The organism is Streptomyces sp. NPDC005878 (assembly GCF_040629815.1).
GTDB lineage: Bacteria > Actinomycetota > Actinomycetes > Streptomycetales > Streptomycetaceae > Streptomyces.
Genome location: NZ_JBEXWK010000005.1, coordinates 114,382 through 169,993, shown reverse-complemented (window position 1 = coordinate 169,993; position 55,612 = coordinate 114,382). Strand labels below are relative to the sequence as shown.

Here is a 55,612-nt window from a genome sequence, read left to right as displayed (position 1 = left end):
GGCGGCTGTTTCACGTGAAACAGCCGCCCTCTCACTGAAAGCGCAGGTCAGAGTCGGTGGGCAGGGGTACGGGGGCCCGGTCCGCCACTTTCGGAGTGCCCGTCAGTCGATCTTGCCGGGTCCCCCGGACCGGTTACCGCCACCCCGGCATCCGGGGCGTCGCACCCACCGCCGCGCGGCGGCAGCCGCTACGCCAGGCCCAGATCGCCGAGCTGGTAGCCCGTGAGGTACGTCAGGCCCGCCCCGGTGATCGCGTCGGCCGCGCCCCGGTCCACGATCGTGGCCACGGCGACGACCTCGCCGCCCGCCTCGCGCACCGCCTCGACGGCCGTCAGCGGCGAACCGCCGGTGGTGGAGGTGTCCTCGACCACCAGGCAGCGGCGGCCCTTGACCTCGGTGCCCTCGATCCGGCGCTGCATGCCGTGCGCCTTCTGCGCCTTGCGGACGACGAAGGCGTCCAGGCGGCGGCCGCGCGCGGCCGAGGCGTGCAGCATCGACGTCGCCACCGGGTCGGCGCCCAGGGTGAGGCCGCCCACGCAGTCGAAGTCCAGGTCGGCGGTGAGGTCGAGCATGACCTGGCCGACCAGCGGCGCGGCCTCGCCGTCCAGCGTGATCCTGCGCAGGTCGATGTAGTAGTCGGCTTCCCGGCCCGAGGAGAGGGTCACCTTGCCGTGGACCACGGCCTTGTCCTTGATCTGCTGGAGCAGGTCGGCTCGTACATCAGTCATGTCGGCCAGCTTAAAGGCGGCGCCAGCTCCAGGTCGTCGCCAGCTCCAGCGGGTCCACCGGCGTCACCAGCCGCGGCAGTGTGTTGAGGCCGTTGGGCGGGCCGGACTGCGGCTCCACGCACACCGCCTCCTCCTGCTCGTCGTAGACCACCACCCACTCGCTGCGGCTGGTCACCCGCAGCTCCAGCTGCCCCGGCCAGGTGAGGGTGACGTCGACGCCGTCGGGCATGCCGAAGCAGTCGTCCCAGGGGCCGGGCCGCGGGTCGATGCGCCGGCCGGTGGGCAGGTGGTCGTCCCCGCGCTCCTCCTGCCAGGCGGGGGTGAACTCCAGCTGTACGTCCTCGCCCCCGAGGCCGCGCCGGAACCAGGGGTGCCAGCCGACCTGCGCCGGGAAGGAGTCGCCGTACGTCTCCACGCCCATGGTCATCGTCAGCGCGCTCTCGGACAGCTCGAAGATCTGCGTCACGCGACCGGTGTACGGCCAGGGCTCGGCCAGGTCGTACGTGAAGTGGGCCTCGGCGTGGCCGGACTCGGTCTCGCCGGTGCGCACCCGCTTCCAGGCCGTGTCGCGGCCGGTGCCGTGGATGGCGTGCGGCGCCGCGTTCAGCGGCAGGCGGTGCTTGGTGCCGCCGTTGCGGAACTCGCCGTTCTCCACCCGGCCGCACCAGGGGACCATCGGGAACGAGCCGTACTTGTCGCCCTGGCGCAGCACTTCCGTACCGCCCACCCGCAGGCTCTCGATCCGGCACCCGAGGTCCGGACGGACCGTCAACTCGACGTCGCCGGCCGCCAGCCGGACACTCTTGTCGCTACTCACACCCCCGACACTACTGGCGTCACCGCGCCGGCCCGCGCGCGCGTCGCCGTGTCCGGCCCAGTGGAGCGGGTCAGCGGCGCCGGCGCAGGGCGCGGCCGACCACCACCGCGGAGGCGAGCGCGAGCGCGGCGGCCGGGGCGGCCCAGCGCAGGGTGGCGCCCGCGCCGGAGCCGGCCGGGGCGGGCACGGGCGCGTACCGCCCGCGCGGCGGCGCGTGGTCGACCTCCTCGGCGCTGCGGCCGATCATCGTGCGCCGGGCGTGCGCGGCCTCGGCGGGCAGGTAGTCGCCGTCCCCGGGGATGTCGAACTCCTCCTCGGCGAGCGGGTCGAGCGAGGGCGGCGGGACGGCGGCGTCGAAGACGGAGTGGCCGAGGCCGGGGTCCTCCGCCGGGTCCTCGCCGCGCGCCGCGGCGTCCACGTCCGCATCGGCGTCCGGGGTGGAGGCGGTCCCCGACCCGGAGGTGGTGGGCCCGGCGGGACCGGCCGCGGGCTCCTCGCCGGGCGCGGCGGCGTCCCGGGGCGCGGCGTCGTGGGGGGCGGTGTCGGGCGCGGGGATCTGGGGCGCGGCGGCGTCGGGTCCGGAGGCCTCCGCGCCCTGGACGGCCGCCCCGGCCTCGGTCGCGTCCGGCTCGCCGGTGTCCCGGGCCGTGTCGCCGCTCTCCTCCCCCGCTCCCCGGGCGTCCGCCGCCAGGGCCGCGCCGAAACGGTCCAGCAGGCGGGCGGCCGAGGCCCGGGTGCCTTCGGGGGTCGCGGTGGCCACGCGCCCGTCCGCGGTCGCCGTGGCGGTGACGGACATCCGGGTGCCCTCGTCCTGGGGCGCCAGCCGCAGCGTCAGGGAGAACCTGCCCGCACCGGTGCCGCGCGCCTCGGTGCCCTCGGCCTCCACACCGAAGGTGTCCTCGTCGAGCTCGGTGATCCGCATCGTGCCGCGGTAGGTGATCGTGTGACCCTCGACGCGGAGCTTCAGCCGGCCGGCGACCGGCGGCTCGCCCGCGTCCTGCTGGAGACCGGGGACGCAGCGGGCGACCCTGCCCGGGTCCCGCAGCGTCTCACGCAGGGACTGGACCTCAACCGGAACGAACACCTCATGCTCCATGGGTCACGAGCCTACTCAGGGGTGGCCGTCCCGTCTCCGCAAACGACGCGCCGGGCCGCGCCGAACCCGCCCGTCCGGGCCCCGTCCCGGGCCCGGACGGGACGCGCGGGCCCGGCGGCCCGCCGTCATCCCGTATAGCGCGGGTGCACCAGCGTCGACGGGGGCAGTTCCTCGCGGGGGCGGTCCTCGCCCAGGGGCTCCAGCTCCGGGGCGAGCGGGGCGCCCGGCGGGCCGGACGGGGAGGCGAGGACGAAGCCCCAGTCGTGCGGGGCACCGGTGGCGCCCGAGGCGCGGTCGGGGCCCGCGGTGAAGCCCGTGAGGCGGCCCGTCACCCGGTAGGGCACGGTCCACAGGCCCGCGGAGCGGACCGTCGACTCCACCGTCCAGTACGTGTGCGTCCGCGTCGCGACCGGGCCCGCGTGCACCGCGACGCGTCCGCCGGGCGCCAGCACGCGCGCGGCCAGGCCGAAGAACTCCTCCGAGTACAGCTTGGTGCTCGGGGTGATGCCCGGGTCCGGCAGATCGGAGATCACCACGTCGAAGGGCCCGGCCGAGCGGCCGGGCCCGCGCAGCCAGTCGAAGGCGTCCGCGACCACCGGCCGCACCCGCCGGTCCTCGTACGCGTGGCCGTTCAGCGCCGACAGGGCCGGGTCGTGGCGGGCCAGGGCGACCACGCCCGCGTCCAGCTCGACCAGGGTCACCGCGCGCACGTCCGCGAAGCGCAGCGCCTCGCGGGCGGCCAGGCCGTCCCCGCCGCCCAGGATCAGCACCCGCCGGTGCCGCCCGGACTCCATCGCGGGGCCCACGAGCGCCGAGTGGTAGCGGTGCTCGTCCCGGCCGCTGACCCGCAGCCGGCCGTCGAGGAAGAGGTCGAGCGGGCCGCCGGGGCCGTGCCCGGTGCCGCTGCCGGTGAGGACGATCTCCTGGACGCCGGTCTGCACCGCGACCCGCACCTGCCCGCCGTACACCGCGCGCCGCGCCGCCTGTTCGAAGGCGCCGACCAGGGCGGTGGTGACCGCCAGGACGGCGAGGACCAGCACGTTCGCCACGAGCAGCCACCAACGGGCGCGGGGGGTCAGATCGCGCCGGAACAGCCACAGCACCAGCGCTCCGCCCGCCACCGCGTTGACCGCGCCGGTCAGCAGCGCGCCGGTCAGCTGGCCCAGCAGCGGCAGCAGCAGGAAGGGGAAGGCGAGGCCGCCGACGAGCGCTCCCACGTAGTCGGCGGCGAACAGGTCCGCGACCGTGCCGCCCGGGTCCTGCCGCGAGACGCGCTGCATCAGCGTCATCAGCAGCGGGATCTCGGCGCCGATGAGCACGCCGATGCCGAGCGAGAAGGCCACCAGGGCGTAGCGCGCGCCGCCGAGCCAGGCGAACGTCGCGTACAGCACCATCGCCGAGCAGCCGCCGACCAGCGCCAGGGCCGCCTCGATCAGGCCGAAGCCGACGGCGGCGTGCACCCGCAGCCGTTTGGCGAGCAGGGAGCCGATGCCCATGGCGAAGACCATCACGGACAGCACGACGGAGGCCTGGGTGACCGAGTCGCCGATCAAGTACGAGGCGAGGGCGACCAGTTCGAGTTCGTAGACGAGTCCGCAGGCCGCGCAGATGAACACGGTGCCGAGCACGATGAACCGCGCGGTGCTGCGCCGGGGTGCCGGCGGCGGGATGCCACAGGGCAGGACGGGCACAGACGGTTCGATCATGATGGGAACGCTACGTCACGACTCGCTGGCACCTTGTCACCCACAAGGGTGCAACTCGCGCACGGCGGAGGGAATTACGTCCCCCCGGGTGGCGGCGCACCCCCTCCTGCCTGCACGCATCCTCACAGCGTGACGGGCGCCGCCGTCCGGACACCGACCCTCGTTCGGGTCACCACCAACTGCCCCTCCTGCGGGTACGCGTGCCAGGTCCGCCAGCGCACCTGGCCCTCGCTGCGCTGCGCGAGCATCGCGGTGAAGGCGTGCGGGGAGCCGGGAAACGTCCCCGCGAGGCCGTTGGGGTGGTCGGCGACCAGCGCGAGCAGCTCCTGCGCGCGCCCCGCGAACGAGCCCCCGGAGAGCGTCTCCACCCGTGCGGCGAACTCGTACTCCCACTCCCCGAGACGTTTCGCCACCCCGAGGGGGAGCGGGGTGCTGCTGCCGGGCATACAGGCGACGGTCTCCGAACAGGAGCCCTGCTCCTCTTCGAGGAGCACCTGGTGGGAGGCGCCCAGGAGCCTCAACTGAAGTTTCGCGCCGGACAGGTCGAGGTCGAGGACGGCCAGGGCGGGCAGCGGCTCCCGGCCCAGAGCCCAGGCGAGGTCGCTGGCACGCGTGTCGGTGTAGGCGGTCTTGAGAGTCGTGAGCATGGGTGGGCTCCGCAAAACGCACATGGGGAGGGTGGACGACCGGGGGCACCCCGGAACCGTGCGGGGGAGGGGGAAGGGGGGACCGTCTGCTCGGGTCCGCCCGGGTGGGGGGAGGTTCCGTGGGCTGCGTTTCTCAACAGCGAGGGAATCATGAAGTACGCGGCGCTCACAGCGTTTTTACCCAACTTGCCGTGGTTTCCATCCCCTGGGAGGCAAGCCGGTTCACCTGATCAGTGCGAGGGTGCGCGCGGGAGCGCCCGGCGGGTGCGGACCCGCCGGGCGCCGGGAAGGGGCGTGCGGACGGAATCGGCTGCCCCGTGTCAGCCGCGACCGCCGCACGCCGTCAGCTGGAGCCGCAGCCGCCGCCCCCGCCTCCGCAGGACGAGCCGCCCCCGCAGGAGGAGTGGCCGCCGCCGCACGAGTGGCCGCCGTGGTGGCCGTGGTGACCGTGGCCGCCCCCGCTGTCCCCGGCCCACCAGGGGCCCGAGGAGCCGGCCGCGCCGGCGGAGCCGCTCCCCTTGGACGAGTACCACCCCCGCCGCCACCCGGCGTTGCCTGCCCTGGTGACCCTGGCGACGACGTACCAGATCAGTACCAGTACGGCCCCCGCGACGACATATCCCATCTCCCCCACCGTCCTTCTGCGTTGTGTGACAGGGGAATGCCCTCGGCCCGCGCGCGCGAAAGCAGACTTGAGCAACTCCAGAGGTTGCCCACAGGATGGCCGCCATGACCTCCAGCGCGCGTCCTCACCTCAACCGCCGCCTCGCCGAGTTCGGCACCACGGTCTTCGCCGAGATGTCCGCCCTCGCGGTGTCGACCGGAGCCATCAACCTCGGCCAGGGCTTCCCCGACACCGACGGCCCCGACGAGGTGCGCGAGGCCGCCGTGCGCGCCCTGCGCGACGGACGCGGCAACCAGTACCCGCCGGGCACGGGCGTGCCCGAGCTGCGCACCGCCATCACCGACCACCAGCTGCGGCGCTACGGGCTGGCGCTCGACCCGGACCGCGAGGTGCTGGTGACGGCGGGTGCCACCGAGGCGATCGCGGCCTCGCTGCTCGCGCTGGTGGAGCCGGGGGACGAGGTGATCGCGCTGGAGCCGTACTACGACTCCTACGCGGCCTGCGTCGCCATGGCGGGCGGCACGCGCGTACCGGTGACGCTGCGGCCCGACGGCGACCGCTACCGGCTGGACCTGGACGAGCTGCGCGCCGCCGTCACCCCGCGCACCCGACTGATCCTGCTCAACACCCCGCACAACCCGACGGGGACGGTGCTGAGCCGCGAGGAGCTGACCGCTATCGCGGAGCTGGCCCGCGAACGCGACCTGCTGGTGGTCACCGACGAGGTCTACGAGCACCTGGTCTTCGACGGCGAGCACGTGCCCGTCGCCACCCTGCCGGGGATGCGCGAGCGCACCCTCACCATCGGCTCGGCGGGCAAGACGTTCTCCTTCACCGGCTGGAAGGTCGGCTGGGTGACGGGCGCGCCCGAGCTGGTGGCGGCCGTGCGCTCCGCCAAGCAGTACCTGACGTACGTGGCCTCCGGGCCCTTCCAGTACGCGGTCGCCGAGGCGCTGCGGCTGCCCGACACGTACTTCGACACCCTGCGCGAGGAGATGCGGGCCAGGCGGGACCTGCTGAGCGCGGGGCTGGCGGCGGCCGGGTTCGGGGTGTACCGCCCGGCCGGCACGTACTTCGTCACCACCGACATCCGCCCGCTGGGCCGCGAGCTCTCGCACGGCGGCGACGGCTTCGCCTTCTGCCGGGCGCTGCCGGAGCGCTGCGGGGTGGTGGCGATTCCCAACGCCGTCTTCTACGACCACCGGGACGCGGGCGCGCCTTTCGTCCGATTTGCCTTCTGCAAGAGGGAGAGTGTGCTCGAAGAGGCCGTCTCCCGGCTGAAGGCGCTCGCGGGCTGAGCTCGCGGGACGAGGCGCCGCGAGAGTCCGGGGAGGACCGACCACGCGCGCGCCCGGAGGTGCACCCTGTCCGCCGAGATCACCGCCCTCGTACGCCGGTCCGCGGACGCCCTGTCCACGCCGCGCCGGCTGACCGCGCTGCGCCGGGCGGTCCCCGCGCTCGGGCTGTTCGCCGCCGCCCGGCTCACCGGGATGCTGGTCCTGGCGGTGTGGGCCTGGCACCTGGGGCGCTCGCCGCGTGCGCTGCTGGCCACCGCCTGGGACGCCGACTGGTACATCAAGATCGCGGCGAACGGCTACGGGCGCACGCTGTACTGGCCGGACGGGACGGTCCAGAGCGATCTGGCGTTCTTCCCGTTCTACCCGACCCTGCTGCGGCTGGTGACGACGGCGCTGCCGGTGGCGGGCGGCACGGCCGGGCTGCTGGTGTCCTGGTCGGCGGCCGGGGCGGCGGCGTGGGGGATCCACGCGGTCGGGGAGCGGCTGGCGGGCCGGCGCACGGCGACCGCGCTGGTGCTGCTGTGGGGGCTGCTGCCGCACTCGGTGGTGCTGTCGATGGCGTACACCGAGCCGGTGATGACGGCGCTGGCCGCCTGGTCGCTGTGGGCGGTCCTGGAGCGGCGCTGGCTGTGGGCGGGCGGCCTGGCGGTCCTGGCGGGCCTCTCGCGGCCCAACGCGGTCGCGGTGGCCGCGGCGGTCACGGCGGCGGCCGCGGCGGCCCTGTGGGGCGGCGGGCGCGGCGTACGGCGGGACTGGCGGGTGTGGGCGGCCGGGGCGGTGGCGCCGCTGGGCTGGTGCGGATACGTCCTGTCGGTCGGCGCCCGAAGGGGTGATCCGCTGGGCGGCTACTTCGCGGTCCAGGCCGCCTGGACCTCCCGGTTCGACTTCGGCCGCGGCTCGCTGCGCTTCGTACGGAAGCTGGCCACCGGGCCCTTCGACCTCGGCTACACGATGGCGTTCCTGATCACCGTGGCGGCGCTGCTGCTGTTCGCCCTGTTCGTGCTGGAGCGCCCGCCGCTGCCGCTGCTCGTCTACACGGGGGTGCTGGTGCTGATCACCGTCGGCGGGTCGGGGTTCTTCGAGTCCAAGCCGCGGTTCCTGCTGCCGGCGTTCCCGCTGCTGCTGCCGCTGGCGGCGGCGCTGACGAAAGCCCGGCCGAGGGCGGCGGTCACGGTGACCGCGGCCCTGGCCGGGCTGTCGTTCGCGTACGGGGCGTATCTGCTGACGCTGGCCCCGATGGCGCTGTGAGCGGCGTGCGTCAGGCGTCGTCGCCGGGCGCGTCGCCCTCGTCGCCCTCGGCGCCGTCGACGGCCTTCTCCAGGCCGAGCTGCTCCACGAGCCACTTGTCGAACTCGATCGAGGCGCGGACCCAGCTGACCGTCGAGGAGACGAAGTGCTCCAGGGCGACGCCGGTGCCGATCAGCATCTGCGCCTCACCGATGAGGCGGACGGCGCCGTCGTCGTGGGTGTGCGTGTAGACCTTGGGCCACAGGGTGCGGCGGTTCCAGTCGTCGATCGTCTCCAGCAGCGCGACCTTGTCGTCGATGCCGTGGGGGCGGTCGTAGAAGGTCCGCACCGAGAAGACCTGCTGGTCCTCCTCGCCGCGGAACATGAAGTACGTGCGGAACTCCTCCCACGGAGCGGCGAGGTCGCCCTCGTCGTCCACGACGTACTTGAGCTCCATCTGGTCCAGGAGCTGCTTGACCAGATCCTGGTCGGGTACGACGGGCCCGGCCGGTCCACCGGTGGGCTGCGGGCCGGGCTGAGCCCCGAAATTCGGAATCGAGGACGGGTCGATGCTCATCGTGAATCTTCCTTCGTACGGTTCCGGTCATCCTCTCCCATGCCGGGCGGGGGCTGGCAACCCCCGCCACGGGTATCCGCTGACGGCTGACCGAATCCTGGCGCGGCCACCCGGCTACAGGCTCTTTCCGGTCGCCGCCCCCACGCTCAGCCCGTCCCCCACCCGGTCGACGCGGACCGTGTCGCCGTCCTTGACCTCGCCCGCCAGGATCTCCTTGGCGAGCCGGTCGCCGATGGCGGCCTGGATGAGCCGGCGCAGCGGGCGGGCGCCGTAGGCCGGGTCGTTGCCCTCGTGGGCGAGCCAGGCCAGCGCCTCGGGGGTGACCTCCAGGGCCAGGCGGCGGTCGGCCAGGCGCTTGGCGAGGCGGGCGATCTGGAGCTCCGCGATGTGCGCCAGCTCGTCCTTGGTGAGCGCGGAGAAGACCACCAGGTCGTCCAGGCGGTTGAGGAACTCGGGCTTGAAGGACGCCCGCACCACCTCCAGGACCTGCTGCTTCTTCTCCTCCTCGCTGGTCAGCGGCTCGACCAGGTACTGGCTGCCCAGGTTGGAGGTCAGCACCAGGATCGTGTTGCGGAAGTCGACCGTGCGGCCCTGGCCGTCGGTGAGGCGGCCGTCGTCGAGGACCTGGAGCAGGACGTCGAAGACCTCCGGGTGCGCCTTCTCGACCTCGTCGAGCAGCACCACGCTGTACGGGCGGCGGCGGACCGCCTCGGTGAGCTGGCCGCCCTCCTCGTACCCCACGTACCCCGGCGGGGCGCCGACCAGGCGGGCGACGCTGTGCTTCTCGCCGTACTCCGACATGTCGATGCGGACCATGGCCCGCTCGTCGTCGAAGAGGAAGTCGGCCAGCGCCTTGGCCAGCTCGGTCTTGCCGACGCCGGTGGGGCCCAGGAAGAGGAAGGAGCCGGTGGGGCGGTCGGGGTCGGCGATGCCCGCCCGGGTGCGCCGGACCGCGTCCGAGACCGCGCGGACCGCCTCGGACTGGCCGATCAGCCGGCGGCCCAGTTCGTCCTCCATGCGCAGCAGCTTCTGCGTCTCGCCCTCCAGCAGACGCCCGGCCGGGATGCCGGTCCAGGAGCCGACCACGTCCGCGATGTCGTCCGGGCCGACCTCCTCCTTGACCATGGTGTCCTTGGAGGCTTCCTGCTCCGCCTCGGATGCGGCCTCCAGCTCGCGCTCCAGGGTCGGGATCTCGCCGTACAGCAGCTTGGAGGCGGTGTCGAAGTCGCCGTCGCGCTGGGCGCGCTCGGCCTGGCCGCGCAGGTCGTCGAGGCGCTCCTTGAGCTCACCGACGCGGTTCAGGCCCTCCTTCTCCTTCTCCCAGCGGGCGGTCAGGCCGCGCAGCTCCTCCTCCTTGTCGGCGAGGTCGCGGCGGATCTTCTCCAGCCGCTCCTTGCTCGCCGCGTCCGTCTCCTTGGACAGGGCCAGCTCCTCCATACGGAGGCGGTCCACCGACCGCTGGAGCTCGTCGATCTCCAGCGGCGAGGAGTCGATCTCCATACGGAGGCGGGAGGCCGCCTCGTCCACCAGGTCGATCGCCTTGTCCGGCAGGAAGCGGGAGGTGATGTAGCGGTCGGACAGGGTGGCCGCGGCCACCAGCGCGCTGTCGGCGATCTGCACCTTGTGGTGCGCCTCGTACCGCCCCTTGAGGCCGCGCAGGATCGCGATGGTGTCCTCGACGGTGGGCTCGGCGACCAGGACCTGCTGGAAGCGGCGCTCCAGGGCCGGGTCCTTCTCGATGCGCTCGCGGTACTCGTCGAGGGTGGTCGCGCCGACCATCCGCAGCTCGCCGCGGGCCAGCATCGGCTTGAGCATGTTGCCCGCGTCCATCGCCGAGTCGCCGCCCGCGCCCGCGCCGACGACCGTGTGCAGCTCGTCGATGAAGGTGATGATCTGGCCGTCGCTCGCCTTGATCTCGGACAGGACGGTCTTCAGGCGCTCCTCGAACTCGCCCCGGTACTTCGCCCCGGCCACCATCGCGCCCAGGTCCAGTGAGACGAGCCGCTTGTTCTTCAGCGACTCCGGGACGTCGCCCTTGATGATCCGCTGGGCCAGGCCCTCCACGACCGCGGTCTTGCCGACGCCGGGCTCACCGATGAGCACCGGGTTGTTCTTGGTGCGCCGGGAGAGCACCTGCACCACCCGGCGGATCTCCTGGTCCCGGCCGATGACCGGGTCGAGCTTGCCCTCGCGGGCGGCGGCCGTGAAATCCGTGCCGAACTTCTCCAGGGCCTTGTACTGGCCCTCCGGGTCGGGGGTGGTCACCCTCCGTCCTCCTCGTACTGTCTCGAATGCCTCAAGGAGCTTCTTGGCGGTCGCGCCCTGCTGGGAGAGGAGCTCGCCGGTCCGGCCGCCCTTGGCGGCGAGGCCGATGAGCAGGTGCTCGGTGGAGAGGTACTCGTCGCCCAGCTCCTTGGCGCGCTGCGCGGCGTCGGCGATGACGGCCAGCAGGTCGCGGTCGGGCTGCGGCGGGGCGACCGTGGAACCGGCCACCTTGGGCAGCGCGGCGAGCAGCCGCTCCGCCCCGGACCGGACGGCGGCCTGGTCGGCCCCGGCGGCGGCCAGCAGGTCGGTGATGTTCTCGTTCTCCTCGCCGGTCAGGAGGGCGAGGAGCAGGTGCGCGGGCGTCAGGTCGGGGTGTCCGTCGGACACGGCCCGGCTGCTCGCGGCGTTGATCGCGTCCCGGCTCTTGTTGGTCAGCTCGGCGTCCACGTGCGGTCTCTCCTCCTCGGCGCAGGGGGTACGAACTCCATGACTCATCCAGCGTACATAAAGTTGAGCCTATTCCGCTCAAGGTGGCGGGGACGAAAGTTCCGCGTAGGTTTCGGCGCATGAGCACGAGCACGGACACGGACACGGCGGCCGTCCCGGCCTCCCGCACGCGTACCCCTGTGGACCCCCGGCAGCCCGACGCGGCCTATCTCGCCTTCTGGCGCGAGCGCCACCTGTGCACGCTGACGACCCCGCGCCCGGACGGCAGCCCGCACCTGGTGCCGGTGGGAGTCACCTACGACCCGGAGGCGGGCGTGGCGCGGGTGATCGCCAACCGGTCCAGCCGGAAGGTGCGGAACGTGCTGGCGGCCGGTGAACAGGGGGCGCGGGTCGCGGTCTGCCAGGTGGACGGGCGCCGCTGGGCCACCCTGGAGGGCCGGGCGTACGTACGGACGGAGGCGGGGCCGATCGCCGAGGCGGTGGCGCGGTACGCCGAGCGGTACGGGCGGACGCCGCGCGAGAACCCGGACCGGGTGCTGATCGAGATCGTCCTGGAGCGGGCGATGGGCCGGGGCTGAACCGGGCCCGGCCACGCGCGCGGGCGGACCCGTACCCGGGCAGCACAGCGGCGCCACCGTGTTCAGGTCCACGATGGCGCCGCTGTGTGGGGGAAGCGCCTGAGCGATTTACAACGACGGGGGAATCGCTTCAGGCACTGCGGGGGGTGGCGGTAGACGACTCGGGGTCGAACAGTTGGTGGTCTCGCTGGTCCAGATTGACGAACACCATGCCGTAGCGCACGGCACAGCGAATCGGCTGCGGCGCCCCGCGCGGCCGGCGCAGGCACCGGTAGGCACGGACGTCCTCGTCGTCCTCGCGCGCGACCAGGATCGGCTCGCCGAACAGGGTGACCATCAACGAATCGCCACGGTGGGGGATCGCCGTGACGAGGTCGATGAAGTGCCACCCCGAGCGGTAGGCCGTGGCCATCTCGCGCCGGAAGACCCGGTCGTCCGGCGGGAGGCTCATGCGCTTACACCCGCGGGCGCGACCTCCCAGGTAGGCTCCACTGGAGCCGCCAGGACCCGCGTCACCGGCTTGTGCTCCCAGGTGGGCTCTCCCGGAGCCGCCACGGTTCCGTGGGACGGCTTGCTCTCCCACGTGGGTTCCCCACTCGCGGCGAGAGCGCAAAGAGCAGCCGCGACAACGGCTATAGCGCTAAGTGCTCGAACCATCCTGCTCATGGCCGATCTCCACCTCTTTATGATCATTCCCTCCCCCCGCGCATAAGACGATGGCTCACTCTGAGCGCTTCCACCAGCGAGGCCAGGCATCATGTTCCTGTAATTCAGGAGTATGAGGGGGGTGTAATCCGGTTGTATCAGGGGCACTTCGGACATAGTCATGGCCCTACAGACCTGTGCGAGATGGGCAAGACCCTCTACGCCACCGCGTTGCGTACCGGCGGAATAACTCGCACGGAAGCCCAGGCCGCTCCCTGTCTCATCGATCTCGCGCTGCTGCGGCCCGACGCGGACGACGCGGAGCAGCTGCGGCCGGTCCCTCCCTCCGTCGTCCTGAACCAGCTCGTGCAGCCCCTGGAACGCGAGATCCAGGAGCGCAGGAAGCTGTCGATGTCACTGGCCAGCACCTTCGAGCCGTTCATGGCGATCACCAGCGAGGACGCGGCGAGCACCCACGCGATCACGGTCCTGGAGGGCCTGGAGCTCATCAACGCGACGCTGGACCGCGTCATCGACGAGTGCACCAAGGAACTGCTCACCATCCAGCCCGGCAGCGGACGCAGACCCGAGACCCTGGAGTCGGGCCTGCGCCGGGTCCAGCCGCTGCTCGACCGGGGCGTCGGGATGCGCACCCTCTATCAGCACACCGCCCGCCACCACTCCGCGACGATCGGGTACGTGGAGCGCATCGCGCCCTACGGCCTGGAGGTCCGCACGCTGGAAGAGATCATCGACCGGCTGATCATCGTGGACCGCCGGGTGGCCTTCATCCCCGCGCGCAGCGACCGCCGGGTCGCGCTGGAGCTGCGGCACGAGGGCCTGGTGCAGTATCTGGTCGGCGTCTTCGACCAGTTCTGGCTGCACGCGGTGCCGTGGGAGGAAGAGGTCCCGTACGGCTCCTCCAAGGCGGAGGGGATCACGGGCGTCCAGCGCTCCATCGCCAAACTCCTCGTGGAGGGGCACGTGGACGACTCCATCGCGCGGCGCCTCGGGATGAACGTCCGCACCTGCCGCGCCCACATCGCCAAGCTGAACGCCGCCCTGGGCAGCGGCAGCCGCGCCCAGCTCGGCTATCTCATCGCCCAGTCCGGAATCCTGGAGCAGGACGACTGAGCCGGCCCCGCGCGCCTCGTACGGGAGCGGCCGCCCTCTCCCCTCTCATACGTGCGGGTGGCTGCCCGGTCTCATACGTGCGGGTGGCTGCCCGGCGGGTCGCCGTCGTCCGCGGGCCGGCCGCGCTGGCGTCCGCGCGGGCGGTGCGGCATGAGGTCCCTGCCGCGCGCCTCGCCGGTGCCGACGATCGGCAGCGGGTGGCCAAGGCGGCCGTCGGGGGTCTGGGGGAAGCGCAACAGCCGCCCCGGCGGCGGCGGTTGGCCCGCCTCGGGGTGCCCGGCCGCGTCCCGTCCGCCGTCGCCCCCGTGAACGGCGTCCTCCTCCACCGGCGGCCGCGGCCCGTCCTCGCCCCGCCGGGCGGCACGCCCGTCCCCGTCCGCCCCGCGGCCGACGCGGGCGTGCTCCTCCCAGCCCTCGCGGAACCAGCGGAGCTGCTCGTGCTGGAGCTCCTGGTCGGTCAGGACCCGTACGCCGTCGAGGCCGGCGCGCCGGACCTTCTCCCCCAGTTCGATCAGCAGGCCGCCCAACGCCTCGGCCAGAGCGTCCTGTTCGCCTCCTGAACCGTCTCCGTCCGCCATCCCCCGCCCTCCTTCACACCCCCGGGCTGCCGGCCCCCTCACGTCCGTCCGGCAGGAACGCCTTCGTCACGCGTACGAACAGCTCGCGCAGCTCCTCGGGCACCCCCATGAGCCGGGCGGCCTCCTCGGGGCCGAGCGGCACCGCGCCCTCCCCGTCCTGCCCGCCCCGGCCCACGGCGATCGGCAGATCGTCCTCGGAGAGCCTGCCGGAGCGGATGAGCATGTCCCGCAGCGGTACGCCGAGCACCGCCGCCAGTCTGCGCATGGTCTCCAGGTCCGGCATGCTCTGGCGCTGCAACAGCCTGCTCACGGCGGCCCGGTGGACCCCGGCGTCGTCCGCGAGCTTGGACTTGCCGCCCCCGCGCGGGCTGTCGATGTCGTAGTTCCGCAGCCGCATCAGGCGCTCGATCCAGGCGGCGAACTCCTCCAGCCCGTCCGCGTGACCGCGACCGCCCTCGCCGCGGTAGCCCTGTTCGTTGCGGGCGCCGGCCCGTGCGCTCGAACCCATGTGGTCGCTCTCCCTCGTCGCGGGAGACAGCGTACCCCCGGGGCGCTCGCGCGACAGTAGGTGCGCGCCCGCACGCATGAGTCGCTTGCGTACGCGCACGCACCGTGTCACCCTGATCACGCGTTCGCAATTTGCCGAACTCGTGTTCCCATACGTGGGGAGGGGTTTGCACGTGCCCGCACACCTGACCACTCGGAAAACACCCTTGACCTCGGGCTTGTCCCGAGCGGCGGACGACCTCGACTGGCGCAGGGCCGCCGCCTGCGCGAACCTCCCACAACACTCCGTGTTCGCCCGCGTTCCCTCCGACGCCGAACCGGTATTGCGAGCATGCAATCAGTGTCCCATCCGTACCGAGTGCGAAGTGGTCGTCGACCCCGCGCACACCTTCTTCGACGGGGTGAGCGGCGGACGGCTCTGGCGCAACGGCCGCGAGGTCAAACGGCCCCCGGCGTCCGCATCCGGGCAGGCGGAGCGATGAGCGGCGGGCGCGCGGACGCGGTGTGGCTCCAGTCGCTGGCCCGCCGCTTCCCCGACCTCCTCGCGGAGCTGGCGCCGTCCCCGGCGGGCCCGCGCGAACGGCCCGGCGGCTCGCTCCGCTCCACCACCGCCCCGGTCCGGCTGCACATCTCCGACGCCGTACGGGACATCACCGACGGCGTGGTCGAGCTGGAGGAGGCGGTACGGGAGCGGCTCGGCCTGCGCCCGCCCACCCCGGCCCCGGTGGTGACCCGGCTCGCTTGGATCGCCGAACTCCTCGACGCGGTGGACGAGTTGCCGGACCTCGCCGCGCACGTGGCGGCCGAGACCCGGCGGATGGCCCGGCGCTGTGCCCGCGAGCTCGGGGACCCGGAGCAGATGATCCGGATCGGCGGGCGCTGTCCCGCGTGCGCCTCGGTGTCGCTGCGCGTGTTCCCCGAGCGCGGCGCCGTGCTCTGTGTGAACCCCGTGTGCCGCCATGTCGTCCGCACGGACCTGGAGGAGGCCTCGTGACCGCGTTCCCGACCCCGGGCCTGGTCACCGGCGAGCTCGCCGCCGCCGAGGTGGACGTCTCGCCCGCGACCCTGCGCAAGTGGGTCCAGCTGGGCCATCTGCGCGCCGCGGGCCGGCAGGGGCGCAGGCTGCTCTACCGGCTGGAGGACGTGTTCGCGGCGGAGCGTTCCGTCCACCGCGACGCGATCCCGCACCACTGACCCGGCCCGCTCCCCCGCCTGGCGTGACCCGCTCTCCGCAGGGCCCCACCCGCACCCCGGGTGGGGCCCTTCCGCTGTCTCCGCCCACGCCCCAACCCCCGCCCTGAGCAGGCTTGTTGCGGGATCGGGGGCCCCGGATCACACTGGGAGCAGCGGCAGAACCGCGCCCACATCCGGGGCGACGGGTCTGCCGCTTCGTGCTGCTCAGGCCGCTTCCCTCACGCCCCTCCGCCCAGGAGAAGGGCGCCGCGGCCATGCGTGCGGCACACCACCGTGAAAGGAGTCCCCAGTGGACCAGATCCTGTTCTGGAACGCGGTGGCCCTGGAGGCCGACCGCACGACCCACACCACGGGCGCCCCCGCCGAGGCGGGCACCCGGGGCCCGTGCGGCGCCTCCCGGGCGCTGGCCCTGACCCATCTCGCCATGCACGACGCGTACTTCGCCATCCACCCCGGCCACGACTGCTACCTCGGCGACTCACTGCCCGAGGCCCCGGCCGGCGCCTCCTCCGACGCGGCCGTCGCCGCCGCCGCGCACGCCACGCTCAGCGCCCTCTACCCGGCCCAGAAGGAGTACTTCAACGCCCAGCACCGGGCCGCCGCCCTGCCGGCCGGACCGGGCACCGGCCCCGGCCACGCCTTCGGCCTGCGGGTCGCCCGCGTGCTCCTGTCGCTGCGCGGCGCCGACCCCGGCCTCGGCGACGACGGCTACGTCTACTCCACCGCCCGCGGCCACCACCGCCCCGACCCGGTCGACCCCGGCCAGAGCGTGTACGCCGCGTACTACGGCGCCCGCTCCCACCTCTTCGCGGCCACCACCCGCCACCACCTGGACGCCCCGCCGCGGCCGGGCAGCCCGCGGTACGAGGCGGCGCTGCGCCAGGTCCGCGCCAAAGGCATCGCGACGCATCTGGCGGGCGCGCTCCCCGAGGACCTGCGGGCCGGCCGGCGCACCCCGCGGGAGACGGCCATCGGCATGTTCTGGGCGTACGACGGGGTCATCGGCCTGGGCACGCCGCCGCGCCTCTACAACATGATCGTCCGCAAGGTCGCCGAGGCCCAGCGGAACGACACCGCGCAGAACGCCCGGCTGTTCGCGCTGCTCAACGCGGCGATGGCCGACGCGGGCATCCTGGCCTGGACCGACAAGTACGTCTACGACCTGTGGCGCCCGGTCGTCGGCATCCGCGAGCACGACCCCTCCTCGGGCCCGGCCGGCACCGGCGGGGCGCCGCTCGGCGCGGACGCCGACCCCGAGTGGCTGCCGCTGGGCGCGCCCAACACCAACAACCCCGGCGGCCGGGTCAACCGGACGCCGAACTTCCCGTCCTACCCCTCGGGCCACGCCACCTTCGGCGCGGCGGCGTTCCAGTCGGTGCGGCAGTTCTACCGCCACGGCTCCTACGGACCGGACAATCTGGCCGCCGGTCTCGAGTTCGTCTCCGACGAGCTGAACGGCACGACCACCGACACCAACGGGACCGCCCGCACCCGGGTGGTCCGCACCTTCCCCGGCGGGCTCTGGGACATGATCCGCGAGAACAGCCTCAGCCGGGTCTTCCTCGGCGTGCACTGGAACTACGACGGCTGGGTCCCGAACGCCTCCGGCGACATGGACCTGAGCCTCAACATCGGCGGCGTCCGCCTCGGCCTCGACATCGCCGACGACATCGCCGCCCACGGCCTGCGCGCCTCCCGCGCGGCCGGTCCCGCGGCCTAGGGCCCGTACGCCGTGCGTCTGCTGCCCCGCGGCCCAAAGCCGCATGCCAAGAAGGCCGACAAGACCGAGAAGGCCAAGAAGAAGGAGTCCCCCATGGGTACGAACGAGACCTCCGGCGCGGAGAGCGGCACCGTGACCGCCTCCGGCTCCGGCCACCCCGGCGACAACCCGCCCCCGCCCCCCGCGCGGCGCGGCGGCTTCGTCTATGTGATGAGCAACCAGGAGACCGGCAACTCGGTGACGGTCTTCGCCCGTGACGTCTACGGCAACCTGACCCGCAAGGGCACCTACCCGACCGGCGGTCTCGGCGTCGGCCGCAGCTACGACCTGGAGGACACCTCCGACCCGCTGGTCTCGCAGGGCTCGCTCATCGCCTCCGAGGACCAGCGGTTCCTGTTCGGCGTCGACTCCGGCAGCGACGAGGTCTCCTCGCTCGCCGTCGAGGGCGAGCGGCTGCGGCTGGTCAGCCGGGTCGCCTCCGGCGGTGTCCGCCCGGTGAGCGTGGCCGTCCACGGCAACCTCCTGTTCGCCGTGAACGCCACCGACGGGTCCATCGCCGGCTTCCGCGTCGGCGACGACGGCTCGCTCACCCCGGTGGAGGGCTCCCGCAAGGCCCTGATCGGCGGGGCGGGGGCGGGCCCCTCGCAGATCCAGTTCACGCCGGACGGCACGCAGTTGATCGTCACCGAGCGGCAGACGAACATCATCGACGTCTTCCCCGTCGACGCCTACGGCCGCGTGGGCGAGCCGGTGCGCAACCAGTCCGCGGGGCTCGCCCCCTTCACCGCCACCTTCCACGGCGACGTGCTGATGGTCACCGAGATCATCGGCGCACCCGGCTTCCTGGGCTCCATGTCCACGTACCACGTCGACCGCGACGGCACCCTCCAGGTGATCAGCGCGTCGGTGACCACCACCGAACTCACCACCTGCTGGACGGCAAACAGCGTCCTGGACCCGGGCGTGGTGTACGTGGCGAACGCCCAGAGCGGTTCGATCGGCGCCTTCCGTATCGACGAGCGGGGCGAGATCACGCTCTTCCCGGCCGACGGCCACCTCGCCGTCAGCAAGAACTCGCACGCCACCCAGGACATGGCCATCACCAACGACGGCCTGTACCTGTACGTGCTGACCGCCGGGATCGACGAGAAGATCGCCGATCCCCGGCTGCCCACCTACGTGGAGGGGACGCCGTACTGCGACAAGATGTCGATCAGCGCCTACCGCATCGAGTCCAGCGCGGGGCTGACCACGCTGAAGGGCTTCGGCGTGGCCGATGACCCGCCGCGGGTGATCAGCCCCGGGGTGCTCGCGCCCAGCGCGGGCGGGCTCGCCCCGGGATCGGAGGGGATCGTCGCCTTCTGACCCGCAGGCCCCCCGCGGACCGTGCCCGGCCGGCCGCGCCGTTCCCCGCGCGCCTTCGGGCACGGCACCGCAGCGCAGCGCACGGCACCGCACCCGCGTCAGCCGGGCCCACGGCCGTCCCGCGAACGCCGGCCGTGGGCCCGGCCCGTGCCTCCTACGCCGCCAGGACCGCCAGGTCCAGGCGGCGCAGCCGGTCCGGGTCGGCCCGCAGCGTGATCCCGGTGATCCGGCCCCCGGCCAGGGTGAACCCGATGACCACCTTGAGCTCGCCCCCGGGCGCCCACACGGCTCCCACCGTGCCGTCCACCAGGGCGAGCTGGGCGGTGTGGGCGCGGCCGTTGAACGTGCCGGCCACCGCCGCCGCGCCCCGGACCTCGCCCATCGCCCCCACCTCCACGGTCGCCCGGTCGGCCCGGACCACCACGTCCGGGTCGAGCAGGTCGAGCAGCGCGTCGAAGTCCCCGGCGCGCGAGGCGGCGAAGAAGGCCTCGACGACCTCCCGCTGGCGGGCCAGGTCCGCGTCCGGCACCGGAGCGGACTCCTGCACCCGGCGCCGGGCCCGGCTGGCGAGCTGGCGGGTGGCGACCGTGGAACGCCCCACCACCGGGGCGATCTCGTCGAAGGGCACCATGAACATGTCGTGCAGCACGAAGGCGATCCGCTCGGCGGGGGCCAGCGTGTTCAGGACGACCAGCATCGCCAGGCCCACCGAGTCCACGAGCAGCACCTCGTGCTCCGGGTCGCCCGGCTCCTCGTGCCCGCGCCCGCGCACCGGCACGGGCTCGTCGTACAGCAGCTCGCGCCGGGAGTCGCGCGAACGCAGCATGTCCAGGCAGACGCGGCCCACGACGGTGGTGAGCCAGCCGCCGAGGTTCTTCACACAGCCAGCGTCGGTGCGGCTGAGGCGCAGCCAGGCCTCCTGGACGGCGTCGTCCGCCTCGTTGAGGTTGCCGAGTATCCGGTAGGCGACGGCCCGCAGATGGGTGCGGTTGGCCTCGAACCGCTCGGCCAGCCGTTCGCGCTCGTCCACGTTCACGGTCACGTTGTTCCCCTGCCTCACCCGTAGAGGTGACACCGACTGTATCCGCTGACCCGCCCGGCGGGTACGGCGATCCGGCTCTCAACTCCGTTACGGAACCGGCCATTTGAGGGAGACACCATGGCCGCACCACCCGCGACACCCGCACCCGGCGTCCCCCGCGTCGACGCGGCCCGTGCCCAGCGCCTGGAGGCGTCCGGCCGCTCCTGGGCCTTCGAGCTGGGCGGCGAACTCTTCGAACTGCCCGCCGAACTCACCCGCGCGACGGCCCGCGCCCTGCGCGCCCTGGGCGGTGACGACCTGGGCGCCTCGCTCGAACTCCTCCTCGGCGGCGCCCAGTCGGCCCGGCTGCGCCACCACCGCCCCTCACCCCACGACATCGAGGCGGTCCTCGCCTCCTGGGGCCGCGACACCGGGCTCGGCCTGGGGGAAGGCTGCGCCTCGGCGTGTACGTGGAGGACAACGCCGAGGCGCTGGAAGCCGCGCTGCTGCGCCACTACGGCGTGGACCTCCTGGACTGGCACCGCGGCCGGCTCTCCTCCCGCCGGCTCGCGGTCCTGATCCGCCATCTACCGAAGGAGCCCTCATGGTGAACACCGGCCAGGCCGAAGGAGTCGCGATCGAACTGGAACGGCTGCGGCGCGCGGTGGAGGTCGGGTTCGCCACCACGCGGGGCGACCTGGCGCTGCTGCTCCAGCGCGCCGACCAGACCGACAAGACGCTGGGAGAACACGACGACCGTCTGGACGCCCTGGAGCGCGGGCGCTGGCCGCTGCCCGCGATCGCCGCCCTGACCTCGTGCGCGGCCCTCGCGGTGAGCGTCTGGCAGGGGACGGGCCATTGACCGGCGGCCACCGGTGGAAGGCCCCGGGCCGCACGCCGGGGCAGCGCCCCGGATGCCACGCGCGGGGTGCCGCCCGCCGCGCCGGGTCCCGCGCGCCCACGCAGAAGGGCCCGCCGCCCCCTCACGGGGACCGCGGGCCCTCTTGTTCGTCGAGCCGCCGGTGTCGCGTCCCGGCGGTGGACCGCGCTAGTGCGTGTCCTTCGGCCTCTTGGGCCGCCAGACCACCAGGGCGCCGGTCGGCTGCACGTCCTGGTACGGCACCAGGTCGCGTCGGTACGACGCGTGGACCTGGGCCTCGCGCTGCCGCATGGCGGCCGCCGCCCCGTCCACCGCGGCCGAGAGCTCGGCGACGCGCTGCTGGAGCGCGGCCACCTGGTTCTCCAGCTCGATGATGCGCTTGATGCCGGCCAGGTTGATGCCCTCGTCCTGCGACAACTGCTGCACCGTACGGAGCAGTTCGATGTCGCGGGCCGAGTAGCGCCGGCCGCGCCCGGCCGTGCGGTCGGGCGAGACCAGGCCGAGGCGGTCGTACTGACGCAGGGTCTGCGGGTGCAGACCGGAGAGCTGAGCGGCGACCGAGATGACGTACACCGGCGATTCATCGGTCAGTTCGAACGGATTGCGTCGTCGGCCGTCCATCTCATGCTCCCTTCGCGGCCTGGAACAGTTCTGCCCGCGGATCCTCGTCCGCGGTCGCCTCGCGGAACGCCTCCAGGGCCTCGCGCGCCTTGTCGCCGAGGTCCTTGGGCACCATGACCTCCACGGTGACCAGCAGGTCCCCGCGCGAGCCGTCCTTGCGGACCGCGCCCTTGCCCCGGGCCCGCATCGTACGGCCGTTGGGCGTGCCCGCGGGGAGCTTCAGGGTGACCGGCGGCCCGCCCAGGGTGGGCACCTTCACCTCGCCGCCGAGCGCCGCCTCCGCGAAGGAGACCGGCACGGTGACGGTGAGGTTGTCGTCCTTGCGGCCGAAGACCGGGTGGCTGTCCACGTGGACGACCACGTAGAGGTCGCCCGCGGGGCCACCGCGCTCGCCCGCCGCGCCCTTGCCGCGCAGCCGGATCCGCTGGCCGTCGAAGACACCCGCCGGAATCCTGACCTGCATGGTCCGCGAGGACTTGGCGCGGCCGCTGCCCTTGCAGACCTCGCAGGGGTTCTCCGCGATCAGACCGCGGCCCTTGCAGTCCACACACGGGTCGGTCAGCGAGAAGCCGCCGCCGGTGCCGCGCGAGACCTGTCCGGTGCCGACGCACGTCGGGCACACCCGGGGCGTGCCGTTCTTGTCGCCGGTGCCCGAACAGGCCTTGCAGGGCGCCTGGCTGGAGAGCCGGATCGGGACCGTGGCCCCGTCGACCGCCTCGGTGAAGCTGAGCGTCACCTCGGACTCCAGGTCCTGGCCGCGGCGCGGCTGGGTCCGGGTGCCCGGGCCCGCGCCGCCCCGGTTGAAGAGCCCGCCGAACACGTCGCCGAGCCCGCCGCCGAAGCCGCCGGCCGCCCCGCCGCCCTGGGCGCCTCCGAAGAGGTCGCCCAGGTCGAAGTTGAAGCTGCCGCCGCCGGCGCCGGGACCGGCCCGGAAGCCGCCGTTGCCGAAGAGGGCGCGCGCCTCGTCGTACTCCTTGCGCTTCTTGGGGTCACCGAGGATGTCGTTCGCCTCGGAGACCTCCTTGAAGCGCTCCTCCGCCTTGGCGTCGCCCTTGTTGGCGTCCGGGTGGAACTCGCGGGCGAGTTTGCGGTACGCCTTCTTGATCTCGGCCTCGGTGGCGTCCTTGGGGACGCCGAGGACCTTGTAGTAGTCCTTCTCGACGAAGTCCTTCGTGCTCATCGACGTCCCTCCTCCCGGACGACCACTTCACCCATGACCGTCGCGTCAGCCCTCGTCCGGGCCACCGCTCTCCTCTTCGGCCGTGGCGCCGCCTTCCTTGGCCTCCTTGCCCTCCTTCGCCGCGCCCGGCTGGGGCTCGGCGACGGCGACCCGCGCGGGGCGGATCGTACGCTCGCCGATCCGGTACCCGGGCTGGAGGATCGCGACGCAGGTCGTCTCGGTGACGTCCGGGGCGTAGCTGTGCATCAGGGCCTCGTGGACCGTCGGGTCGAAGGGCTCGCCCTCCTTGCCGAACTGCTGGAGGCCCATCTTCGCGGCGACCGTCTCCAGCGACTCGGCCACCGACTTGAAGCCGCCGGTCAGTTCGCCGTGCTCACGGGCCCGGCCGATGTCGTCGAGCACGGGCAGCAGCTCGGTCAGGAGGCCGGCGACGGCGATCTCCTTGACCGTGACGCGGTCCCGCTCCACGCGGCGGCGGTAGTTCTGGTACTCGGCCTGGAGGCGCTGGAGGTCCGTCGTGCGCTCGGCGAGCGCCGTCCGGGCCTGGTCCAGCTGGGCCTGCAGGGCGATCTCCTTGGCTGCGTCCCCGGCCGGGGCCGCCTTCTCCTCCTTCGAGGAGTCGGCGGCCTTCGGCTCGGCGTCTTCCTGTGCGCCGGAGGGGACGTCGGGCTTCTCCTCGAAGCCCGGGGTCTCCTCAGACATCAGGCCGCGCCACCCTTCGCGTCGCCCGGCTTCTCGTCGTCCACGATCTCGGCGTCGACGACGTCGTCCTCGGCCTTGGGAGCCTCGGCGCCCTCGGCGCCGGCGGCACCCTGGGCGGCCTGGGCGTCCGCGTACATCGCCTGGCCGAGCTTCTGGGAGACGGCCGCGAGCTTCTCGGTCGCGGTGCGGATCTCCGCGGTGTTGTCGCCCTCGGCGGAGTCGCCCTTCAGCTTCTCCTTGAGCTCGGCCACCGCGGTCTCGACCTCGGTCTTGACGTCGCCGGGGACCTTGTCCTCGTTGTCCTTGAGGAACTTCTCGGTCTGGTAGACGAGCTGCTCGCCCTGGTTGCGGGACTCGGCGGCCTCGCGGCGGCGGTGGTCCTCCTCCGCGTACTGCTCGGCCTCCTCGCGCATGCGGTTGACCTCGTCCTTCGGCAGCGAGGAGCCGCCGGTGACGGTCATCTTCTGCTCCTTGCCCGTGCCCAGGTCCTTCGCGGTCACGTGCATGATGCCGTTGGCGTCGATGTCGAAGGCGACCTCGATCTGCGGGACCCCGCGCGGGGCCGGCGGCAGACCGGTCAGCTCGAACATGCCGAGCTTCTTGTTGTACGCCGCGATCTCGCGCTCGCCCTGGTAGACCTGGATCTGGACGGACGGCTGGTTGTCCTCGGCCGTCGTGAAGATCTCGGAGCGCTTCGTCGGAATCGTGGTGTTCCGCTCGATGAGCTTGGTCATGATGCCGCCCTTGGTCTCGATGCCGAGGGACAGCGGGGTCACGTCGAGGAGCAGGACGTCCTTGACCTCACCCTTGAGGACACCGGCCTGGAGGGCGGCGCCGATGGCGACGACCTCGTCCGGGTTGACGCCCTTGTTGGCGTCCTTGCCGCCGGTCAGCTCGCGCACGAGCTCGGCGACGGCGGGCATACGGGTCGAGCCACCGACGAGGACGACGTGGTCGATCTCGGAGAGCTGGATGCCCGCGTCCTTGATGACGTTGTGGAACGGGTGCTTGCAGCGCTCCAGGAGGTCCGCGGTCAGCTGCTGGAACTGGGCGCGCGTCAGCTTCTCGTCCAGGTGCAGCGGGCCCTCGGCCGAGGCCGTGATGTACGGCAGGTTGATCGAGGTCTCGGTGGACGAGGACAGCTCGATCTTCGCCTTCTCGGCGGCCTCGCGCAGGCGCTGGAGCGCCATCTTGTCCTTGGAGAGGTCCACGCCGTGGCCGGACTGGAACTGCTTCACCAGGTAGTCGACGACGCGCTGGTCCCAGTCGTCACCACCGAGGTGGTTGTCACCGTTGGTGGCCTTCACCTCGACGACGCCGTCACCGATCTCCAGGAGGGACACGTCGAAGGTGCCGCCGCCGAGGTCGAAGACGAGGATCGTCTGGTCGTCCTTGTCCAGGCCGTACGCCAGCGCCGCGGCGGTCGGCTCGTTGACGATGCGCAGGACGTTGAGGCCCGCGATCTCACCGGCCTCCTTCGTCGCCTGGCGCTCGGAGTCGTTGAAGTAGGCCGGGACGGTGATGACCGCGTCGGTGACCTTCTCGCCGAGGTAGGCCTCCGCGTCCCGCTTCAGCTTCTGCAGGATGAAGGCGCTCATCTGCTGCGGGTTGAAGGTCTTGCCGTCGAGGTCGATCTTCCAGTCGGTGCCCATGTGGCGCTTGACCGAGCGGATGGTCCGGTCGACGTTGGTGACGGCCTGCCGCTTGGCGACCTCACCGACGAGGACCTCGCCGTTCTTGGCGAAGGCGACGACGGACGGCGTGGTCCTGGCGCCTTCGGCGTTGGTGATGACGGTGGGCTCGCCGCCTTCGAGAACGCTGACGACGGAGTTAGTCGTGCCCAGGTCGATGCCGACCGCACGTGCCATTTCGGTTTCCTCCAACTGACATCTTGAGTGGAACTGACTCAAGGATGCATGACTCGCCCCGAGCGGTCAACAGAGCTGAGTCTGGGGGGCTCAACTTTTATGTGCGGCTTATGCGCCTGCCCGAGGTTCGGCCACGTCAGTCGGCGTGTGCGGCCTGCGGCGGGACCTGTTCCGAGGGGGCCGGGGCGTCCTCGCGCAGCAGGATCAGTTCGCACTGGAGGAGGCGTCCGTCGCGCGGGTCCGCGAGGCCCGGCCGCACCGACATGAGCGAGAGCCCGAGCTCCTCGCGCGCGTGGGCGAGGACGTCGTCGAACCCCGCGCCCCCCTCGTGCAGCGGCACCAGCGCCGCCCCGGCCTGGAGCCCGACGATCTCGTCCGCGTAGGCGCCCGCGCCCCGCAGCACCTCGTGCTCGTACCCCTGCACCGCGAGCCGTACGAAGACCCGCTCGCCGGGCGCGGTGACGCCCTCCCACAGGGCGTCCAGCCGGTGCGCCTCGACGCAGCGCGTGCCGGTGTACGCGGTGTGGGGCGCGGCGGCGCGATGGCGGGGCAGCATCGCCAGCGCCGAGCTGCTCACGCCCGCGTCGCCCGCGATGTTCAGGGTGAGCGGCCCGCTGCGGTCGGCGAGCGCGTACGGCAGCACCGACCAGAAGGGGTCCTCCGCGGCCCGCAGCCGCAGCTCGGCGCGGGGTTCGCGCAGCGGCTCGAAGGAGACGATCCGCCCCTCGTAGCCGCAGCGCCGCAGCATCGAGCCGTACGCCCCGCTGTACGCGCCCACGTCCAGGACCAGGTCGATCTCGTACCGCCGCAGCAGCCGCACCAGGCGGCTGCCGTCCTCGTCGGCGAGCCGGCCGGGGGCGCCGAGGGGGCGGGCGAGGCGGCGCAGGGCGGTACGGGCGCGGTCGCCCATCGCGATCATGTCGATGCTCACGCCGGTGCTCCTTCGCGGGCGGCCCCGGGGGCCGGTTCGGTACGCAGGGCCGCGTCGCCGTAGACCGGCATCCGCAGCAGGGCCACCACCGCGACGGCCGTGCCGAGCACGAGCGGCAGCACGGCGGCCGGGGCGAGGCGGCCGTCGTGGACGAGCAGCGCGGTGACGGTGCCGAGCAGCGCGGCGACGCCGAGGACGACGGCCGTCCCCTGCACGGTCAGGCCGACGCGGCGCAGGCGGTGCGCGATGTGGTCGGCCGCGCCCTCGGCCAGCGCCCGCCCGGCGAGCCGCCGCGACACCAGGACCAGCACCGCGTCGGCCAGGACCACGGCGGTCAGGGCGGACAGCGAGGCGGTGGCCCGCGCCGGGTCGGCCTCGGTGTGGACGAGTACGGCGGCGCAGGCGAGCAGGAAGCCGGTGAAGAGCGAGCCGCAGTGGCCGAGGACGATCCGCGCGGGGTGCCAGTTGTGCACCAGGAACCCGGTGAGGGAGGCGGCCAGCACGCTGAGCAGCAGGGCGAGTCCGGTGAGCGCGTCCTCGATGGCGCAGACGGCGAGCCCGAGCGCGATGACCGCGGCCACCGTCCCCATCGCCCCGTCGGTGGCGTCCAGCAGGCTGAAGGCGTTGGTGACGAGCACGATCCAGAGCACCGCGAGCGCGCCCGTCCCCGGCGAGAGCCCGGACGCCAGGGCGACCACCACGGTGGCGGCGGCGGTCTGCACCCCGATCCTGACCCGGGCCCCGAGCGGGCGCAGGTCCCCGGCGAGCCCGAGGAGCGCCACGGCCCCGGCGGCGCCGAGCAGCGGCCCGACCCCGTCCCCGAGCTCGGCGAGCCCGAGGACCGGTCCGGCGCCGACCGCGGCGAGCGTGCCCACGGCGACGGCGATGCCGCCGAGGTGCGGGGTGCGGGCGGGGCGTGGGCCCCCGGCCCCGGCACGCAGGACGGCCGCGCGGACCACCGCTGCCAGCAGGGCGGTGCACAGCAGGGCGGCGACGGCGGCGGTGAGCCCGGAGATCATGCGAACCAAGTTAGATTGTTATGTCCGTGTATGGGCTGAATAACACGATGGACATTTCAAAAGTGCCGGAAACCCCGTCCACACTGAGGGCCGCCTGAGCGACACAGATCACCGCGTGCGCGGCTACAGCGCCGCCGCATAAATGGGTACGCTCAGACGAGCTCGATAAGTTACTGCTTAGTAATCCCTGGCAGGCCCGAGGAGCCCCCACATGCAACTCGCCGCGATCATCGTGTCGCTGGTCCTAATCGCGGTCGGCGTAGCGCTGTTCGGCCGTGCAATCTGGCAGATCTACCAGTTCGTGCGGCTCGGCCAGCCGGTGCCCGCGGGCACCCGCACCGACGAACCCGTCCAGCGCACCGTGACCGTGGTCAAGGAGTTCCTCGGCCACACCCGGATGAACCGCTGGGGCGTCGTCGGCGTGGCGCACTGGTTCGTGGCGGTGGGCTTCTTCTCGCTGCTGCTGACGATCGTCAACGCGGTGGGGCAGCTCTTCCAGGCCGACTGGCTGATCCCGGTCATCGGCGACTGGCTGCCGTACGAGATCTTCGTCGAGTTCCTCGGCCTGATGACGACGCTCGGCATCCTCACGCTGATCACCGTCCGCCAGCTGAGCAAGGCCGACAAGCCGGGCCGCAAGTCCCGGTTCGCCGGCTCCAACACCGGCCAGGCGTACTTCGTCGAGACGATCATCCTCATCGTCGGCGTCTGCATCATGACGCTGCGCGCCCTGGAGGGCGTCCAGCACGGCGTGGACAGCTACGAGCCCGGGTTCTTCGCCTCGTACCCGCTCATCCTGGCCCTCAAGGGCCTGAGCCTGACGACGATCCAGAACCTGACCTACGCGGTCGCGGGCCTGAAGATCGCCGCCTCGTTCATCTGGATGATCACGGTCTCCCTCAAGACCGACATGGGCGTGGCCTGGCACCGCTTCCTCGGCTTCCCCAACATCTGGTTCAAGCGCGAGGCCGACGGCTCCACGGCGCTGGGCGCGCTCCAGCCGATGACCTCGGGCGGCAAGCCGATCGACTTCGAGGAGCCGGGCGACGACGACGTCTACGGCGTCTCCCAGATCGAGCACTTCTCCTGGAAGGGCATCCTCGACTTCTCCACCTGCACCGAGTGCGGCCGCTGCCAGTCGCAGTGCCCCGCCTGGAACACCGGCAAGCCGCTCTCGCCCAAGCTCCTGATCATGTCCCTGCGCGACCACGCGCACGCCAAGGCGCCGTATCTGCTGGCGGGCGGCGGCAAGGACATGGAGGGCAACGAGAAGGCGACGCCCGAGCAGCTGAAGGACGTCCCGGCCGCCGCCATCGCCGAGGCCGAGCGCCCGCTGATCGGCACGCTGGAGGAGAACGGCGTCATCGACCCGGACGTCCTGTGGTCCTGCACCACCTGCGGCGCCTGCGTCGAGCAGTGCCCGGTCGACATCGAGCACATCGACCACATCGTCGACATGCGCCGCTACCAGGTGATGATCGAGTCCGCGTTCCCGTCCGAGGCGGGCACGATGCTCAAGAACCTGGAGAAGAAGGGCAACCCCTGGGGGCTCGCCAAGAAGCAGCGCGTGGAGTGGACCAAGGAGGTCGACTTCGAGGTCCCGATCGTCGGCAAGGACGTCGAGGACCTCAGCGAGGTCGACTACCTCTACTGGGTCGGCTGCGCCGGCGCCCTGGAGGACCGCGCCAAGAAGACCACCAAGGCCTTCGCGGAGCTGCTGCACATGGCGGGCGTCAAGTTCGCGATCATGGGCGGCGACGAGAAGTGCACCGGTGACTCGCCGCGCCGCCTGGGCAACGAGCCGCTGTTCCAGCAGCTCGGCCAGGAGAACGTCGCGATGCTGAACATGGCGTTCGGCGAGGATGACGACGAGCCGGAGACGAAGAAGCCGAAGTCGTCGAAGAAGATCGTCGCGACCTGCCCGCACTGCTTCAACACGATCGCCAACGAGTACCCGCAGCTCGGCGGCGAGTACGAGGTCATCCACCACACCCAGCTGCTCCAGCACCTCATCGACGAGGGCAAGCTGGTCCCGGTGACCCCGGTGGAGGGTCTGATCACGTACCACGACCCGTGCTACCTGGGCCGTCACAACAAGGTCTACACGCCTCCGCGCGAGATCATGGACAAGGTCCCGGGCCTGCGCCAGCAGGAGATGCACCGCCACAAGGAGCGCGGCTTCTGCTGCGGCGCCGGCGGTGCGCGGATGTGGATGGAGGAGCGGATCGGCAAGCGCATCAACAACGAGCGCGTCGACGAGGCCCTCTCCCTCAACCCGGACATCGTCTCCACGGCCTGCCCGTTCTGCCTGGTCATGCTGACCGACTCGGTCAACGGCAAGAAGAACGACGGCCAGGCGAAGGAGTCCGTCCAGGTCGTGGACGTGGCGCAGCTGCTGCTCGACTCGGTGAAGACGCCGGCGGACCCGACGGCCTCCGAGGACGCGGAGCCGGCCCCGGAGCCCGAGCCGGTGAAGTAACCGCACCCCGACGGCCCCGCACCACCCCCAGCGGCCGGTCCCCGCCCCCGGGCGGAGACCGGCCGCTGTTGCGTCCGCGAGGGCGGCCGGAGGCCGGCCGAGGCCATCCGGAGAACAGAGGCGGCACAGAGGCGGACAGACGCGCAGCACAGACGCGCAGCACAGCCGCGGACAGACGCGGGGCAGCCGCAGGAAGGCGTCAGCGCAGACCGCCACCCACCGCTCACCCCTGGCCCACGATGCGGCATCCTGTGGCGCGTGACGAGGCCGATGCGTACGCGAAGAACCGTGGCAGGCGCGGCAAGAGCGGCAGGAGCGGCCGCCGTGGTCGCCGCGGCGGTGTGGGGCGCGGCGGGTTGCCAGTCCGCCCCCGCCCGCCCGTCCGCGCCCGCCACCGAGGCCGGGTCCGTTCCCGCGCCCGTGGAGCCGCGACGGCCGGTACCGCACGGCCGCGGCAGCACCGTCCCGTACGACTTCAACGGTGACGGCCACCGCGACCTGGTCGTCGACGACCTGGCCAAGGAGGAGAGCGAGCGCCACGGCGACGACGCCGGTATCGCCGTCGTCTACGGCACGGACCCCGCCCGCGCCCTCGACCCGGCAGCCCGCCAGATCCTCACGCCCCGCCACGACGCGGCCCCGGTCCGCGGCGAACGGCCCGCCACCTTCGAGGCCGAGGCGGCGTGCGACCTGGACGGGGACGGCTTCGGCGACCTGATCGTGACGACCGACCCGCCGTACGACGGCACCGGCCGGCCGCCCGTCCCCCTCCAGGTCCTCTTCGGCGGTCCCGGCGGCCTCACCACCCGCGCGGTCGTCCTCGGCATCCCCGGCCGCGCCCGGTACGGCGACGACTGGCCCGACCACCCCGTCTGCGGCGACTTCGACGGCGACGAGGCCACGGACCTGGCGGTCACCGCCACCGGCGGCCGCGTCAGCTTCCTGCGCGGCCCCTTCGCCCGCAGCGGCGCCCCGCGCGCGGCGGGCGCCCCGCTCCCCGGCGGCGGGCCGGTCCTGGCCGCGCCCGAGCCGGGGGCGGACGTGAACGGGGACGGCTGCGACGACCTGGTGGTCCGCGAGTCGGCCGCCCCCGGCGCGCGGGCCCGGCTGCTCCTGGGCGGCCCCCGCGGCCCGGCGCGCCCCGGCGGCACCTACACGTACGGCCCCGCCACCTCCGCCCGTCCCCCGCGGCCGCCCGCGACCGCCCTGCCCGGCGGCGGCCCGGCGCCGGTGACGGACGTCCTCCAGGTCGCGGACTTCACCGGCGACCGAGTGGCCGATGTGGCGGTCCGTATCCACCGGGACGAGACGCGCGACCTGGTGGCGGTGTACGCCGGAACGGACACCGGCGTACGGGAGAAACCCCTGGTCCGCTTCACGACGGCGGGCTGGGGCCGAGCCCGCCGGGCCGCGCCCCCGGCCCCCTCCGGGACCCCCTAGGGGATGTCACAGCTCAGCCGCAAAGACGCCCCGGACCCGCCGCCCCGGCTTGGCGCCCCGTCAGAACAGGTACGTTCGAAAGCGTGGCAGGATTCAGGATGGGGCGCGGCCGGGACGACCGGAACCCGCGACGGCGACCGCAGCAGGGACAGGGGCAGGGACACGGCCAGGGAGGCCAGTGGCCCGCCTCTCCGCAGCAGCGCGCACAGCAGCAGTACGGATACGGGCAGCAGCAGCCGCACCCGCGGCAGGACGAGCCGGAGTACTTCGGCGACCCGTACGGCGGCCAGGGCCAGGGCGGTTACGGCCAGAGCGGCTACGGCCAGGGCGCTCCCCAGGGGTACACGCCCGCCCAGGACCCGTACGCCAACAACCCGGGTCACACCCAGGCCTTCAGCATCGACGAGGACCCGTACGGCCAGGGCGCGACCTACCGCGCCGGCGCCGCGGCGGCGCCCCCGTCCGGCCCCCGGCTGCGCTGGAAGGACCTGCTGCACGGCATCGTGACGCGGCCGGGACCGACGTTCTGGCAGATGCGCGACTACGCCGTGTGGGGCCCGGCGCTGACCATCACGTTCCTCTACGGCCTGCTGGCGATCTTCGGCTTCGACAAGGCCCGCGAGGACGTCATCAACACGACGCTGAACAAGGCCGTCCCGGTGGTCCTCACCACCGGGGTGGTCTTCGTCCTCGGCGGCATGATCCTGGGCGCGGTGACCCACACCATGGCCCGCCAGCTCGGCGGCGACGGCTCCTGGCAGCCGACCGTGGGCCTGTCCATGATGATCATGTCCCTCACGGACGCGCCCCGGCTGCTGCTCGCGCTGTTCCTGGGCGGGGACAACGGCCTGGTGCAGGTGGTCGGCTGGGTGACCTGGCTGGCGGCGGGCGCGCTGTTCACGTCGATGGTGAGCAAGTCGCACGACCTGCCGTGGCCCAGGGCGCTGGGCGCGAGCGCGATCCAGCTGGTGGCGTTGCTGAGCCTGATCAAGCTGGGCACGATCTAGCGGGCACGCGGGCACGCGGGCACGGGTGCCCGGCGGATACGGGGAGGGGCCCGGGGTTCTGTGAACCCCGGGCCCCTCCCCGTATCGACTGTCCGTCCCTTGTCCGTCCCTGCCTGCTCTACGCGTCGAGGACCTGACCCTCACGGCGTACGACGGGCGGCTCGACGCTCCACGGGAAGTTGATCCACTCATCGGTGCGCTTCCAGACGTACTCGCACTTCACGAGCGAGTGCGACTTCTCGTAGATGACGGCGCTGCGGACCTCGGCGACGTGGTCGACGCAGAAGTCGTGGACGAGCTTGAGGGTCTTGCCCGTGTCGGCGACGTCGTCCGTGATCAGGACCTTCTTGCCGGAGAAGTCGATCGCGTTGGGGACGGGGGCGAGCATCACCGGCATCTCCAAGGTGGTGCCGACGCCGGTGTAGAACTCCACGTTCACGAGGTGGATGTTCTTGCAGTCCAGGGCGTAGGCGAGACCACCCGCGACGAAGACGCCGCCGCGCGCGATGGAGACGACGATGTCGGGCTCGTAGCCGTCGTCCGCGATGGTCTGCGCGAGGTCGCGGATGGCGCCCCCGAACTTCTCGTAGGTCAGGTTCTCGCGTACGTCGCTCATGTCACTCACACCTGGGTCCGATGGAAATTGAGGAAGGACCGCGAGGCGGTCGGTCCGCGCTGGCCCTGGTACCGGGAGCCGTACCGCTCGGAGCCGTAGGGCTCCTCGGCGGAGGAGGTCAGCCGGAAGAGGCACAGCTGCCCGATCTTCATGCCCGGCCAGAGCTTGATCGGGAGGGTCGCGAGGTTGGAGAGCTCCAGCGTCACGTGCCCCGAGAAGCCCGGGTCGATGAAGCCGGCCGTGGAGTGGGTGACCAGGCCGAGCCGTCCGAGCGAGCTCTTGCCCTCCAGCCGGGACGCGAGGTCGTCGGGGAGGGAGATGACCTCGTAGGTCGAGGCGAGCACGAACTCGCCCGGGTGCAGGATGAAGGCCTCGTCGCCGTCGGGCTCGACGAGCCGCGTCAGGTCCGCCTGCTCGACCGCGGGGTCGATGTGCGGGTACCGGTGATTCTCGAACACCCGGAAGTAGCGGTCGAGCCGTACGTCGATGCTGGACGGCTGGACCATGGATTCGTCATACGGATCGATACGGACGCGACCCGCGTCGATCTCGGCCCGGATGTCCTTGTCTGAGAGAAGCACGTCCCGAGGATACGCAGGGTGCGCGGGCCCGCCGTAATCGGACAGACCCGCGCGCGCCACCGCGTACGGCCCGGGCGGGTGCCTACCGCCGCTCGCCCGCCACAGGGACGGCGTGCCGCAGCCGGGCGCAGCGGGGGCACCGGAGCAGCCGGCCGGGCCCGATCCGCTCGGCCCCGAGCTGCTGCATCGGGAACATATCGGTGGTGAAGACGTGCCCCTCGGCACAGCGGACGACGGTGCGCTCCAGCGAGTCCATCAAGTGGCTCAAGTCCCTTCCCCAACAACAAGCATGGACGGAGAAACCACCACATTAAGGGATGAACGGGACGCCACTCCAAGCGGCACTCCGACACCGCCCCCACCCCCGAGGACCCCCAGCACCGTACGCCCCAACTCCGGCCCCCCGCACCCGAATCCCGCCACGCGAAACACGAGAAGCCCCCGGGCGGATACGCCTGGGGGCGGGGATGAGGTAAGGTGAGCAACGATGCGAGGCCCTTCGGGGGATCGTTGCGCGAGTGTAGTTTAATGGTAGAACATGAGCTTCCCAAGCTCAGAGCGCGGGTTCGATTCCCGTCACTCGCTCCACAGCAAAGCCCCAGGTCGACGACCTGGGGTTTGTTTGTTATCTAGACCATTTGGCGCCCGCGTGCCATTCGCGTGCCATGAGGGATCGAATACCCCACCTAATTGAGCGGCACAAGCCCCTCCGTGAGGGCGCGCCGCCAAATCGTCTCGAATACTGAGACGGATTTCATGTACCTGCACCACTCACGCGGCGGGCGCATGCTCGTGTGCAGGCGCGAAGCACCTTCAAGTGCGACGCCAAGAAAGCGCCAGCGCCAAGAGGAGCGAGTATCGGTCCCGGCTCCGCACTGATGACACCTCTCGGACAGTCACGGCCGGATTGGCGCGGCCTTGTAACAGAGAACGCTCGATTGACACGCAGGCTCGTCACAGAGGCCCAACGAACCCCGCCCGAAGCTAAGTTCACCGGGCCGGGCTCCTGGACATCCACTTCCCCCGGCTCGGGGGACTGGCCGACTGCCCGCTTCGGGGAGGATTCACATGGGACGCCGCACCAAGTTATTGACCGGACGTGCTGCCGCCACGCTCGCACTCGCACTGATTCCTATGGCTCTCGGGCCCCTGTCCGCCGCCCACGCGGACGGAGCGCCGGAGTCCGACGATCCGATCGTCGTCTCGGACACCGGCAACGCCACGGCCAAGTTGACCATCGTCCTCGACAAGCAGGCTCCGGAGGACCGCCCTCACGGCGACGACACCCCGGTGATGTCCGACGAGCAGGTGGCCGACGAGCTGGCGAAGTTCAACGACGTCGTGGACGTCACCTCGACTCCCGAACCAGCAGGCACGCTTTCGGCAGAGGAGTTGAGCGTTCTCTCGGCCGACAACTCCTCTCAGGACACTCCGGAAGCTGCGGACGATACCGCTACCCCGATGCGTGTCGACCCGGGCGGCGGAGGTGGCCGGTCCGTCCTCAAGTGCTACGACAACCGGAGTTGGAGCGACGCACGCGGCACCTTCATGGCGCGCCACAACTGCGCCTACAACAACATCAACTGGGGATACAAGATCTCCCCGGCGGTACGGGCGATCATCAGCAGTCCCGTGCGCGAGACCGGCCTGCGCTGGTGGAAGAACAGGAAGAACCAGCCCGCGAACAGCCCCCACACGGTCGGCTCGTCGTACCTGTTCCACGGGACCATGGGCAAGGTCAACGCGTGGGACGCGGTGGACTACCAGGACTACATGACCTTCTCCGTCAAAATCGGTGGCCGCACCGGCCGCGGCACGCTCACCTTCGCCGGCGGCGTCGTTCCGATCCGCGGATAATCCCCGCATGCATCCCACTGAGATGGTGACCCGTCAGGCCGAGGCGATCGCCGACCGCCTCGGCCTGACGGGCCGGTGCGAGATCTCGGTCGTGACCGTTGGGTACGACCCCACAGCCCTCACGAGGGAAACCGCTACTGCCCCCTTCCCGGCGGAGGCGTACAGCTCCTGGCTTGCCGTGCAGTCAGGGCCAGCGCCGCTCGACGATGAGCCACCCCTGGACGAAGGCGTCCACGTCCTGGTCTCCAGCGCCGACGAGTCCACGCGGGTCCACCTGCCTCCGGACATGGAGGACGTCGAAGCCCTCGTGCTCCTGGCCGACCGGCTGCAGGACTGGGCCATCGAGCTGACGCACGGCCAAGCCCTGCCCCCATGCCCAGGGCACCCGCACCCGATGTCCGCTGCCGCGGTGGACGACAGAGCGGCCTGGGTCTGCCCTGCCAGCCCCGACCAGGCGTTGCTCTTGATCCCCTGACCCGCCGACCCCGTCACAGCGCCGCTCCGAGCCGACCGAACCCGCACTCAGCGGGAGTTGTCAGTAGACACGCCGCAGGGCCGGACCAGCGGGTCACTGGCCCAGCCCTGCGGGTGCTCAGACTTCCCCCACGACGGAATCCTCGACCGTGCCACACGCGCGTGGGAGGAAGGGGTGGATGGTCGCCCCTTCGCCTGACGGGAGCTCGGTCGCCTCTGCACTCGCTTCGTCACGCTGACGGCGCACGTCCACGTCGATCGCACCAGCGAGCTTGCGCTGGTGCTTGCGCGTCGAGTGCTGGTAGATCAGCTGGGCCCGCTCCGAGGAATGACCGGCGCGGACCATGAGGTCCTTCATCTTCGCGCCGGTGTCGGCGGCGATAGTGTTGCCTGTGTGCCGCAGGTCGTAGAAGCGGAAGCCCTCAGGCAGCCCGACCTGGTCGCGGGCCTTACGCCACTTGCGGCCGAAGGTCGTGCCGCGCAGCCGGGCACCGCGCTCGCCGACGAAGACCAGGCCCTCGGGGCCGGCCTCGGCGAACCAGTCGAGGTGGCGTCGCACATCCAGATGCATGAAGCCGGGCAGCGCGATCTCCCTCTTGCCCGCGCGGGACTTGGGGTCACCGATCACCCGGCGGCCGACGTTCAGCTCGGGCGCTGCCCTACGTACCTGGAGCGAGCCGCCGTCCGGGGCGAAGTCCTTGCGCCGCAGTTCGGCCAGCTCCTCCGGGCGCATGGAGGCGAAGGCCCCCAGGAGAACCATCAGCCGCCAGCGGATGCCGATCGCCTCGGCGACCGCGAAGACCTCCTCGACGGAGGCAACGGGGCGCTCGTCGGCTTCCTCCTTACCCGCGCCCGGGATGCGGCAGGGGTTGCGGCGGATCAGGTCGTCGTCGACCGCCGTCTCCATGACCGCCTTCAGCAGCCGGTACGCCTTGGCCACCTGGGTCTTGCCCGTGGCCTGCAGCCGCTCGGCCCGCCATGTGCGCACCTTGGCCGGGCTGATGACGTTGACGTACTGCTGTCCGAACGTCGGGGCGAGGTGGAGGCGCAGCAGGCGGCGGTACAGCTCCTCCGTCGTCGGGGCGACGACGCGCTCGTCGATCCAGCGCTTGGCGTAGTCGGCGAACGGCACCTCGCCGGCACTGGGGTCGAGCCAGTCGCCTCGCGACTGGTCGGCCTGAATCTGCGCGAGGAAGACCTCGGCGTCCTTCTTTGTCTCGAACGTGTCCGGGGCCGGGCGCAGGACCCCGTCCGTGCCGGGGTAGCGGGCCTGGTACCGCCCGGAGGGTAGCTTGCGTATGGCACCGAAGCTGCGGCGCGGCGCCTTCTGGCGCGGACGCCCCACTAGGCCGCCCTGCCGTAGCGGGAGCGCCGGGTGCGGACCGGCTCGACCGTCCGCTCCTCTATATATGCGGCCAGGACGCCGTCGGCAATGCGGACGTGCTTGCCGACCTTGACGTACCGGATGCGGCGCTCAGAGACGAGGCGGCGGATGAAGCGCTCGCCTACGCCGAGGCGTTCGGCCGCCTCGGCGACGCTGAGGAGACGGTCAGCCATAGGTGATCACCTCCTTCGTGCAGTGAAGGAGGTACTGGTGGAGGGCAGGGGGCGCCATCGCCGTGCGGTGCAAGCGGGGGTTCCTTTCGCGGCTCGGCTGATTCGTCAGCAAACAACCGGCCGGTTTCGTTAAGGCGGGATAGCCAAAGCTGGCCGTTCCGCAAGAAATACTGAGTCATGAAGGAATGGGTAGAACTGGGGTGTAGACGGCAGCCTAAGACCGTCCTCGCGCACTTCCTGTCCTTCTGCGCGCTGGGGCCTTACAAGGTCGACGTAATGACTTCCTTCCGTGAAATAGACAGACTCCTGGCATGGACTGGCGCGACGAGCGGGCCAGGGACACCAATGGTCCGGAGAATCCCCGGTTTCGCTAACCGGGGATCGTCGGCTATGTTGCGCCCACCCTGTCCGGCCCGGGCCGCAAAGGAGGACCGGCGAGGAGGGCGTGCGGCGGGGTTCCGAGGGCGGCGGCGATGGCGACGAGGTCGTCGATGTCGCAGCGTCGGACCGTGCGTTCGACGCGGGAGAGCGCGGTGAAGGTCATGGGTCGGCCCAGTGCGGTGACGCGTGCGGCGAGCTGGCGCTGGGAGTAGCCGCGTGCGGTGCGGGTGCGTTCGATGGCCTGGGCGGCGGCCTGTCCGGCCGGTCCGATTTCGAGAGGGCGTGGCGGCATGGGTGTGTTGTAGCTTGCACACCATCCGCTGAGGAACCCTTTTCCTGTCTGCTGTGAGCGATGGCGACGCCAGTGAATTCACGGTCTGATTTTGTGGACCGGGATTTGGGGTCTACCGTCATGGGGCCGACGAACAAGTTGTGGATTATTCCAGAGCTGACTCTGGACTTTCCCGCACCGGGTGTGGCTGTGTTGTCCACGCACCCCGGCACCGCCGGATTCCCCGCCCCGTTTTCGACAGATGGTCGCCGACGCCTGCGACCGTCAGTGAAGGAGCCGCCCCTTGGAAACCAACACCCCGCTTCCCTCTCCCGAAGGCGCTCAGCCGACCCGGCCGCCAGTCGCGGCCCCCGGCGAGCCGCCCATATCCCCGCCCGACCCCGCCCAGTCCTCCGAGGGCGAGCAGGTGCTGTCCGACCTGCGCGCGCAGTTCCGGCGCTACGTCGTCCTGCCGAGCGAGGACGCGCTCACGGCGGTGACGCTGTGGGTGGCGGCCACGCATCTGCAGACGGCGTGGCAGCACGCCCCGCGCCTGGCGGTCGTCGGCCCCGCCAAGCGGTGCGGCAAGTCGCGTCTGCTGGACGTGGTCACCGAGACCGTGCACGACCCGCTGATCACGTTCAACGCCTCACTCGCCGCCGTGTTCCGGTCGATCACCGACCACCCGCCGACCCTGCTGGTCGACGAGGCCGACACCCTCTTCGGCTCGGCGAAGGTCGCGGAAAAGAACGAGGAGATGCGCGGCCTGCTCAACGCCGGCCATCAGCGCAACCGGCCGACCCTGCGGGTCTCCGGCCCCAACCACGAGGTGGCGAAGTTCCCCACCTTCGCCATGGCCGCCCTCGCCGGGATCGGCGACCTGCCCGACACGATCATGGACCGGTCGGTGGTGATCCGGATGCGCCGCCGCAGGCCGGGCGAGAAGGTCGCGGAATTCCGCACCGTACGGGACACGCCTGACCTGCACACCCTGCGCGACCGGCTCGCGGCCTGGCTCCTCCCGCTCCACGCAGAGGCGATGGACCTGACCCCGCCGATGCCCGTCGAGGACCGTGCCGCCGACACCTGGCAGCCCTTGATCGCCGTCGCCGACCTCGCGGGCGGCTCCTGGCCCGAGGCCGCCCGGTCCGCCTGCCTGGCAATGACGCAGTACGAGGCAGAGCAGGACCAGGACAACAGCAGCCTGGGCATTCGCCTCCTGAGCGACATCCGCCGGGCCTTCGCCGCCGAGGGCAATCCCTCGGCTCTGCGCACCAGCCGCCTCCTGGACCTCCTGAACCAGGACGACGAGTCGCCCTGGCCCGGGCACACCGACAAGGGTCTGACCCCACGCGGCCTGCAGATCCTGCTGAAGGACTATTCCCTCAGCTCGTCCAACCGCCGCTTCCCCGGCAACATCCAGGCACGGGGCTTCACCCGCCTGCAGTTCGCCGACGCCTGGGCGCGCTACTGCCCCGACCCCGAGCCGGAATCCACGACCGCCGCCTGACCCGCCACGACTCGTCGCGACTCATCCCCGCGCAGGTCAGCGCCGTTACGGGTCATCTGCCCGCAACGGGTCGACCCGACATCACCGACGCACCCGTACCTGCTCTGAGCAGGCACGCAACGAGTCGCGACGAGTCGGCGCCCCCACGGCCCCAGCTGCCTCCCCCTGACAGTGGCAGCTGCCCAATCCCACCAGGAGTGCCTCCGCTTGACCTTCCCCACCCTCGCCAGACCCTCCCTGATATCGGGGACCGGCGCGATCCGCCTCGGCGTCGCCCTGCTCGCCGCGTTCGCCTTCGCCCTGTCCTACGACGCCCTGCGGCAGATGGCCGTCGCCATCCACATCCGCGGGCCGCTCACCTACGCCTTCCCGCTCGTGATCGACGGGTTCATCGCCATCGGCGTCGGCGCGCTACTCATGCTCCGGACCGCCCCAACAGGCTCCCGCGCATACGTGTGGGTGCTCGTCGGCGCGGCCACCGTGACCAGCATCTGGGCCAACGCCCTGCACGCAGTCCGTCTCAACCAGCAGACCCGCCACGACGACGGCCTCCGCCTCGACGACCTCACGGTCGGTGCCCTGTCCGCCATCGCGCCGCTCGCTCTGGCCGGCGCCGTCCACCTCTACCTCGTCATCCGGCGCCAGCCCGCTCCTCCCGCTGCGGAGCCGGACGGCACTCCGAGCCACAACCTCGTCGGACAAAGCCACAACGACACCAACGGTGCCAAGCGCACTGCCTCGGTCGGCGACGCTCCCGATGCGCCGGAGCCGAACGCCGTCGACGTGCCTCGTGTCTCTGCCGACGTGGCTTCGGACACGCCCAGCGTGTCTGAGGAGCCTCCCCCCTCCGCCGCATCGCAGGACCAGGGGACCGGCACGGTCTCCCCGGAACGGCTCGCCCTCGCACGTACCGCGCCGCTAGGGCGCAAGGGCCGCGCCTCGCGCCGCCACATCGAAGGCACGTTCCGCAGCAAGGGCCTGACCATCGGCAGCCCGGAGGCGGACAGGCTGAAGAACATCCTCCAGTCCGAACTCGACCAGGCCGCCTTCCAGCGGGAGACGAAGCTCGGCACGACCCCTGCTGACGCCGCCTGACCCTTGCCACCGCCCCGCTCCGGCGACTCGATCGATCGCCTCACCCGGCTCACCCCGTGTCTCCATACGACAGTGCGGGGACACGGGGTCCGGGCACAGAGCCGGGCACCCGACACCAGCACCCCCGGAGAACCGACTCATGTACGACCAGGACCACGAACGCCCCATCACCCAGCAGGAGATGACCACAACCTCAGCCACCGCGTCAGCAAGGTATCCCGCTGGACCGTCCACAGGGCGGTCCCACGGGGAAGCCTCCGCCCCGGGGGTGGCGGAGGCAGGCGGGCACCAGGGGGTGCCCGCGGAAGAAGAGACCGCCGACGCCGATCTCGCCGCTGCCGCGTGCCGCCGAAGCAGCCGCCCTGCATCGCGTCGCCCGCCGCCGCAAGCCCGACCCCAACGGCCAGCGCAAGAAGCGCGTCGATGCCCGCTACAGCGTGGAAGAGAAGGCAGCGATCCAGGCCAAGGCCAAGTCGCTGAACGTCAGCGGCGCTCATTACGTCGCCGTCGTCGTCCTGGCCCACGTCCACGGCGACCTCACCGTGCCCGGCCAGCGCACCGAGCTGGACGACTACATCGACGAGCTCAACGCCCTGCGCCAACAGGTGGCCGCCATCGGCCACAACGTCAACCAGATCGCCAAAAAGCTCAACTCCGGTGGCCGTCCACAGCATGGGGACAGTGCCCTGCTCGCCCAGACCGACCGGACCCTGAACGCCGTAGGCACCGCCGTCGGCCACATCGCGGCAGCGGCCAACCAGGCTGTCAGCCACAAGGCGGCCCGATGATCGCGAACATCCGCGGTGGCAAGAGCACCGCCGGCCTGATCCGCTACCTGTACGACACCAAGAAAGCCAAGGCCCACACCGACCCCCACCTCGTCGCCTCCTGGGACGGCTTCGCCCCCGACCCCGGCCGCACCACTGACGGCTTCGACGCCACCGAGAAGCTCCTCGTCGCCGACCTCGACCTGCACGTCAAGCAAGCCGAGCGGCTCGGCCGCGCACCCGAACGCCACGTGTGGCACTGCTCGATCCGCGCCGCCGAAACCGACCGCCACCTCAGCGACGAGGAGTGGGGCGACATCGCCCGCCGGGTCGTCGCGGCTACCGGCATCGCCCCCGACGGTGATCCGGACGGCTGCCGGTGGGTCGCCGTTCGCCACGCCCCGGACCACATCCATATCGCGGCCACCAAGGTCCGAGCCGACCTGCGCACCGCCCGCCACTGGAACGACTACCTCACCGCCGACAAGGAACTGGCCGCCATCGAGATCGAGTACGGCCTGCGGCAAGTCGTGCGCGGTGACCGCACCGCCGCCAAGCGCCCCACCCGCGCGGAGAAGGAGAAGGCCCAACGGGCCGGCCGCGCCATGACGGCCCGCGAGCAGCTGCGTTTCACCGTCCGCACCGCGGTCTCGGTTGCCACCAGCTCCGAGGAGTTCCTCGGCATCCTCGCGGCCACCGACGGCGTGCTCGTCGAGGTCCAGCGCTTCCCCTCGGGCGACACCCGCGGGTACAAGGTCGCCCTCGAAGGTGACACCAACGCCGCGGGCGCGCCTGTCTGGTACTCCGGCTCCAAGCTCGCCCCCGACCTGTCCCTCCCCCAGATCCGCGACCGCCTCAACGCCGCCGACCAGCCCGCCCAGACAGGGCGGCAAGACCGGCCCGACCCGTGGCACCAGGCGAGCGCTGCCGCCGAACGCATCCCCGACCGCCTCGACCAGGGCGACGACGCAGCCGCCCAGGCCCACCTGGCAGCCTTCGGTGAAGCCCTCGACGTCCTGCCTCTCCTCGCGCCCAAGGAGATCCGGCCCCAGCTTCGCCAAGCCGCAGCCGCCTTCGAACGCGCCACCCGCTCCCGCATCAGGGCTGAACACGAACACGCCCGCGCCCTGCGCGGCGCCATCCGGGCCGTGCGCACCCAGCCGACGGCGCGCGACGCCTCCATGCTGGCCCTGTTCCTCGACGTGGCCATCCTCGTCGTCATCGCTGCCGGACGATGGCACCAGCTCCGCCAGCACGACCAGCAGGTCGTCGCCGCCCGCGAAGCTCTCAGACACCTACAGTCCGCCTACGACCAGGCAACCGCGGTCCCGCTCGCCGTCCTCGCCCGCCGGACGCCATCGGCCCCCACAGTCGAACGGCTTGTCGCCCTGGTCCACCAGGCCCTGCCCGCGCACGCCTCACAGATCATCGACGATCACGCCTGGGCAGCCCTTGCCACCGCCCTCTCCAACGCCGAAGCTGCCGGGCACGAGCCCGCCACGCTGCTGAAGCAGGCAGCCGACCAACGCCCACTGGACGACGCCCGCTCCCTGGCGAGCGCGCTCACCTGGCGTATCCAACGCCTCACCCAGCAGTCCACTCCGGCTGACCGAGCACGAGCCGCCCGTCACCGGACGGCCCCGGGCACCCGAACGGACCTCGCGGCCCAGCGCCGGCCGCTTCCTGCGCAGCAGCCAAGCTCGGCACGGGGATACGGCAGTCGCTGACCGCCAAGGGCCGCGCCTCGCGCAGCGCAAGCGGTCGGCCTTGCCTGAGCCGACTCGCCGTTGGGCTGGCATGGGTACCGTTCTGAGGGAGACGCCTGAACGGACGGAGGCACCATGCCATGCCGAACGCTTGAGCCAATCCGGCCCATCAATAGGTCGGGGGCGAGCTGATGCTGGAAGAAGCCGAGGAGATCGGCCGCCGCGCTCGTCGTGCCCGACTGCGCCTGGGCATGCCGCAGGCCGACCTTGCCGCCGCCCTGGGCAAATCGCAGGGCTGGGTCTCCAAGATGGAACGCGGCCTCATCGAACTGGACCGGGTCGGCGTACTGAACCTGCTGGCGGCCGAACTCCACGTACACCCCAATGACCTGATCGGCCGCCCCTACACCAGCTCTCCCGACGAGAACCAGTGGCAGGTCGCCGCGTCGTCGATCCTGAGGGAGCTGCGCCGCTATGACCTGACGCCGGTCTTCGACGGCACCCCGCGCCCCGCGGCGAGGCTGTGGCGGGAGGTGACGCGGCTGCACCGGCTGCGGGATGCCGCCGCGAACGTGGCCATCATGCGCGTCCTGCCGGACCTGCTCCGCGAATCGCGCGCCCTTGCCGAGGTGGCCACCGGTCACGAGCGGGAGGAGGCGTACGCCATTTACGCGGTTTGCTGCAAGTTCGCACACACCGCCGCCCACTCTCTGGGCCACCCCGAGCTGGTCGCCATGGCCTGCGAGCGGGCGGCCTGGTCCGCACGGCTGTCCGGTGACCCCGTTCTGCCGGCGGTCGCCGACTGGATGAGGGTCTGGGACATGTGGGCGAGCGCGGACTGGGAGGACGCCATCGCCTTGTCCGACAAGGCCATCAGCACCGTTCAGCAGGGATACGAGCGGGGCGAGCCCCTGGCCGTACGGGCGTGGGGCGCGCTCCAGCTCCGAGCCGCCGTCTCCGCCGCGCGAGGCGGCCGGTCGTCGGAGACCGAGGACCGCATCGGTCTCGCCAAGGCAGCGGCCGACCGCATGAGCGAGTACACCGGTGCCCCGGTGTACGACCGGCACTCGCTGACGTTCTCCCCCGGCAACGTCCAGATCCATGCCATCAGCGTGGCTCTGGAGATGGGCCAGCAGCGCAAGGCACTGTCGCTGAACCACCGCACCAGCCCGGAGCTGGTCGCCTCCCTGCCCAACTCCCGTCAAGGGCACCACCACATGGATCTCGCGCGCGCCTGGCTGTGGGACGGCAACCGCGACAAGGCGCTGGGCGAGCTGGAGAAGGCGGAGCGGATCGCACCCCAGCTCATCCGCAACCATCCCATCGCCCGCTCCACACTGCGCGGCATCGTCTACGCCGAACGGACCTCCACGCGAGAGAAGTTGCGGCGCATGTCCGACCGCTTCCACCTGGACGGATAAGGGTCGTATTCCTCTGATTCATATTCGCACCCCGGCCCCTCCCTAACTTCGGGGGCATGAGCGGACGACCAACGCCCCATCTGCCTTCGCAGGGGGCCGAGTTAGGCACGGCGGCCCCCTTCTACCCCCAGCTCGGCGAGCTCGCCGCCGACACCGCCAAGGACGGCCGCGTCGGCGTCGTCGTCACCCTCCCCGGCGCAGGCGCCGCGACCTACCACCTGCGCCCGCCGGGCGGCGGTGCGCAATGGTCCGCGCCGGCCGACGCCAGCACGTTGAAGCCGGTCCCTGCCAAGGTGACCCACGCGACCCTGCTCGTCACCGACGCGATCTACGACCGGCGCGCCAAGCAGGTTTCGCTGGCCATCCTTGTGCATCACGAGGATGGCGGCAGCAGCGAGGCCACGCTGATCCTCACGCCGTCCGACATTGAGCAGCTGCACGCCCGCACCGGACGCATCCTCGCCGACCACGAGTGGTTGCCGAGAGGGGCGCTGTGATGCCGCAGGGGCGGCACCGCGTCCCCGGCCTCGGGCAGGGCACCCCGGCCCGTTGTGACTCCGGCGGCATCGCCCTGACCGTCCTGGCCGTGCTCGGCCTCGCCGGACCCGCGTGGACCCTGCGCGACCAGGCCGCCGATCTCCTCTCCGCCGAACGGCCCACGGCCATATCCATGCCGGACACCGCCGAGCCGGAAACGTAGACGGCTCGCCAGGAACACAGACCTCCTACCGGTTGCCCGAACTGCTTCCGGTACCGGCCGCCTGGAGGCGCCGGTACCGGGAGCTCTCCTCCTGCCCGCCCGGCGGGTCGGACCGCGTCGAACCTCGCCCTGGAGGCCCTCTCGTGTACGCGATCGGCATGTGCGTCGATTCCCACTACCTGTTGCCCGCCCTGGTCACGCTCGGGTCGCTCGCGGACCACCTGCCAGTGGCCGACCGTCGTGAGGGCGCTGTGCGCGTGCTGACCAACGGCCTGTCTCCGGGGCAGGCCGTCGTGATGGAGTCCTTCGCCCGCCGCTGCGGGTTCGGCTCCTTCGACCTGCGCTGGCAGACCCCGCCGCCCGAGAGCATCATGGCGGACAGTGCCTACATCTCGGTCGCCACATACCTCCGGTTCGGGTTCACCTCGGGTTTCCTCGACCGGCCGTTCCTGATTTACATGGATGCCGACGTGCACATACGCGGCAATGTCTTGGTGCCCCTGAACGCACTGCCGACGGACCGGATCGGCGTGGTACAGGACGAGTTCAATCCGGCCGTCGGGCAGTGTCCGGCCCTGCCGGGTGTCGCCGAGCGCTGGCCACACCTGGTCGGGCGCCCGTACTTCAACGCCGGGATGCTGTGGGTCCCCGCGCCCATGCTCCTCCCCATGCGGGCGGGGGTGCAGCGGGCCCTGATCGGGGGGCGGCGATACATCAAGCACAACGACCAGTGCGCCCTGAACCTGTGGCTGCTGTCCTCCGGCGCCGCCCACCCCGTCGGGCCGGTCTTCAACCGGTTCGAGGTGGACCGGTTCCTCGAACGCGGAGACTGGGTCCGCCGGGTCCTGCGCCGCCCGGCCACCCGCCAGGACGGGCACGTGGTGCACTTCGTCGGAGACCAGAAACCGTGGATGCGCTCGTGTCCCGGCACGGAGGACGTGCGCGTCTACCGGCGGCAGATGCGCCGCACGCTCGCACACCTGGGCCGGGCGGGTACCCGGTGATCGGCGGCACGGTCTTAGCGGTGGAGCGGGCCTGCACGCAACTGGCCGGGGCGCCTCCGGCCCAGACCACCCACATCTGCGGCGCGCCGAAGACGGCTGTCTTCCGAGTCCTGCTCGCCGACAGCCGACGGGTGGTGGTGAAGCTGTTCGCGGTCGGCGCCTCGCACGGCGCGGCCGACGAGGCCCGTCTCTTGGCGGCCGTCGCCGAGTCCGGGCGGGTGCGGGTGCCCGCCGTGATCGCGCACGGCCCCGTCCCCGGCCTTACCGTCTCCGCCCTGATCACCGCCGACGCCGGAACGAAGACACTGGGCGACGCCCTTCGGGTCGGGCAGATTTCGCGTCCGGCAGCCTTGCTGCGGCTCGCCTTACTGATGGCCGCCTTCCACTCCCTCCCGGCCCCAGCCGGGATCTCGCAAGCTGCCGGGATCGATCGACAAGTCACTGATCTATCCGCCCACTGCCCCAAGCAGGTCTTCACCCGGCTCGCGCCCGCTCTGGAAGTCATCGCGGCCGGGGCCCGCCGGGAACACCTGGTGTGGTGCCACGGAGACCTCCACCTGGAGAACGTGATCTGCGGAGCTGACCGACAGCTCATCGCCGCCCCAGATGTCGAGCCCCACCTGCCGGAGTACGTCGTGGACTTCGAGGCCACGACCGTGGAGGTCCCCGAATACGACCTCGCCCAGACCCTCGTGACCTGCGACGCGCTGGGACCCTCCGAGCGCGTGTTCATGGCCGCCGCCTACGGAAGGCCCGTCGACACCCGTCTCCTCGACGCCTACGTGGCCTTTCAGGCCGTACGCGGCTGGACCTACGCCGCCCAGCGAGAGGGCCGCGACCGCGACGTCTGGTCAGCCCGCCTTTACCAAGCCGTACCTCCTCCAACTGGAGAAAGGATCCCGCTGTGACCGACCCCGATCCCGACCTGTCGGTGATCATCCCCGCCTACAACGAAGCCAACTACCTTCCCCGCTACCTGCCCACCGTCTTCGCGTCCCTGCGCTTCTGGGAGGCGGCCTCCGGCCAGCGCGGAGAAGTGATCGTCGTGGACAACGCCTCCACCGACGACACCGCCGCCGTCGCCAAGGTGCTGGGCGCCCGCGTGGTGACGGAGCTGGTCCGGAGCATCGGTCTGGTCCGCAACACCGGAGCCCGGGCGGCCGAGGGGCGGATGTTGTTCTTCGCGGACGCCGACGTGGCCCTGCCGCTGGAGGCGATCACGGCCGCTGCCGCCGCGATGGAAGACGGAGCCGTCGGCGGAGCGATCCCGCCGCTCTATACCCCCGCACGGCTCGGAGCCCGTCTGCTGTGTGCCTACTGGGACCACCACCGCTCCCGGAACGGAGGCGCGCAAGGGGTCACCCAGTTCTGCACCCTGGACGCCTTCAAGGCTGTGCGCGGATACCGACCGGACTACTTCATGGGCGAGGACATGGAGTTCTTCGCCCGCCTGACGGCCCACGGCCGCACGGCCGGCCCGGTCGCGGTCCTGGAGGACTTGCGGGTGCGGCCCTCCACACGCCGCTACGACGCCTGGTCCACGGCCCGGATGCTGTGGTGGCAGAACCCGCTGATCGTCCGGTTCGGCCTGACCTCCCCGCGCTTGTGGCGCAACTGGTACTCCACCACCGTCCGATGATCGGAGACCTTGAGGTGACTCGCCTTCCTCTGCCGGATGCCGACGGTATCTACACCTTCCCCACCGACCTCATCGCCGCCCACCGAGAGTGGATGGACTCCCTGAGCAAGGCGAAGGAGATCATGACGCTGACCTCGCCGCTGACCCTCTCGCCGTACTGGATCGAGCGGCGCAAGCCATCCGGGCGGCCCGTCGTAGTCATCGAGCCCCATCACGACGACTTCATCCTGTCCGCCTCCGGGTACTTCCTCGCCCACCCTCGGCCGCTGACCGTCGTCACCGCCTTCACCCGCTCACGCAGCGTCCACCCCTCCCTCGAAAGCACCTACAGCAGCTTGGAGGCGGTCTCTGACCTCCGTGACCGCGAGGCCGCCCAGTCCTTGTTACCTCTCGGAGCCGCCCGAGTAGGGCTCGGGCTCAAGGACGCCGAGAAGCCCTACCGGGCTCCCGACCCCGTACAGGTGGACCAGATCACCACCAAGCTCGCCGAATTGCTGGATGGGATGGAGGAGGTCGAGCTGATCACCCCGGCCGCCGTCACCCGCCACCCCGACCACCTCGCCGTCCACGAAGCTGCCCGCCGCCTGGGCTGCCGCTGGTTCTGGGAGGACGTCGCGTTCTGGTCCACCTACGCGCTGTCCGGCTGCGACCGACAGCTGTTCCGGGAGCGGGCCGGGGACGAGCTCATGCCGGAGGTGAAGGACATCACCGGCACCGTTCTGGACAAGGTGACCCTGCTGCACATGCACGGCTCCCAGATGCACCCGGTGCGGAAGATGTACCGGCCGATCCGGCACGCGCACACCGTGGCCGCCGACATGCTGCCGGACGTCGACAGCCGGACGCCGAGTCAGTACGCGGAGCGGTTCTACCGGATCGGGGGGACACGATGATCCTCGGTCTGGAAGGGCCCTCGTACGGGGGCAAGACTTCAGCGCTGGGGCAACTGTGCCGGGTGCCGGCGATGCAGGGCGCGATGTTCTTCCCCTGCTACGTGAAGTCGTTCACCCGCCGCGAGGACATCCCCACCCCCTCCACTCGGTCGGCGGACGAGCAAGTGGAGGCGTTCATGAGGTTCATGGAGATCGAGGCGGACCGCGTTCACGCAGCCCGCCAGCACGACGGGCTGATCGTCCTGGACCGCACCGTCGACACCCTTTTGGCCCACGCCCACGCCATGGACGAGATGTACGGCTTCGGGGTCCTGCCCGAACTCCGGCGCCGAGTGCAGGACCTGCCTCACCTGCGGCCGGACCACACCCTGTACCTGGACGTGGCGCCCGAGTTGCTGCACCTGCGGCGCAAGGCGGCGGGGCACCACGAGGTGGAACCGGAGTACTTCCTCCATGACCCCGCCCTCCTCAGACACTGCCGGGACTACTTCTGCCACCCCGCTCACCGGCACATGGCCAGGGAGGTAGCCGTGGCCGACGGCGACGGCGACCGTCAGGAGACCGCCACCGTCGTCCAGGCTCTGTTCACCTACTGGGCGGGCCGATGACGGGGCCGACGGTGGTATTCGCCTGGCGACGGACCCCGCCGCCGCTACTCATCGGCGGCGCGGAGGTCTCCCAGCGTTTGCTCGCGGAGGAGTTCGCCCGTTCCAAATGGCAGGTGATCTACCTCGGCAGCCACGAGGCCCCATGGGACGGGTCGCCGCAGATCGGGCGCCTCCGTGCCCATCTCCAAGCCCACGGCATCGCATGGGAGGAAGCCCGTGGGAAGATCCGCTACACGTGGAATGGGGTCCGTTGCCGGGCTGTGCCCCAGGACCAGGTGGAGAAGGTCCTGCGGGAAGTCCTGGGCACAGTGCCGGCGGAGCTGGTGGTGACCTCACAGGAGGGGGCGGCCGACCTCGCCGCCCTCGCCCGCCGGTCCTCGCGGGCTGCCGGATGGCTGCACTCGGCCTCGGCCAACAGCATGGACGTCCTCCACGGCGAGCCACACGTCGCCCTCGCCACGTCAAAGTTCGTCGCCGAACGTGCCCAGTCCCAGGCCCATACGAAGCCGGTCGTCTTCTACCCGCCCTTCACGCCGGCCGGCGGCGACGAGGGCCTCCTCACCGCAGGCCACAGCAGCTCCGGTCATCTCCCCGGTGGCGTGCTGATGGTCAACCCGATCCCCGCCAAGGGGGCGGCCCTCCTGCACCAGCTGATCCACCGGCTCCCCGGCCGGCGGTTCACCCTCGTCGAGGGATGGTGGGACACCGCCTGCGAGTTCACCGGTTACCCAAACGTCGACTGGGTGCCCCGTACCTACGCCATGGGACCGATCTACGCCGCGAACGACCTGCTGCTCGTGCCCTCCCAGGTCGAGGACGCCTTTCCCCGAGTGATCGTGGAGGCCGGGCTCCACGGCGTTCCCACGGTCGGCTCGTCCCGGGGCGGCATCCCCGAGGCGGTCGGGGACGGCGGGTTGATCCTGCACCCGGACGACGTGGACGCCTGGGTGCAGGCAATCGAATCTGTCGACCGGGCCGACCTCGGCGCGAAGGCCCGCACGCGGGCCATGCCGCTGGTCCGGCCGTGTATGCCTGAGCTGGCTGCCGCTGGGCTGATCCCCGCGGCAGCCACCGGCTAGCGGGCCGCGAAGGCGGCCTGGACCTCGTCGGCTCGGTCGGTCCACCAGTGCAGCAGTTCCTCGTCCGCCAGGAACATCTCACCGAAGGCGGGGTCTTGGCGGTCGAGGTAGAACTCCAGCTGCCAGAAGTCGGTCATTCGCTTCCACCACAGCCGCTTCACGGCATCGGCGAGGTCTTCCTTCGACAAGTCGATCACGGACCGGTAGCCGGAGCAGAAGGCGGCGACACGGTCGAGGTCGAAGACGCCACCGACCCCGAACTGCACCTGCGCGGTCCGCGCCACCTCCTCCCCGTACGGACGGACCCCAAGCCGGTCCCAGTCCAGGACGGCAACGACCCGGCCGTCCTGCCGAAGCAGGTTGCGGTACTGGAAGTCACCGTGCGTCCACCCGTAGGGCCCAGCCGGCACCTCGCCCTCCGGCCGGGCAACGGTGTACCGGGCGAGGAGGGCACGCCGGTCGTGCAGGGCCTCGATGGCCGCCTTGTCGAAGTCGGTCACCGGCTCAGCGGGCAGTCGGACCAGGAGCGCGGCGGCTGCCTGGTCGGCCTCGGCCACGTCGCGGACCTTCGCTGCCGGTGCCGACTCCGGGAGTGGGCCGGGGCCGTGCCGGCGCAGGCCCTCGTGTAGGCGTGCCAGGAGAGCGCCGAGATCGCGAACCTGGTCGAGCGAGAGGTCCGTCCCTTGAACGTGCTCACCGTCCACCCAGGGCAGAACGCAGTAGCCGTGCCCGCCCACCTCCACTACGAGGTCCCCGCCATCAGCGGGCAGCGGCGCCGGAACCGGAATCCCGTCACGAGCCAAGTCTGCCAAGACCGCGAGGTTCCTGCGGACCTTCGGCAGAGGGACGTCGACGATCTCCTTCACCGCGTACGCCCCGGCAGCCGTCTCCAGCCTCCAGTTCCGATTCATCAGGCCATGGGCGACGAACTGCTGGTCGCGCACCTCGCCCAGCCCGAAGACGTGGGAGAGGGTAGGCAGCACCGCTGGCCAATCGGCTTCTTGAGTCGATTTCGTCACGCCCAGCACGCTACGCCGACGCTGCATCCCGCGTCTGAGTTCCCGCAGCCGGGACCGCCTCGTCTGCCAGCGACAGCTGCCGGACCTGACCGATGGCCAGCGGCACGATCGCCGCTGTCGTGATCACCACGGCCCCCGCTGCAAGAGCTGGCCGCAGCCCCAGGTACCGCGACAGCGGACCGGCGATCAGGTAGCCGACCGGTACCGGAAGGATCTGGCCCAGCGTCGAGTACGACATCGTCCGGCTCAACTTATGGGCCGGAATGCGTTCCTGGACCAGTGAGGCCCACGTGGTCATGCTGACCGCCAGCCCCGTCCCGGCCGCCACTGTGGCGGCGACCAGGACCGGCAGCGGGGAGGTGGCCGCCATAGCGGCCAGCGGCAGGCCCATCGAGCCGGTGCCCAGGCACACCACCCCCCCGACCAGACGGGGCTTCCACAGCAGCGCGAGCGCCGCCCCGGCAACCAGTCCAGCGGTGAACCCGGACGCGACCCAACCCCACGGCGCGGCCCCGCCCAGCACCTCCAGGCCGTAGACCGGGCCGAGGAGCTGGTAGCCGACCAGCCACACCGGTACCACCACGGACGCCTGGGCGACCATGACCCACAGCCAGCGCCGGGAACGGAAGTCCACCCAGCCCTCGCGCAGGTCGGCCAGGAACCCGGTACGGACCTTCACCCGAGCGGTGTTGAGGTCTATCCGCGCGCACAGGGCGGCTGCCGCCGCGAACGTGGCCGCGTCCCAACCGATCACCCAGGCCGGGCCGACAGCGGACACCAGGACGCCGCCCAGCGCAGGACCCGCGACCTTCACGGTGTTCTGGCCGATCTTCAGCAGCGCGTTCGCCGAGTGCCGCCAAGGCTTGGGGACCACCTCAACGACCACGCCCACGGTGGCCGGGGTGAAGAACGCCGACGCCGCCCCGCACGCCGCCGACATGACCACCAGGTGCCATACCGTGGCCGACCCGAACCAGAGCAGCAGCGCGGCCAGACCCTCAGCCGCCGCCGACACCACATTCGTCCACACCATCACGCGCGCCCTGGACCACCGGTCCGCGACGACCCCGCCCACCAGCAACAACACGATCTGCGGGCCCATCCCGGCCGCCAGCACGAACCCGAGACTCCCCGCGCCACCACCCAGGTGAAGCGTCGCGAACGCGAGCCCGATCGGGGCGACGGCTGACCCGGTCCACGACAGCAGACGCGCGGCGAAGTGGAGCCGGAACTGCCGCACGCCGAGCGGGGCGACCGCATCGCGCAGGCGGGCGGAACGGTCGGTGGCACCGCGTCGTGCGGGCTGTCGTACGAACCGCAAGATCCACTCCGCCCCGGAAAGACGAAATCCCCAGCAGCAGATCGCCACCGGGAACCCGCCCAACACTAGGACAACTCGAAGATCGTGTGTCCCGGACGCACACAACCGCCCACAAACGCCGCACTGGTGCTTCTCGCCCGGTTCTCGATCAGATCGAACCGGGGCCGGAACCCTGGGTCCCTCCCGGCAGTCGCGTCCCCGTGGATGACCGCTCCAAACGTCGGCGCGAACGTATGCCGCAAACGCCTCCCCCGGGTGATCGTGGAGGTGGGCTCCACGGCGTTCCCACAGTCGGCTCGTCCCGGGATGGCACCCCCCGTGGCGGTCGGGGACGGCGGCGTGATCCTGCACCCGGACGACCTGGACCCCTGGGTGCAGGCAATCGAATCTGTCGACCGGACCGACCTCGGCGCGAAGGCCCGCGTGCGGGCCTTGCCGCTGGTCCGGCCATGTCTGCCCGAGCTGGGTGTCACTGGGCTTATCCCCACTGCTGCCACCGGCTAGCTGCCACGAAGGCGGCCTGGATCTCGTCGGCTCGGTCACTCCACCAGTGCAGCAGTGCCTCGTCCACCAGGAACATCTCACCGAAGGCGGGGTCCTGCCGGTCGAGGTAGAACTCCAGCTGCCAGAAGCCGCTACCCGTCTGGACGGGTCGGCCGCGCTTTGCATGCCGAGCAGCCACGACCGGCGGAAACGGGTCTCATGACGCAACTGCGCCACTAGGAGCCGAGACGAGCCCAGTATCCCGGGGGGTCTGACACACGCACCACTACGCCCGACGAAAGTCAGCCGACCGGCTTCCAGGTACCGCAGCTGCGCGAGGTGAAGAATCCGTCCGAGGAGCGGATCACGACGGTAATCTCCTGCGCCGCCGTGGCGAACTGGTTGGCCAAAATCTCCCCTGAGCGCGATGTCCGCTCCCAGTAGCAGTCCTGCAACTGGCCTGTGGTCCTGTACCTGCCCGGGGCGATTGCTTCCGCGTCTGTTCCCGGTTCACTCTTCACGGTAAAGGTGCCGTCGCTGTACGTGTGGACGTAGTCACCCTTCAGCGCATCGAGCGCTGTCCTCGACCACTTCGGGCAGAGCTTCGGCATTCCCTGGCGCAGAATCGCGGTCTCGTCGGCATCAGGCTTCTGTGCCACGGCGAGCCACTCGCCTGGTTCTGTACCAGAGCTCTGCTGATTGCTCATCGACTCGCAGATGTCCTGCACGTACGCGGCGGGCGAGCCCTCATAGAGATCATTCACTGTGAGCCCTTGACCAGCCGCCCACTTGTCCAAGTCGCCTTCCGGGGTGTCTGGGTAGGCCGGAGTCGCTGGAGGCATCGAGACGCTGAAGGACGAAGCGGCACCGATCTCGGCGGACGATGAGGTACTCGGTGCACCTGTTGTGGTACCGCCCGCGCCGGAACATCCGGCCAACAGCGCGATCACCCCTGCACCGGCTAACACAACCGCCGCCCTGCTGTTCCCTTTCATGGCGAGCATCATCCGCCCCCGTCCCGGAGGAAGGGAACCCACAGGGTGGCGCCAGCAGCGCGGCTTCGCTTCGGTGCTCATCATGGGGAGGGCCGTCAACTGACCAGGGCGCTGGCGCCCCGATCAGGACAGTTCCCGGCGGGTAGGACCTTCGGGCGCCGCACTGAATCGTTAAGCCATATTTTTTTCATACCAAATGTGTCATTATCGTCGGCGGTTCATCGCGTTCCGAGCCTCGCTGTCGGTGGGATGCGTGAGACTGTCGATGTGCTGATCGGTCTTCTCATCGTGGGTAGCGAGCTGATGCTGGCGGTCGCGATCACTTTGATCAACATTCCTGGGCCAGTTCATCGCTGGGCGTCGCGATCTGTAGAACGCTTCGAGCGACTCAGGGACGTGTCGGGGGTGCGTCGGGCTGGCCCGCTTCTGACGCAGGCACTGCTGCTGCCGCCTCGAATACAAAACCGCGTAGGCGGCCACGGACTGGCCCCTCAGTATGTCGTGCGGTGGTGGCGCGCCCGGCCCCTGGCCATGCCGATCAAGACACTCGAGTTTGGCTTGCTGCTATTCGTCCTGGTGAACGTCGACAACATGGCCGACTGGGGGCATCTGCGGTTGAGCGCGGATCCCGGACCACATCCAGGCGTGGTGCAAGCCCTGTTCAGCGCCGTCGTAGCTGCGCCGATGTCCGTGCGTACGTGGGGCTTTGGCGCGATCGGCAAAGTTACATCGCTCCTGTTCTGGGCCTTGATTTTTATCGCTGAAGTGCTGCTCCTCAAGCGATCAAACCTGACCAGCACCGGCAGCGTCGCAACACATGCCGCCTATGACCTCGAGACCCTCCCTGGGTACCCGGACAAGAAGAAAGCGCGAACGGAGTACCGGCGCTGCTGGCCTGTTGTCGCGCTACTGACGGTCGCAGCTCAGTGCGCCACGGTCCTCCGTCGCTGGGAGGAAACCCAACCGGACTGCCAGATCCCAAGAGTTTCCATGCAACCGGTTGAGCAAGCCATCTGGAGGGCCCATCGCACCCGCCGCGCCAGAGCCAGACGGCACAACGAGCGTCAGTTCAAGACTCATGCCGCGCTGGTGGTAGGCGCGCTGCGAAAGGCCGAAGCACGACAGGACTCCGAGCCGGGCCGCGCCCTTGAAGACCTCACCGTGATGCTGCTGACGATCGCCGAACGCTACGCCGAGGGCCGCATAGGCGACCTTCTCGACGCAGATCAACTAGCCGGAGCGGATCCCGCCGCACCGAGGGAACGGTTGCGGATGCTTGCGGTGGGACTCGTGGTCGTCGTGGTCATGGCTTGTGCGGCCGTTCTAGGGCTGC

At 71.3% G+C, this 55,612-nt stretch carries 56 protein-coding genes, 1 tRNA gene and 1 pseudogene (1 of these 58 cut by a window edge); 30 read left to right on the top strand and 28 right to left on the bottom strand.

The window, feature by feature from the left end; all coding sequences use genetic code 11:
- Positions 1 to 188: 188 nt before the first annotated feature.
- From pyrE to ABZ404_RS11310, 6 genes are all read right to left on the bottom strand, one after another.
- On the bottom strand, positions 189 to 728 hold the full coding sequence (gene pyrE / locus ABZ404_RS11335; protein WP_358832219.1) for an orotate phosphoribosyltransferase: 540 nt from the start codon (positions 726 to 728) through the stop codon (positions 189 to 191).
- Positions 729 to 738: 10 nt separating this feature from the next.
- Positions 739 to 1,545, bottom strand: coding sequence for an aldose 1-epimerase (locus ABZ404_RS11330; protein WP_358832220.1), 807 nt, complete (start codon positions 1,543 to 1,545; stop codon positions 739 to 741).
- A 70-nt stretch (positions 1,546 to 1,615) separates the two neighbouring features.
- Entirely contained in the window at positions 1,616 to 2,641 is a 1,026-nt protein-coding gene (locus ABZ404_RS11325) for an SRPBCC family protein (RefSeq protein WP_358832221.1), read from the bottom strand.
- Positions 2,642 to 2,766: 125 nt separating this feature from the next.
- Positions 2,767 to 4,347 (bottom strand): polyamine aminopropyltransferase, encoded by a 1,581-nt coding sequence (locus ABZ404_RS11320; protein WP_358832222.1) that lies wholly within the window; start codon positions 4,345 to 4,347, stop codon positions 2,767 to 2,769.
- Between the two features lie 122 nt (positions 4,348 to 4,469).
- Positions 4,470 to 4,994 (bottom strand): DUF2617 family protein, encoded by a 525-nt coding sequence (locus ABZ404_RS11315; protein ID WP_358832223.1) that lies wholly within the window; start codon positions 4,992 to 4,994, stop codon positions 4,470 to 4,472.
- A 343-nt stretch (positions 4,995 to 5,337) separates the two neighbouring features.
- Positions 5,338 to 5,619: a hypothetical protein gene (locus tag ABZ404_RS11310; RefSeq protein ID WP_358832224.1), complete on the bottom strand. Its 282-nt coding sequence runs from the start codon at positions 5,617 to 5,619 to the stop codon at positions 5,338 to 5,340.
- A 95-nt stretch (positions 5,620 to 5,714) separates the two neighbouring features.
- Here ABZ404_RS11310 and ABZ404_RS11305 point away from each other — a divergent pair, with 95 nt between their 5' ends.
- Both ABZ404_RS11305 and ABZ404_RS11300 read left to right on the top strand, forming a co-directional pair.
- Positions 5,715 to 6,917 carry a pyridoxal phosphate-dependent aminotransferase gene (locus tag ABZ404_RS11305; protein WP_358832225.1) on the top strand — a complete coding sequence of 401 codons (1,203 nt, stop codon included), beginning with the start codon at positions 5,715 to 5,717 and terminating at the stop codon, positions 6,915 to 6,917.
- Between the two features lie 111 nt (positions 6,918 to 7,028).
- Positions 7,029 to 8,165: a hypothetical protein gene (locus ABZ404_RS11300; protein ID WP_358832237.1), complete on the top strand. Its 1,137-nt coding sequence runs from the start codon at positions 7,029 to 7,031 to the stop codon at positions 8,163 to 8,165.
- Between the two features lie 10 nt (positions 8,166 to 8,175).
- On the opposite strand, the gene ABZ404_RS11295 is transcribed toward ABZ404_RS11300, so the two are convergent.
- Positions 8,176 to 8,721 (bottom strand): YbjN domain-containing protein, encoded by a 546-nt coding sequence (locus tag ABZ404_RS11295; protein WP_358832226.1) that lies wholly within the window; start codon positions 8,719 to 8,721, stop codon positions 8,176 to 8,178.
- A gap of 114 nt (positions 8,722 to 8,835) precedes the next feature.
- Entirely contained in the window at positions 8,836 to 11,433 is a 2,598-nt protein-coding gene (gene clpB / locus ABZ404_RS11290) for an ATP-dependent chaperone ClpB (RefSeq protein WP_358832227.1), read from the bottom strand.
- Between the two features lie 119 nt (positions 11,434 to 11,552).
- Between clpB and ABZ404_RS11285 the strand changes: the two genes are divergently transcribed.
- Complete coding sequence (locus ABZ404_RS11285; RefSeq protein ID WP_358832228.1) at positions 11,553 to 12,011, top strand: TIGR03618 family F420-dependent PPOX class oxidoreductase; 459 nt, start codon at positions 11,553 to 11,555, stop codon at positions 12,009 to 12,011.
- 130 nt (positions 12,012 to 12,141) lie between these two features.
- Here the strand turns inward: ABZ404_RS11285 and ABZ404_RS11280 are convergent, their stop codons facing one another.
- The gene (locus ABZ404_RS11280; protein WP_283142738.1) at positions 12,142 to 12,462 is read right to left on the bottom strand and encodes a (2Fe-2S)-binding protein; all 321 of its coding nucleotides are present in this window, start codon (positions 12,460 to 12,462) and stop codon (positions 12,142 to 12,144) included.
- A 398-nt stretch (positions 12,463 to 12,860) separates the two neighbouring features.
- On the opposite strand from ABZ404_RS11280, the gene ABZ404_RS11275 reads away from it, so the two are divergent.
- Positions 12,861 to 13,790 carry a helix-turn-helix transcriptional regulator gene (locus ABZ404_RS11275; protein WP_358832229.1) on the top strand — a complete coding sequence of 310 codons (930 nt, stop codon included), beginning with the start codon at positions 12,861 to 12,863 and terminating at the stop codon, positions 13,788 to 13,790.
- A 71-nt stretch (positions 13,791 to 13,861) separates the two neighbouring features.
- On the opposite strand, the gene ABZ404_RS11270 is transcribed toward ABZ404_RS11275, so the two are convergent.
- Together ABZ404_RS11270 and ABZ404_RS11265 are read right to left on the bottom strand one after the other, a co-directional pair.
- Positions 13,862 to 14,368 (bottom strand): hypothetical protein, encoded by a 507-nt coding sequence (locus ABZ404_RS11270; protein ID WP_358832230.1) that lies wholly within the window; start codon positions 14,366 to 14,368, stop codon positions 13,862 to 13,864.
- A gap of 13 nt (positions 14,369 to 14,381) precedes the next feature.
- A complete protein-coding gene (locus tag ABZ404_RS11265) occupies positions 14,382 to 14,765 on the bottom strand; it encodes a helix-turn-helix transcriptional regulator (RefSeq protein WP_358832238.1) in 384 nt (127 codons plus the stop codon).
- 588 nt (positions 14,766 to 15,353) lie between these two features.
- Here ABZ404_RS11265 and ABZ404_RS11260 point away from each other — a divergent pair.
- The 4 genes from ABZ404_RS11260 (at position 15,354) to ABZ404_RS11245 (ending at position 19,154) form a co-directional block, all read left to right on the top strand.
- Entirely contained in the window at positions 15,354 to 15,869 is a 516-nt protein-coding gene (locus ABZ404_RS11260) for a hypothetical protein (RefSeq protein WP_358832231.1), read from the top strand.
- Positions 15,866 to 16,069: a helix-turn-helix domain-containing protein gene (locus tag ABZ404_RS11255; RefSeq protein WP_358832232.1), complete on the top strand. Its 204-nt coding sequence runs from the start codon at positions 15,866 to 15,868 to the stop codon at positions 16,067 to 16,069. Before ABZ404_RS11260 ends, ABZ404_RS11255 begins: the two co-directional genes overlap by 4 nt.
- Before the next feature lie 289 nt (positions 16,070 to 16,358).
- The gene (locus ABZ404_RS11250) at positions 16,359 to 17,789 is read left to right on the top strand and encodes a hypothetical protein (protein WP_358832233.1); all 1,431 of its coding nucleotides are present in this window, start codon (positions 16,359 to 16,361) and stop codon (positions 17,787 to 17,789) included.
- Between the two features lie 12 nt (positions 17,790 to 17,801).
- Positions 17,802 to 19,154 carry a beta-propeller fold lactonase family protein gene (locus ABZ404_RS11245; protein ID WP_358832234.1) on the top strand — a complete coding sequence of 451 codons (1,353 nt, stop codon included), beginning with the start codon at positions 17,802 to 17,804 and terminating at the stop codon, positions 19,152 to 19,154.
- Between the two features lie 154 nt (positions 19,155 to 19,308).
- On the opposite strand, the gene ABZ404_RS11240 is transcribed toward ABZ404_RS11245, so the two are convergent.
- Positions 19,309 to 20,184, bottom strand: a complete 876-nt coding sequence (locus ABZ404_RS11240; protein WP_358832239.1) for a sigma factor — start codon at positions 20,182 to 20,184, stop codon at positions 19,309 to 19,311.
- Between the two features lie 129 nt (positions 20,185 to 20,313).
- On the opposite strand from ABZ404_RS11240, the gene ABZ404_RS11235 reads away from it, so the two are divergent.
- Entirely contained in the window at positions 20,314 to 20,754 is a 441-nt protein-coding gene (locus ABZ404_RS11235; RefSeq protein ID WP_358832240.1) for a hypothetical protein, read from the top strand.
- A gap of 25 nt (positions 20,755 to 20,779) precedes the next feature.
- Positions 20,780 to 21,037: a hypothetical protein gene (locus ABZ404_RS11230; protein WP_358832235.1), complete on the top strand. Its 258-nt coding sequence runs from the start codon at positions 20,780 to 20,782 to the stop codon at positions 21,035 to 21,037.
- Between the two features lie 186 nt (positions 21,038 to 21,223).
- Here the strand turns inward: ABZ404_RS11230 and ABZ404_RS11225 are convergent, their stop codons facing one another.
- From ABZ404_RS11225 to ABZ404_RS11200, 6 genes are all read right to left on the bottom strand, one after another.
- The gene (locus ABZ404_RS11225) at positions 21,224 to 21,676 is read right to left on the bottom strand and encodes a helix-turn-helix domain-containing protein (protein WP_358836498.1); all 453 of its coding nucleotides are present in this window, start codon (positions 21,674 to 21,676) and stop codon (positions 21,224 to 21,226) included.
- 1 nt (position 21,677) lies between these two features.
- Positions 21,678 to 22,856 carry a molecular chaperone DnaJ gene (dnaJ, locus tag ABZ404_RS11220; RefSeq protein ID WP_358836499.1) on the bottom strand — a complete coding sequence of 393 codons (1,179 nt, stop codon included), beginning with the start codon at positions 22,854 to 22,856 and terminating at the stop codon, positions 21,678 to 21,680.
- 45 nt (positions 22,857 to 22,901) lie between these two features.
- The gene (gene grpE / locus ABZ404_RS11215; RefSeq protein WP_358836500.1) at positions 22,902 to 23,558 is read right to left on the bottom strand and encodes a nucleotide exchange factor GrpE; all 657 of its coding nucleotides are present in this window, start codon (positions 23,556 to 23,558) and stop codon (positions 22,902 to 22,904) included.
- Complete coding sequence (gene dnaK / locus ABZ404_RS11210) at positions 23,558 to 25,426, bottom strand: molecular chaperone DnaK (protein WP_358836501.1); 1,869 nt, start codon at positions 25,424 to 25,426, stop codon at positions 23,558 to 23,560. Before dnaK ends, grpE begins: the two co-directional genes overlap by 1 nt.
- A 136-nt stretch (positions 25,427 to 25,562) precedes the next feature.
- Complete coding sequence (locus ABZ404_RS11205; protein WP_358836502.1) at positions 25,563 to 26,357, bottom strand: FkbM family methyltransferase; 795 nt, start codon at positions 26,355 to 26,357, stop codon at positions 25,563 to 25,565.
- Entirely contained in the window at positions 26,354 to 27,376 is a 1,023-nt protein-coding gene (locus tag ABZ404_RS11200) for an MraY family glycosyltransferase (protein WP_358836503.1), read from the bottom strand. The genes ABZ404_RS11205 and ABZ404_RS11200 overlap by 4 nt, the downstream gene beginning before the upstream one ends.
- A 211-nt stretch (positions 27,377 to 27,587) precedes the next feature.
- Between ABZ404_RS11200 and ABZ404_RS11195 the strand changes: the two genes are divergently transcribed.
- The 3 genes from ABZ404_RS11195 (at position 27,588) to ABZ404_RS11185 (ending at position 32,302) form a co-directional block, all read left to right on the top strand.
- Complete coding sequence (locus tag ABZ404_RS11195) at positions 27,588 to 29,855, top strand: (Fe-S)-binding protein (protein WP_358836504.1); 2,268 nt, start codon at positions 27,588 to 27,590, stop codon at positions 29,853 to 29,855.
- Between the two features lie 288 nt (positions 29,856 to 30,143).
- Complete coding sequence (locus ABZ404_RS11190; RefSeq protein ID WP_358990331.1) at positions 30,144 to 31,295, top strand: VCBS repeat-containing protein; 1,152 nt, start codon at positions 30,144 to 30,146, stop codon at positions 31,293 to 31,295.
- Between the two features lie 83 nt (positions 31,296 to 31,378).
- A complete protein-coding gene (locus ABZ404_RS11185; RefSeq protein WP_358833340.1) occupies positions 31,379 to 32,302 on the top strand; it encodes a Yip1 family protein in 924 nt (307 codons plus the stop codon).
- A gap of 118 nt (positions 32,303 to 32,420) precedes the next feature.
- On the opposite strand, the gene ABZ404_RS11180 is transcribed toward ABZ404_RS11185, so the two are convergent.
- The 3 genes from ABZ404_RS11180 to ABZ404_RS11170 all read right to left on the bottom strand — a co-directional run bounded on the left by ABZ404_RS11180 (position 32,421) and on the right by ABZ404_RS11170 (position 33,767).
- Positions 32,421 to 32,918, bottom strand: coding sequence for a phosphoribosyltransferase (locus tag ABZ404_RS11180; protein WP_101392481.1), 498 nt, complete (start codon positions 32,916 to 32,918; stop codon positions 32,421 to 32,423).
- Between the two features lie 5 nt (positions 32,919 to 32,923).
- Positions 32,924 to 33,499: a dCTP deaminase gene (dcd, locus tag ABZ404_RS11175; protein ID WP_358833339.1), complete on the bottom strand. Its 576-nt coding sequence runs from the start codon at positions 33,497 to 33,499 to the stop codon at positions 32,924 to 32,926.
- 82 nt (positions 33,500 to 33,581) lie between these two features.
- Complete coding sequence (locus ABZ404_RS11170; RefSeq protein WP_358833343.1) at positions 33,582 to 33,767, bottom strand: hypothetical protein; 186 nt, start codon at positions 33,765 to 33,767, stop codon at positions 33,582 to 33,584.
- Between the two features lie 246 nt (positions 33,768 to 34,013).
- Here ABZ404_RS11170 and ABZ404_RS11165 point away from each other — a divergent pair.
- From ABZ404_RS11165 to ABZ404_RS11155, 3 genes are all read left to right on the top strand, one after another.
- Positions 34,014 to 34,087, top strand: a tRNA-Gly gene (locus ABZ404_RS11165).
- A gap of 546 nt (positions 34,088 to 34,633) precedes the next feature.
- Positions 34,634 to 35,356, top strand: a complete 723-nt coding sequence (locus ABZ404_RS11160; protein ID WP_358833338.1) for a hypothetical protein — start codon at positions 34,634 to 34,636, stop codon at positions 35,354 to 35,356.
- A gap of 7 nt (positions 35,357 to 35,363) precedes the next feature.
- A complete protein-coding gene (locus ABZ404_RS11155; RefSeq protein WP_358833337.1) occupies positions 35,364 to 35,831 on the top strand; it encodes a hypothetical protein in 468 nt (155 codons plus the stop codon).
- A gap of 117 nt (positions 35,832 to 35,948) precedes the next feature.
- Here the strand turns inward: ABZ404_RS11155 and ABZ404_RS11150 are convergent, their stop codons facing one another.
- From ABZ404_RS11150 to ABZ404_RS11140, 3 genes are all read right to left on the bottom strand, one after another.
- Entirely contained in the window at positions 35,949 to 37,175 is a 1,227-nt protein-coding gene (locus ABZ404_RS11150; protein WP_358833336.1) for a site-specific integrase, read from the bottom strand.
- The gene (locus ABZ404_RS11145) at positions 37,175 to 37,387 is read right to left on the bottom strand and encodes a helix-turn-helix domain-containing protein (RefSeq protein WP_358833335.1); all 213 of its coding nucleotides are present in this window, start codon (positions 37,385 to 37,387) and stop codon (positions 37,175 to 37,177) included. The genes ABZ404_RS11150 and ABZ404_RS11145 overlap by 1 nt, the downstream gene beginning before the upstream one ends.
- 388 nt (positions 37,388 to 37,775) lie before the next feature.
- Complete coding sequence (locus ABZ404_RS11140) at positions 37,776 to 38,060, bottom strand: helix-turn-helix transcriptional regulator (RefSeq protein WP_358833334.1); 285 nt, start codon at positions 38,058 to 38,060, stop codon at positions 37,776 to 37,778.
- A gap of 364 nt (positions 38,061 to 38,424) precedes the next feature.
- Between ABZ404_RS11140 and ABZ404_RS11135 the strand changes: the two genes are divergently transcribed.
- From ABZ404_RS11135 to ABZ404_RS11075, 13 genes and pseudogenes are all read left to right on the top strand, one after another.
- The gene (locus tag ABZ404_RS11135) at positions 38,425 to 39,549 is read left to right on the top strand and encodes a DUF3631 domain-containing protein (RefSeq protein ID WP_358833342.1); all 1,125 of its coding nucleotides are present in this window, start codon (positions 38,425 to 38,427) and stop codon (positions 39,547 to 39,549) included.
- A 207-nt stretch (positions 39,550 to 39,756) separates the two neighbouring features.
- Positions 39,757 to 40,644 carry a DUF2637 domain-containing protein gene (locus tag ABZ404_RS11130; protein ID WP_358833333.1) on the top strand — a complete coding sequence of 296 codons (888 nt, stop codon included), beginning with the start codon at positions 39,757 to 39,759 and terminating at the stop codon, positions 40,642 to 40,644.
- 268 nt (positions 40,645 to 40,912) lie between these two features.
- Positions 40,913 to 41,432: pseudogene (gene mobC, locus ABZ404_RS11125) on the top strand (plasmid mobilization relaxosome protein MobC).
- Positions 41,429 to 43,138, top strand: a complete 1,710-nt coding sequence (locus tag ABZ404_RS11120) for a mobilization protein (protein WP_358833332.1) — start codon at positions 41,429 to 41,431, stop codon at positions 43,136 to 43,138. Before mobC ends, ABZ404_RS11120 begins: the two are co-directional and overlap by 4 nt.
- A gap of 170 nt (positions 43,139 to 43,308) precedes the next feature.
- On the top strand, positions 43,309 to 44,538 hold the full coding sequence (locus ABZ404_RS11115) for a helix-turn-helix transcriptional regulator (RefSeq protein WP_358833331.1): 1,230 nt from the start codon (positions 43,309 to 43,311) through the stop codon (positions 44,536 to 44,538).
- A gap of 56 nt (positions 44,539 to 44,594) precedes the next feature.
- Positions 44,595 to 45,035 carry a hypothetical protein gene (locus ABZ404_RS11110; protein WP_358833330.1) on the top strand — a complete coding sequence of 147 codons (441 nt, stop codon included), beginning with the start codon at positions 44,595 to 44,597 and terminating at the stop codon, positions 45,033 to 45,035.
- The gene (locus ABZ404_RS11105; protein ID WP_358833329.1) at positions 45,035 to 45,238 is read left to right on the top strand and encodes a hypothetical protein; all 204 of its coding nucleotides are present in this window, start codon (positions 45,035 to 45,037) and stop codon (positions 45,236 to 45,238) included. The genes ABZ404_RS11110 and ABZ404_RS11105 overlap by 1 nt, the downstream gene beginning before the upstream one ends.
- A gap of 158 nt (positions 45,239 to 45,396) precedes the next feature.
- On the top strand, positions 45,397 to 46,242 hold the full coding sequence (locus ABZ404_RS11100) for a glycosyltransferase (protein ID WP_358833328.1): 846 nt from the start codon (positions 45,397 to 45,399) through the stop codon (positions 46,240 to 46,242).
- A 20-nt stretch (positions 46,243 to 46,262) separates the two neighbouring features.
- A complete protein-coding gene (locus tag ABZ404_RS11095; RefSeq protein ID WP_358833327.1) occupies positions 46,263 to 47,150 on the top strand; it encodes an aminoglycoside phosphotransferase family protein in 888 nt (295 codons plus the stop codon).
- Positions 47,147 to 47,881: a glycosyltransferase gene (locus tag ABZ404_RS11090; RefSeq protein ID WP_358833326.1), complete on the top strand. Its 735-nt coding sequence runs from the start codon at positions 47,147 to 47,149 to the stop codon at positions 47,879 to 47,881. Before ABZ404_RS11095 ends, ABZ404_RS11090 begins: the two co-directional genes overlap by 4 nt.
- 14 nt (positions 47,882 to 47,895) lie before the next feature.
- Positions 47,896 to 48,774: a PIG-L family deacetylase gene (locus ABZ404_RS11085; RefSeq protein ID WP_358833325.1), complete on the top strand. Its 879-nt coding sequence runs from the start codon at positions 47,896 to 47,898 to the stop codon at positions 48,772 to 48,774.
- Positions 48,771 to 49,382, top strand: coding sequence for a hypothetical protein (locus ABZ404_RS11080; RefSeq protein ID WP_358833324.1), 612 nt, complete (start codon positions 48,771 to 48,773; stop codon positions 49,380 to 49,382). Before ABZ404_RS11085 ends, ABZ404_RS11080 begins: the two co-directional genes overlap by 4 nt.
- Before the next feature lie 260 nt (positions 49,383 to 49,642).
- Positions 49,643 to 50,461, top strand: a complete 819-nt coding sequence (locus tag ABZ404_RS11075) for a glycosyltransferase family 4 protein (protein WP_358833323.1) — start codon at positions 49,643 to 49,645, stop codon at positions 50,459 to 50,461.
- Here ABZ404_RS11075 and ABZ404_RS11070 read toward each other — a convergent pair.
- The 4 genes from ABZ404_RS11070 to ABZ404_RS11055 all read right to left on the bottom strand — a co-directional run bounded on the left by ABZ404_RS11070 (position 50,458) and on the right by ABZ404_RS11055 (position 54,279).
- Positions 50,458 to 51,444, bottom strand: a complete 987-nt coding sequence (locus ABZ404_RS11070; protein WP_358833322.1) for a phosphotransferase — start codon at positions 51,442 to 51,444, stop codon at positions 50,458 to 50,460. The two genes, ABZ404_RS11075 and ABZ404_RS11070, sit on opposite strands and share 4 nt — an antisense overlap.
- A 46-nt stretch (positions 51,445 to 51,490) precedes the next feature.
- The gene (locus ABZ404_RS11065) at positions 51,491 to 52,801 is read right to left on the bottom strand and encodes an MFS transporter (RefSeq protein WP_358833321.1); all 1,311 of its coding nucleotides are present in this window, start codon (positions 52,799 to 52,801) and stop codon (positions 51,491 to 51,493) included.
- A 478-nt stretch (positions 52,802 to 53,279) separates the two neighbouring features.
- Positions 53,280 to 53,483: a hypothetical protein gene (locus tag ABZ404_RS11060; protein WP_358833320.1), complete on the bottom strand. Its 204-nt coding sequence runs from the start codon at positions 53,481 to 53,483 to the stop codon at positions 53,280 to 53,282.
- A 103-nt stretch (positions 53,484 to 53,586) separates the two neighbouring features.
- The gene (locus ABZ404_RS11055) at positions 53,587 to 54,279 is read right to left on the bottom strand and encodes a hypothetical protein (RefSeq protein ID WP_358990329.1); all 693 of its coding nucleotides are present in this window, start codon (positions 54,277 to 54,279) and stop codon (positions 53,587 to 53,589) included.
- Between the two features lie 267 nt (positions 54,280 to 54,546).
- Here ABZ404_RS11055 and ABZ404_RS11050 point away from each other — a divergent pair, with 267 nt between their 5' ends.
- Positions 54,547 to 55,612, top strand: partial view of a hypothetical protein gene (locus ABZ404_RS11050; RefSeq protein WP_358833318.1) — the 5' portion only. Its footprint extends 116 nt past the window's final position; only the first 1,066 of its 1,182 coding nucleotides appear in the window; it begins with the start codon at positions 54,547 to 54,549; its stop codon lies off the right edge, out of view.

Excerpts from the sequence above, each read along its gene's own strand:
- pyrE (WP_358832219.1), bottom strand. The coding sequence starts at position 728 with ATGACTGATGTACGAGCCGACCTGCTCCAGCAGATCAAGGACAAGGCC.
- ABZ404_RS11325 (WP_358832221.1), bottom strand. The coding sequence starts at position 2,641 with ATGGAGCATGAGGTGTTCGTTCCGGTTGAGGTCCAGTCCCTGCGTGAG.
- ABZ404_RS11320 (WP_358832222.1), bottom strand. The coding sequence starts at position 4,347 with ATGATCGAACCGTCTGTGCCCGTCCTGCCCTGTGGCATCCCGCCGCCG.
- ABZ404_RS11315 (WP_358832223.1), bottom strand. The coding sequence starts at position 4,994 with ATGCTCACGACTCTCAAGACCGCCTACACCGACACGCGTGCCAGCGAC.
- ABZ404_RS11310 (WP_358832224.1), bottom strand. The coding sequence starts at position 5,619 with ATGGGATATGTCGTCGCGGGGGCCGTACTGGTACTGATCTGGTACGTC.
- ABZ404_RS11305 (WP_358832225.1), top strand. The coding sequence starts at position 5,715 with ATGGCCGCCATGACCTCCAGCGCGCGTCCTCACCTCAACCGCCGCCTC.
- ABZ404_RS11295 (WP_358832226.1), bottom strand. The coding sequence starts at position 8,721 with ATGAGCATCGACCCGTCCTCGATTCCGAATTTCGGGGCTCAGCCCGGC.
- ABZ404_RS11285 (WP_358832228.1), top strand. The coding sequence starts at position 11,553 with ATGAGCACGAGCACGGACACGGACACGGCGGCCGTCCCGGCCTCCCGC.
- ABZ404_RS11280 (WP_283142738.1), bottom strand. The coding sequence starts at position 12,462 with ATGAGCCTCCCGCCGGACGACCGGGTCTTCCGGCGCGAGATGGCCACG.
- ABZ404_RS11275 (WP_358832229.1), top strand. The coding sequence starts at position 12,861 with ATGGGCAAGACCCTCTACGCCACCGCGTTGCGTACCGGCGGAATAACT.
- ABZ404_RS11270 (WP_358832230.1), bottom strand. The coding sequence starts at position 14,368 with ATGGCGGACGGAGACGGTTCAGGAGGCGAACAGGACGCTCTGGCCGAG.
- ABZ404_RS11265 (WP_358832238.1), bottom strand. The coding sequence starts at position 14,765 with ATGCGGCTGCGGAACTACGACATCGACAGCCCGCGCGGGGGCGGCAAG.
- ABZ404_RS11260 (WP_358832231.1), top strand. The coding sequence starts at position 15,354 with ATGAGCGGCGGGCGCGCGGACGCGGTGTGGCTCCAGTCGCTGGCCCGC.
- ABZ404_RS11235 (WP_358832240.1), top strand. The coding sequence starts at position 20,314 with ATGGCCGCACCACCCGCGACACCCGCACCCGGCGTCCCCCGCGTCGAC.
- ABZ404_RS11230 (WP_358832235.1), top strand. The coding sequence starts at position 20,780 with ATGGTGAACACCGGCCAGGCCGAAGGAGTCGCGATCGAACTGGAACGG.
- ABZ404_RS11225 (WP_358836498.1), bottom strand. The coding sequence starts at position 21,676 with ATGGACGGCCGACGACGCAATCCGTTCGAACTGACCGATGAATCGCCG.
- dnaJ (WP_358836499.1), bottom strand. The coding sequence starts at position 22,856 with ATGAGCACGAAGGACTTCGTCGAGAAGGACTACTACAAGGTCCTCGGC.
- grpE (WP_358836500.1), bottom strand. The coding sequence starts at position 23,558 with ATGTCTGAGGAGACCCCGGGCTTCGAGGAGAAGCCCGACGTCCCCTCC.
- dnaK (WP_358836501.1), bottom strand. The coding sequence starts at position 25,426 with ATGGCACGTGCGGTCGGCATCGACCTGGGCACGACTAACTCCGTCGTC.
- ABZ404_RS11200 (WP_358836503.1), bottom strand. The coding sequence starts at position 27,376 with ATGATCTCCGGGCTCACCGCCGCCGTCGCCGCCCTGCTGTGCACCGCC.
- ABZ404_RS11195 (WP_358836504.1), top strand. The coding sequence starts at position 27,588 with ATGCAACTCGCCGCGATCATCGTGTCGCTGGTCCTAATCGCGGTCGGC.
- ABZ404_RS11180 (WP_101392481.1), bottom strand. The coding sequence starts at position 32,918 with ATGAGCGACGTACGCGAGAACCTGACCTACGAGAAGTTCGGGGGCGCC.
- ABZ404_RS11160 (WP_358833338.1), top strand. The coding sequence starts at position 34,634 with ATGGCTCTCGGGCCCCTGTCCGCCGCCCACGCGGACGGAGCGCCGGAG.
- ABZ404_RS11155 (WP_358833337.1), top strand. The coding sequence starts at position 35,364 with ATGCATCCCACTGAGATGGTGACCCGTCAGGCCGAGGCGATCGCCGAC.
- ABZ404_RS11145 (WP_358833335.1), bottom strand. The coding sequence starts at position 37,387 with ATGGCTGACCGTCTCCTCAGCGTCGCCGAGGCGGCCGAACGCCTCGGC.
- ABZ404_RS11140 (WP_358833334.1), bottom strand. The coding sequence starts at position 38,060 with ATGCCGCCACGCCCTCTCGAAATCGGACCGGCCGGACAGGCCGCCGCC.
- ABZ404_RS11120 (WP_358833332.1), top strand. The coding sequence starts at position 41,429 with ATGATCGCGAACATCCGCGGTGGCAAGAGCACCGCCGGCCTGATCCGC.
- ABZ404_RS11115 (WP_358833331.1), top strand. The coding sequence starts at position 43,309 with ATGCTGGAAGAAGCCGAGGAGATCGGCCGCCGCGCTCGTCGTGCCCGA.
- ABZ404_RS11110 (WP_358833330.1), top strand. The coding sequence starts at position 44,595 with ATGAGCGGACGACCAACGCCCCATCTGCCTTCGCAGGGGGCCGAGTTA.
- ABZ404_RS11105 (WP_358833329.1), top strand. The coding sequence starts at position 45,035 with ATGCCGCAGGGGCGGCACCGCGTCCCCGGCCTCGGGCAGGGCACCCCG.
- ABZ404_RS11100 (WP_358833328.1), top strand. The coding sequence starts at position 45,397 with ATGTGCGTCGATTCCCACTACCTGTTGCCCGCCCTGGTCACGCTCGGG.
- ABZ404_RS11080 (WP_358833324.1), top strand. The coding sequence starts at position 48,771 with ATGATCCTCGGTCTGGAAGGGCCCTCGTACGGGGGCAAGACTTCAGCG.
- ABZ404_RS11055 (WP_358990329.1), bottom strand. The coding sequence starts at position 54,279 with ATGAAAGGGAACAGCAGGGCGGCGGTTGTGTTAGCCGGTGCAGGGGTG.